The 48,808-nt window shown below is 62.2% G+C and carries 46 protein-coding genes and 1 pseudogene; 22 read left to right on the plus strand and 25 right to left on the minus strand.

Annotated elements, in window-relative coordinates; all coding sequences use genetic code 11:
* The 3 genes from ACOVQ0_RS09650 to ACOVQ0_RS09660 all read left to right on the plus strand — a co-directional run.
* Positions 1-212: DUF2312 domain-containing protein (locus ACOVQ0_RS09650; RefSeq protein ID WP_421883525.1), on the plus strand; the 212-nt coding region annotated here is incomplete at its 5' end.
* A 76-nt stretch (positions 213-288) separates the two neighbouring features.
* Positions 289-1,149, plus strand: coding sequence for an SDR family oxidoreductase (locus ACOVQ0_RS09655; RefSeq protein WP_421883527.1), 861 nt, complete (start codon positions 289-291; stop codon positions 1,147-1,149).
* A 35-nt stretch (positions 1,150-1,184) separates the two neighbouring features.
* Positions 1,185-1,502, plus strand: a complete 318-nt coding sequence (locus tag ACOVQ0_RS09660) for a YbjQ family protein (protein WP_421883529.1) — start codon at positions 1,185-1,187, stop codon at positions 1,500-1,502.
* Here the strand turns inward: ACOVQ0_RS09660 and ACOVQ0_RS09665 are convergent.
* Positions 1,499-2,188, minus strand: a complete 690-nt coding sequence (locus tag ACOVQ0_RS09665; protein ID WP_421883532.1) for a type II CAAX prenyl endopeptidase Rce1 family protein — start codon at positions 2,186-2,188, stop codon at positions 1,499-1,501. The genes ACOVQ0_RS09660 and ACOVQ0_RS09665 overlap by 4 nt on opposite strands.
* A gap of 105 nt (positions 2,189-2,293) precedes the next feature.
* Between ACOVQ0_RS09665 and ACOVQ0_RS09670 the strand changes: the two genes are divergently transcribed.
* Genes ACOVQ0_RS09670 through ruvC form a run of 3 tightly spaced genes read left to right on the plus strand, consistent with a single transcriptional unit; the run spans position 2,294 to position 3,909 of the window.
* Positions 2,294-3,058, plus strand: coding sequence for a YebC/PmpR family DNA-binding transcriptional regulator (locus ACOVQ0_RS09670; protein ID WP_168851253.1), 765 nt, complete (start codon positions 2,294-2,296; stop codon positions 3,056-3,058).
* A gap of 8 nt (positions 3,059-3,066) precedes the next feature.
* On the plus strand, positions 3,067-3,417 hold the full coding sequence (locus tag ACOVQ0_RS09675; protein ID WP_421883535.1) for a DUF3147 family protein: 351 nt from the start codon (positions 3,067-3,069) through the stop codon (positions 3,415-3,417).
* 15 nt (positions 3,418-3,432) lie between these two features.
* Positions 3,433-3,909, plus strand: a complete 477-nt coding sequence (gene ruvC, locus ACOVQ0_RS09680; RefSeq protein ID WP_421883537.1) for a crossover junction endodeoxyribonuclease RuvC — start codon at positions 3,433-3,435, stop codon at positions 3,907-3,909.
* Between the two features lie 85 nt (positions 3,910-3,994).
* On the opposite strand, the gene ACOVQ0_RS09685 is transcribed toward ruvC, so the two are convergent.
* Positions 3,995-4,084 (minus strand): PEP-CTERM sorting domain-containing protein, encoded by a 90-nt coding sequence (locus tag ACOVQ0_RS09685; protein WP_421883540.1) that lies wholly within the window; start codon positions 4,082-4,084, stop codon positions 3,995-3,997.
* A 4-nt stretch (positions 4,085-4,088) separates the two neighbouring features.
* On the opposite strand from ACOVQ0_RS09685, the gene ACOVQ0_RS09690 reads away from it, so the two are divergent.
* Entirely contained in the window at positions 4,089-4,772 is a 684-nt protein-coding gene (locus ACOVQ0_RS09690) for a hypothetical protein (RefSeq protein ID WP_421883543.1), read from the plus strand.
* Positions 4,773-5,287: 515 nt separating this feature from the next.
* On the opposite strand, the gene ruvB is transcribed toward ACOVQ0_RS09690, so the two are convergent.
* Both ruvB and ruvA read right to left on the minus strand, forming a co-directional pair.
* Positions 5,288-6,316 carry a Holliday junction branch migration DNA helicase RuvB gene (gene ruvB / locus ACOVQ0_RS09695; RefSeq protein ID WP_421883546.1) on the minus strand — a complete coding sequence of 343 codons (1,029 nt, stop codon included), beginning with the start codon at positions 6,314-6,316 and terminating at the stop codon, positions 5,288-5,290.
* A gap of 1 nt (position 6,317) precedes the next feature.
* Positions 6,318-6,932, minus strand: a complete 615-nt coding sequence (ruvA, locus tag ACOVQ0_RS09700) for a Holliday junction branch migration protein RuvA (RefSeq protein WP_421883549.1) — start codon at positions 6,930-6,932, stop codon at positions 6,318-6,320.
* A 264-nt stretch (positions 6,933-7,196) separates the two neighbouring features.
* Here ruvA and ACOVQ0_RS09705 point away from each other — a divergent pair, with 264 nt between their 5' ends.
* Positions 7,197-7,979: a hypothetical protein gene (locus ACOVQ0_RS09705; RefSeq protein ID WP_421883551.1), complete on the plus strand. Its 783-nt coding sequence runs from the start codon at positions 7,197-7,199 to the stop codon at positions 7,977-7,979.
* Positions 7,980-7,998: 19 nt separating this feature from the next.
* Here the strand turns inward: ACOVQ0_RS09705 and ACOVQ0_RS09710 are convergent, their stop codons facing one another.
* Genes ACOVQ0_RS09710 through ACOVQ0_RS09720 form a run of 3 tightly spaced genes read right to left on the minus strand, consistent with a single transcriptional unit; the run spans position 7,999 to position 8,997 of the window.
* Positions 7,999-8,259 (minus strand): hypothetical protein, encoded by a 261-nt coding sequence (locus ACOVQ0_RS09710; RefSeq protein ID WP_421883554.1) that lies wholly within the window; start codon positions 8,257-8,259, stop codon positions 7,999-8,001.
* Positions 8,260-8,272: 13 nt separating this feature from the next.
* A complete protein-coding gene (locus tag ACOVQ0_RS09715; protein ID WP_421883557.1) occupies positions 8,273-8,578 on the minus strand; it encodes a nucleotidyltransferase family protein in 306 nt (101 codons plus the stop codon).
* Positions 8,575-8,997 (minus strand): nucleotidyltransferase substrate binding protein, encoded by a 423-nt coding sequence (locus ACOVQ0_RS09720; RefSeq protein WP_421883560.1) that lies wholly within the window; start codon positions 8,995-8,997, stop codon positions 8,575-8,577. The genes ACOVQ0_RS09715 and ACOVQ0_RS09720 overlap by 4 nt, the downstream gene beginning before the upstream one ends.
* A 150-nt stretch (positions 8,998-9,147) precedes the next feature.
* Here ACOVQ0_RS09720 and ACOVQ0_RS09725 point away from each other — a divergent pair, with 150 nt between their 5' ends.
* Positions 9,148-9,513 carry an endonuclease domain-containing protein gene (locus tag ACOVQ0_RS09725; protein WP_421883563.1) on the plus strand — a complete coding sequence of 122 codons (366 nt, stop codon included), beginning with the start codon at positions 9,148-9,150 and terminating at the stop codon, positions 9,511-9,513.
* A gap of 204 nt (positions 9,514-9,717) precedes the next feature.
* Here ACOVQ0_RS09725 and ACOVQ0_RS09730 read toward each other — a convergent pair whose 3' ends face one another.
* Both ACOVQ0_RS09730 and ACOVQ0_RS09735 read right to left on the minus strand, forming a co-directional pair.
* Positions 9,718-11,334 carry a P-loop ATPase, Sll1717 family gene (locus tag ACOVQ0_RS09730; RefSeq protein ID WP_421883566.1) on the minus strand — a complete coding sequence of 539 codons (1,617 nt, stop codon included), beginning with the start codon at positions 11,332-11,334 and terminating at the stop codon, positions 9,718-9,720.
* A 110-nt stretch (positions 11,335-11,444) separates the two neighbouring features.
* On the minus strand, positions 11,445-12,500 hold the full coding sequence (locus tag ACOVQ0_RS09735; protein ID WP_421883568.1) for a ribonucleotide-diphosphate reductase subunit beta: 1,056 nt from the start codon (positions 12,498-12,500) through the stop codon (positions 11,445-11,447).
* 398 nt (positions 12,501-12,898) lie between these two features.
* Here ACOVQ0_RS09735 and ACOVQ0_RS09740 point away from each other — a divergent pair, with 398 nt between their 5' ends.
* The gene (locus tag ACOVQ0_RS09740; RefSeq protein WP_421883642.1) at positions 12,899-13,147 is read left to right on the plus strand and encodes a DUF2171 domain-containing protein; all 249 of its coding nucleotides are present in this window, start codon (positions 12,899-12,901) and stop codon (positions 13,145-13,147) included.
* Between the two features lie 254 nt (positions 13,148-13,401).
* Here ACOVQ0_RS09740 and ACOVQ0_RS09745 read toward each other — a convergent pair whose 3' ends face one another.
* A complete protein-coding gene (locus ACOVQ0_RS09745; RefSeq protein WP_421883571.1) occupies positions 13,402-13,818 on the minus strand; it encodes a PepSY domain-containing protein in 417 nt (138 codons plus the stop codon).
* A gap of 200 nt (positions 13,819-14,018) precedes the next feature.
* Positions 14,019-16,037 carry a ribonucleoside-diphosphate reductase subunit alpha gene (locus ACOVQ0_RS09750; RefSeq protein WP_421883574.1) on the minus strand — a complete coding sequence of 673 codons (2,019 nt, stop codon included), beginning with the start codon at positions 16,035-16,037 and terminating at the stop codon, positions 14,019-14,021.
* A 496-nt stretch (positions 16,038-16,533) separates the two neighbouring features.
* On the opposite strand from ACOVQ0_RS09750, the gene ACOVQ0_RS09755 reads away from it, so the two are divergent.
* On the plus strand, positions 16,534-16,782 hold the full coding sequence (locus ACOVQ0_RS09755) for a GlsB/YeaQ/YmgE family stress response membrane protein (protein WP_421883577.1): 249 nt from the start codon (positions 16,534-16,536) through the stop codon (positions 16,780-16,782).
* Positions 16,783-16,995: 213 nt separating this feature from the next.
* Here ACOVQ0_RS09755 and ACOVQ0_RS09760 read toward each other — a convergent pair whose 3' ends face one another.
* Positions 16,996-18,504, minus strand: coding sequence for a YifB family Mg chelatase-like AAA ATPase (locus ACOVQ0_RS09760; protein ID WP_421883581.1), 1,509 nt, complete (start codon positions 18,502-18,504; stop codon positions 16,996-16,998).
* A 173-nt stretch (positions 18,505-18,677) separates the two neighbouring features.
* Here ACOVQ0_RS09760 and ACOVQ0_RS09765 point away from each other — a divergent pair, with 173 nt between their 5' ends.
* Entirely contained in the window at positions 18,678-19,376 is a 699-nt protein-coding gene (locus ACOVQ0_RS09765) for a hypothetical protein (protein ID WP_421883584.1), read from the plus strand.
* Positions 19,377-19,516: 140 nt separating this feature from the next.
* Here ACOVQ0_RS09765 and polA read toward each other — a convergent pair whose 3' ends face one another.
* Both polA and ACOVQ0_RS09775 read right to left on the minus strand, forming a co-directional pair.
* Positions 19,517-22,354, minus strand: a complete 2,838-nt coding sequence (gene polA, locus ACOVQ0_RS09770) for a DNA polymerase I (RefSeq protein WP_421883587.1) — start codon at positions 22,352-22,354, stop codon at positions 19,517-19,519.
* A gap of 56 nt (positions 22,355-22,410) precedes the next feature.
* The gene (locus tag ACOVQ0_RS09775; RefSeq protein ID WP_421883590.1) at positions 22,411-22,626 is read right to left on the minus strand and encodes a hypothetical protein; all 216 of its coding nucleotides are present in this window, start codon (positions 22,624-22,626) and stop codon (positions 22,411-22,413) included.
* Here ACOVQ0_RS09775 and ACOVQ0_RS09780 point away from each other — a divergent pair.
* On the plus strand, positions 22,625-22,819 hold the full coding sequence (locus ACOVQ0_RS09780; RefSeq protein WP_168851232.1) for a hypothetical protein: 195 nt from the start codon (positions 22,625-22,627) through the stop codon (positions 22,817-22,819). The genes ACOVQ0_RS09775 and ACOVQ0_RS09780 overlap by 2 nt on opposite strands.
* A gap of 222 nt (positions 22,820-23,041) precedes the next feature.
* On the opposite strand, the gene ACOVQ0_RS09785 is transcribed toward ACOVQ0_RS09780, so the two are convergent.
* The gene (locus tag ACOVQ0_RS09785) at positions 23,042-24,010 is read right to left on the minus strand and encodes a serine hydrolase (RefSeq protein WP_421883593.1); all 969 of its coding nucleotides are present in this window, start codon (positions 24,008-24,010) and stop codon (positions 23,042-23,044) included.
* 227 nt (positions 24,011-24,237) lie between these two features.
* On the opposite strand from ACOVQ0_RS09785, the gene ACOVQ0_RS09790 reads away from it, so the two are divergent.
* Both ACOVQ0_RS09790 and ACOVQ0_RS09795 read left to right on the plus strand, forming a co-directional pair.
* A complete protein-coding gene (locus ACOVQ0_RS09790; protein ID WP_421883596.1) occupies positions 24,238-25,569 on the plus strand; it encodes a phosphotransferase in 1,332 nt (443 codons plus the stop codon).
* Positions 25,569-26,870, plus strand: a complete 1,302-nt coding sequence (locus ACOVQ0_RS09795) for an acyl-CoA dehydrogenase family protein (RefSeq protein WP_421883599.1) — start codon at positions 25,569-25,571, stop codon at positions 26,868-26,870. The genes ACOVQ0_RS09790 and ACOVQ0_RS09795 overlap by 1 nt, the downstream gene beginning before the upstream one ends.
* Positions 26,871-26,872: 2 nt before the next feature.
* On the opposite strand, the gene ACOVQ0_RS09800 is transcribed toward ACOVQ0_RS09795, so the two are convergent.
* The 7 genes from ACOVQ0_RS09800 to hisS form a co-directional block, all read right to left on the minus strand.
* Positions 26,873-27,484 carry a lysozyme gene (locus ACOVQ0_RS09800; protein WP_421883602.1) on the minus strand — a complete coding sequence of 204 codons (612 nt, stop codon included), beginning with the start codon at positions 27,482-27,484 and terminating at the stop codon, positions 26,873-26,875.
* A 173-nt stretch (positions 27,485-27,657) separates the two neighbouring features.
* Positions 27,658-28,863 (minus strand): methionine adenosyltransferase, encoded by a 1,206-nt coding sequence (gene metK / locus ACOVQ0_RS09805; protein ID WP_421883605.1) that lies wholly within the window; start codon positions 28,861-28,863, stop codon positions 27,658-27,660.
* Positions 28,864-28,937: 74 nt separating this feature from the next.
* A complete protein-coding gene (gene lnt / locus ACOVQ0_RS09810) occupies positions 28,938-30,518 on the minus strand; it encodes an apolipoprotein N-acyltransferase (RefSeq protein WP_421883608.1) in 1,581 nt (526 codons plus the stop codon).
* A 60-nt stretch (positions 30,519-30,578) separates the two neighbouring features.
* Positions 30,579-31,577, minus strand: a complete 999-nt coding sequence (locus ACOVQ0_RS09815; RefSeq protein ID WP_421883611.1) for a DUF4167 domain-containing protein — start codon at positions 31,575-31,577, stop codon at positions 30,579-30,581.
* A gap of 197 nt (positions 31,578-31,774) precedes the next feature.
* On the minus strand, positions 31,775-32,647 hold the full coding sequence (prmC, locus tag ACOVQ0_RS09820; RefSeq protein ID WP_421883613.1) for a peptide chain release factor N(5)-glutamine methyltransferase: 873 nt from the start codon (positions 32,645-32,647) through the stop codon (positions 31,775-31,777).
* A gap of 105 nt (positions 32,648-32,752) precedes the next feature.
* Positions 32,753-33,817: a peptide chain release factor 1 gene (gene prfA / locus ACOVQ0_RS09825; RefSeq protein WP_421883615.1), complete on the minus strand. Its 1,065-nt coding sequence runs from the start codon at positions 33,815-33,817 to the stop codon at positions 32,753-32,755.
* A gap of 238 nt (positions 33,818-34,055) precedes the next feature.
* Complete coding sequence (hisS, locus tag ACOVQ0_RS09830) at positions 34,056-35,408, minus strand: histidine--tRNA ligase (RefSeq protein WP_421883618.1); 1,353 nt, start codon at positions 35,406-35,408, stop codon at positions 34,056-34,058.
* A 102-nt stretch (positions 35,409-35,510) separates the two neighbouring features.
* Here hisS and ACOVQ0_RS09835 point away from each other — a divergent pair, with 102 nt between their 5' ends.
* The 3 genes from ACOVQ0_RS09835 (at position 35,511) to ppa (ending at position 38,765) form a co-directional block, all read left to right on the plus strand.
* Positions 35,511-37,469 (plus strand): M61 family metallopeptidase, encoded by a 1,959-nt coding sequence (locus ACOVQ0_RS09835; RefSeq protein WP_421883620.1) that lies wholly within the window; start codon positions 35,511-35,513, stop codon positions 37,467-37,469.
* Positions 37,470-37,474: 5 nt separating this feature from the next.
* The gene (locus tag ACOVQ0_RS09840; RefSeq protein WP_421883623.1) at positions 37,475-38,125 is read left to right on the plus strand and encodes a DUF1345 domain-containing protein; all 651 of its coding nucleotides are present in this window, start codon (positions 37,475-37,477) and stop codon (positions 38,123-38,125) included.
* 100 nt (positions 38,126-38,225) lie between these two features.
* Positions 38,226-38,765, plus strand: a complete 540-nt coding sequence (gene ppa, locus ACOVQ0_RS09845) for an inorganic diphosphatase (protein WP_421883626.1) — start codon at positions 38,226-38,228, stop codon at positions 38,763-38,765.
* Between the two features lie 268 nt (positions 38,766-39,033).
* Here the strand turns inward: ppa and ACOVQ0_RS09850 are convergent, their stop codons facing one another.
* Together ACOVQ0_RS09850 and ACOVQ0_RS09855 are read right to left on the minus strand one after the other, a co-directional pair.
* Entirely contained in the window at positions 39,034-41,298 is a 2,265-nt protein-coding gene (locus ACOVQ0_RS09850; RefSeq protein ID WP_421883629.1) for an NADP-dependent malic enzyme, read from the minus strand.
* Positions 41,299-41,417: 119 nt separating this feature from the next.
* Positions 41,418-43,064, minus strand: a complete 1,647-nt coding sequence (locus ACOVQ0_RS09855; protein ID WP_421883631.1) for a hypothetical protein — start codon at positions 43,062-43,064, stop codon at positions 41,418-41,420.
* 134 nt (positions 43,065-43,198) lie between these two features.
* Here ACOVQ0_RS09855 and mutS point away from each other — a divergent pair, with 134 nt between their 5' ends.
* On the plus strand, positions 43,199-45,868 hold the full coding sequence (mutS, locus tag ACOVQ0_RS09860; protein WP_421883645.1) for a DNA mismatch repair protein MutS: 2,670 nt from the start codon (positions 43,199-43,201) through the stop codon (positions 45,866-45,868).
* Between the two features lie 96 nt (positions 45,869-45,964).
* A complete protein-coding gene (locus ACOVQ0_RS09865; protein ID WP_421883634.1) occupies positions 45,965-46,576 on the plus strand; it encodes a 5'-methylthioadenosine/S-adenosylhomocysteine nucleosidase in 612 nt (203 codons plus the stop codon).
* On the opposite strand, the gene ACOVQ0_RS09870 is transcribed toward ACOVQ0_RS09865, so the two are convergent.
* Complete coding sequence (locus ACOVQ0_RS09870) at positions 46,573-47,829, minus strand: NupC/NupG family nucleoside CNT transporter (protein WP_421883636.1); 1,257 nt, start codon at positions 47,827-47,829, stop codon at positions 46,573-46,575. The genes ACOVQ0_RS09865 and ACOVQ0_RS09870 overlap by 4 nt on opposite strands.
* A gap of 87 nt (positions 47,830-47,916) precedes the next feature.
* Between ACOVQ0_RS09870 and ACOVQ0_RS09875 the strand changes: the two genes are divergently transcribed.
* On the plus strand, positions 47,917-48,555 hold the full coding sequence (locus ACOVQ0_RS09875; RefSeq protein ID WP_421883639.1) for a queuosine precursor transporter: 639 nt from the start codon (positions 47,917-47,919) through the stop codon (positions 48,553-48,555).
* A 60-nt stretch (positions 48,556-48,615) separates the two neighbouring features.
* Positions 48,616-48,808: pseudogene (locus tag ACOVQ0_RS09880) on the plus strand (acetylglutamate kinase); the annotation flags it as partial.

The following is a 48,808-nucleotide window of genomic DNA, read 5'->3' on the forward strand; positions in this document are numbered from 1 at the left end:
TGCGCCTCCTGATCGAGCGCATCGAACGCCTCGAAGAGGAAAAGAAGGGCATCGGAGACGATATCAAGGACGTTTACAGCGAAGCCAAGTCGACAGGCTATGACGCCAAGATCATGCGCCAGATCGTTCGTCTGCGGAAGATGAAGCCCGACGATCGTCGCGAGATGGAAGCCGTGCTGGAAACGTACAAGAACGCTCTCGGCATCGATTGATCCCGTTTTCCGGGCAGGTGCGGAACCGCCAACCTGCCCGGCCATTGCGATCCTGTAATTTCAACAGGATCGCGCCATGAACCAGACCGCCACCGTCCGCCCGCCAATCCATGAGGATGGCCTTCCCGGCAGCGAAGCTGAGCTCGACCCCAAGCCCGAATGGCAACCGCGATACCCCGGCTCGGGCAGGCTCAAAGGCAAGGTCGCCATTATTACCGGCGCTGACAGCGGCATCGGTCGCGCCGTTGCAGTGCTGTTCGCGCGTGAAGGCGCAAAGGTTGCCATCGCCTATCTCAGCGAAGAAGAAGACGCCCACAAGACAGGCGATCTTTGCGAAGCCGAAGGTGTCGAGACACTACTTTTCGCCGGAGATCTCGGCGACCCCGAAGTGGCCCACGCGCTGGTCGATCTTGTCATCGGCGAATGGGGTCAGATCGATATCCTCGTGAATAATGCCGGTGAACAGCACCCCGACAAAGACATTCGCGATATTACGACAGCCCAACTCCAGCGCACCTTCCAGACGAACATCTTTTCGATGTTCTACATGGTGCAGGCAGCACGACCGCACATGGAAGCGGGCGCAACCATCATCAATTGCACGTCGATCACGATGTATCAGGGATCAAAGGAATTGCTGGATTATTCCAGCACCAAAGGTGCGATTACCGCATTCACCCGATCACTGTCGGAAAATCTGGTTGGCGATGGCATCCGCGTCAACGCGGTCGCCCCCGGACCGATCTGGACGCCACTCAACCCCTGTGGCGGGGCGAGTCCGGAGAAACTCGAACACTTCGGCGAAAGCACGCCGATGGGCCGTCCCGGCCAGCCCAACGAGGTTGCACCGTGTTTCCTGTTTCTGGCGTGCGAAGATTCCTCTTATATGTCCGGCCAGGTGCTACACCCCAATGGTGGGACGGTGGTGGGAAGCTGACTTTACCGCATCGCCCAACCTGCTAGGCTTCGGTAATGCTCATCACCACCACCAGCCTCGTCGAAGGCCGTCCGGTCCAGCGCCATCTTGGCATCGTCACCGGTGAAGTGATTCTCGGCGCAAACATCGTCCGCGATATCTTTGCATCGATCACCGACATATTCGGCGGTCGCTCAGGGAAATATGAGGAAGTTCTGGCACGCGGACGCGATCAGGCCTTGCGTGAACTGGAAGACAAAGCCCGCGCGCTGGGCGCAAATGCCGTGATCGGCGTGGACATAGACTACGAAACCATCGGCGCGCGCGGATCGATGCTGATGGTCAGTGTTACCGGCACGGCGGTGGTGCTCTAACTGGTTGCAAGCGCCGCCGTAAGCATGATCGCGTTTGACGCGATGTGATTGAGGATTGCCGCAAGCAAGCCCAGGCGGACGCGCATGTGGGCCAGCATCAGCCCGGTCCAGAATTGCGGCAAGACCATCGGTACGACGACCCAGGTCACCTGCGGGTAGTTGAACACGTGCATCAGCGCGAAAGCCATCGTGCCGCCATAGAACAGCCACGGAAATGCGCGAACAAACCACTCTGGTGCCGCGCGTTCATGCCGCGTGCGCCACCAGGCCACCACCGCTGCGATCAGGGTCAGCACTATGATCGCACCCGCGATCAGCACATCGCCCCTGCCGAAGGCAAAGAACAGCGCTAGCCCCGCAATCAGCACTGCCATTAGCCACAATGCCGCCGGTCGCCCGCTCATCCAGCCCCGAAAGAACAGTTCTTCAAGCACCGGAGCCAACAGCACTGCGCCACCCCACAGCGCCAGCGGGCTCATGCCATCAAAGGCATTGGGCGATGGCAGATCGAACGCCTTCTGCCACAGCAGGATGAGGGGCATCACCACCAGGCCCAGCACGGCAATCTGCAATATGGCCAGCACTAACCAGCGCACGATGGCGCCATCGGCGTTCAGGCCTTCAGCCTGTATCAGGCGCGGATTGCGGAGAAAGACGACGAGTTCGATCAGCGTTGAGCGCAGCATCCGCGCTTCATGCCGCCAAAATCGGCATTGTGCCACATAGATTGCCGGGAGGGCTTGTCTCGGCTAGGGGCACTGACAGACTCATACCCCGCAAGAAGACGGATCATGGCAGGCCATTCCAAATTCAAGAACATCATGCACCGCAAGGGCGCGCAGGACAAAAAGCGTTCGGCACAGTTCTCCAAGCTCAGCCGCGAAATCACCGTGGCAGCCAAGATGGGGATGCCCGATCCTGACATGAACCCGCGCCTGCGCGCTGCTGTCAACGCGGCCAAGGCCCAGTCCATGCCGAAGGACAACATCGCCCGCGCGATCGACAAGGCGTCAAAGGGTGATGGTGAGAACTACGAAGAAGTGCGCTACGAAGGCTATGGCCCGGGTGGCGTTGCCGTGATCGTCGAAGCGCTGACCGACAATCGCAACCGCACCGCGACGAACGTGCGCACCGCCTTTTCCAAGAACGGCGGCAACCTTGGTGCATCGGGCGCGGTCAGCCACGGCTTCGAACGCCTTGGCCTGATCGAATATCCGGGCAAGGTGGGTGACGAAGAAAAGGTTCTTGAAGCCGCAATCGAAGCTGGCGCCGATGACGTCGAATCCGACATGGGCGATGGCGATGAAAATCCCGGCAGCCACCAGATCTGGGTTGCGGTGGAAAACCTGCACGAAGTCGCTCGCGAACTCGAAAAGGTTCTGGGCGAAGCTGAAGGCGTAAAGCTGGCATGGCGCCCCAACATGAAGACCGAAGTATCGGCAGACGATGCAGCAACTCTGCTCAAGCTGATCGACGTGCTGGACGATGACGATGATGTCCAGACCGTCTGGGGGAACTACGAAATTCCCGATGAGGTGATGGAAAAGCTGGGTTAATCCGACGGATGTGGCAACTGGCCGCCAAGGCGCTACTCTCAGGCGTCCTGATCGCGGCCATTGCCGAGATTGGCAAACGCCTGCCCACTATGGGCGCGCTGGTCGCCTCGTTGCCTCTTGTTTCGGTGCTGGGCATGATCCTGTTATGGCACGCCCGGCCCGACGCCGAAAACATGGCCGTCCACGCAGAGGCGACGTTCTGGTACGTCTTGCCCAGCTTGCCCATGTTCCTGCTGATCGCCGTGCTTTTGCGCAATGGCGTGCCCTTCTGGGCTGCGCTTATCGCGGGCAGCGTGCTGACGGTTGTGCTTTATATTGCAATGACTCAGGTCGGCACGCGCATCGGGCTGAAGCTTTAACGTGATCGTGCGCGCATGATCATCCTCGGCATCGACCCCGGCCTTACCTGCACGGGCTGGGGCATCGTCTCCAAGTCCGGCAGCAGGCTCAGCCACGTGGCCAATGGCCAGATCCGCACCAATGCCAAGGCCACTATGGCCGAACGCCTCGTCGAACTCGATGCCGCACTCGCTGCAGTGATCGATATCTACAAGCCCGACAGCGGCGCGGTTGAAGAAGTGTTCGTCAACGTGAACCCGCAATCGACGCTCAAGCTTGGCCAAGCGCGCGGTGTGGCGATGGTTGCTGTTGCTCGTGCGGGAATTCCGGTGGCGGAATACCCCACAAAGGTGATCAAGAAGGCGCTGGTCGGCACCGGCGGAGCAGAAAAGCAGCAGATCCAGCACATGCTGAAAATCCTTCTGCCCGGCGTTCAGCTTGCTGGCGAAGACGCCTCCGATGCGCTGGCTGTGGCGATCACGCACGCCAACATGCTTGGCAGCCATCGTTAACGGGTAATCTCAGAACGCGAAAAAGGGCGGCTCCCCCCGGAGGCCGCCCTTCCCGTTCACCCGCCGCAGCGGGCGATAAATCCAATCAGACCTGCTTCACCTTGCCGAACCGGCGACGTGCTACCAGCCCCGCTGCAGCCGCGCCGAACAGGATGATCATCGACGGTTCGGGCACTTCGGTGCCACCATTGGTCGTACCGCCGTTCGTGGTTCCGCCGTTGGTCGTGCCGCCGGACGTCGAAGTCGATGAAGAGGTGGACGATGAAGTCGAACTGCTGGTGCTGCTCGATGTCGAGGAAGAAGTAGACGAAGAGGTTGACGAACTGGACGTGACATTGCCCGACGAGGTCGATGTCGATGAACTGCTGGTCACATTCCCTGAAGATGTGCTGACATTGCCCGACGATGTAGATGTCGAAGAGCTACTGGTCACGTTGCCGGACGACGTGCTGACGTTACCGCTGGAAGTCGAGACATTGCCGCTCGACGAAGACACATTGCCCGAAGACGAGCTGACATTACCCGAAGAGGTCGACGAGGACGTCGAGACACCACCCGTCGAAGTGGAAACACCGCCAGTGGAAGTCGAGGTCGAAACGCCTCCGGTCGATGTGGATACGCCGCCAGTGGTTGACGATGTCGAACCACCCGAACTCGACGTGGAGCCACCCGAAGTGGAGGTGGAACCCGTGCTGGTGGACGAAATTACCACGCTGCCACCGCCACTGCTGCCGCCACCGCCGCCGAAGAAGCCTCCGAAGAAGCCGCCGCCGAAGCCGCCAAGGCCGCCGCCACCGATTACTACCGGCACGCCACCGCCGCCACCGCCAGCCATCTGCTGCGGCGGCATTGGCGGCATGTAAGGCACGGGCACCATCGCCATCTGCTGAGCCGGTTCGCAAGTCCGCGTGGTTGTCGTGGTCACCACGCGGCGGGCGCGATGCACCTCGCGCGGAGCGGCGCGGCGGGCAACCACCCGCTTGGCAGGCTTTGCCTTCTTGACCTTGACCGGCTTCACGTGATGGATTTCACCTTTCGAAGGTGCCTCCGATACGTGGACCGCACCACCGCCGAGCATCGCCCCGCCTGCTGCTGCTGCCGCCAGTTTTGCCAATGCCATCCGAACCGACATGATCGTTGCTTTCGTTTTCCCTGAGAAAGCCGACTAGCAGAAGCGGGTTAACGCCATGCCTTGCTTTCCTGACAGGTCGATCAACGCAGATGGTATCTCCAAGGGCAATGCCGTTAACCCCGTTCCCCCAACTGAATCTGCCCGAAAATGGGACCGCAACGCGCAGCCGGTTAACTCTGTGCCAGTTTGGGACCGAATAGGGCCGGAGTCTTTCACACCCGACGCTCAACCGCGCACAACAGCGGCTCAGTCTCCCGAATCGAACAGTCCCGGCGATTGGCCATTCGGCGGCGTGAGTCCCAGGTGCTGCCAGCCTCGGTCGTTCAGGCAGCGCCCACGCGCGGTTCGGGCGATGAGACCCAATTGGATCAGGTACGGTTCGATCACTTCCTCGATCGTGTCGCGCGGTTCGGAAAGGCCCGCCGCCAGCGTTTCCACGCCTACCGGCCCGCCCTTATAGATATCCGCGATCATCATCAGATAGCGCCGGTCCTGCAGATCCAGCCCGATCTGGTCGATTTCGAGCCGGGTAAGCGAATTGTCGGCGATGCCTTGCGTAATCTTGCCTGAGCCGGCCACCTGCGCAAAATCGCGCACACGGCGCAGCAGCCGCCCGGCCACGCGCGGCGTCCCGCGTGATCGGCGCGCGATTTCTGTCGCCCCGCCCTTGTCGATGCCGATGCCCAGCAACGATGCCCCCCGCGCCACCACACGCTCCAGTTCATCAACCGAATAGAACTGCAACCGAACCGGAATGCCAAAGCGGTCGCGCAATGGTGTTTGCAGCAAGCCCTGCCGCGTCGTCGCCCCGATCAGCGTGAACGGCGGCAGATCGATCCGCACCGAACGGGCAGACGGGCCTTCACCGATCATCAGATCGAGCGCGCGGTCCTCCATCGCCGGATAGAGCACTTCCTCTACAACGGGATTGAGCCGGTGAATCTCATCAATGAACAGCACATCGCCATGTTCGAGATTGGTCAGCAACGCTGCCAGATCCCCTGCCTTGGCGATCACCGGGCCAGACGTGGCACGGAAGTTCACCCCCAGCTCGCGCGCGATGATCTGCGCCAGCGTCGTCTTCCCCAGCCCCGGCGGCCCGAAGAACAGCACATGATCCATCGCCTCGCGCCGCATCTTGGCGCTTTCGATAAACACCTGCAGATTGTCCTTGGCCGCCGCCTGCCCCACGAACTCTGCCAAAGTCTTTGGCCGAAGCGCGGCGTCCTGATCATCGACCATGCGTTCAGACGTCAGGAGAGGATTGTCGGTCATGCTATCCCGCCGCCCGCTTCAACGCCACGCGCACCAGATCGTTCAGCCCCGCATCCTCGCCCAGATCCTTCACCGCCGCCGCCACCGCGCTGCTTGCGACGGCAGGTTTGAAACCAAGGTTCTGCAAGGCCGAAACTGCGTCGGCAGCGGCGTTGCCCGGTGGCGGAGCGAAGACCTCTCCTTCCACACCGGCTGGCGACACATAGCCGGCAAGCCCGCCTGCCTTGTCCTTCAGTTCATTGACGATGCGGCTGGCCAGCTTCGGCCCCACGCCGTTCGCCCGCGCCACCATTGCGCTATCGCCCTGTGCGCAGGCGCGCTGCAGTTCTTCCACCGACAACGCCGAAAGGATCGCCAGCGCAACCTTGCTGCCCACCCCCTGCACCGCCGTCAGCAGCCGAAACCATGCGCGCTCCCCTGCACTGGTGAAGCCGATCAGACGCTGGTCGGTTTCGCTCACCTGCATTTCGGTGTGGATCACCACCCGATCGCCCCGGATGCCAAGATGGCTGAGCGTCTTGACCGAGCAATGCACGAGATACCCAACGCCGCCCACATCGATCACGGCCCAATCGGGGCCAGTGTCATCAAGAATGCCAGTGAGCTTTGCGATCATGGTTTGTTCCTATGCACGGGCAGCCTTGCCAGCGCAATAGCAGCCGCGCCATGCCAGCTCTTCGTGCGTTTACAGTTGCATCGAAAACAGCGGAAAAAGATCAATCGACTTATCAAACGCTTGCGCCGCATTTTGAATGCAACAAGCAGGCCAATCCATCCAACCAGGCCGCACTGCTTCTGGTGATGTATTTCGAAACTGACACCTTCCTTGCGCAGCCCGCATCTGGCGCTGGCTGCCTATCAGACAGGGGAGAGTTTTACGATGAGCGACACCGCACTGGCAGACGCCGCGTTGCAATACGATGGCAGCGCGCCACCGCTGCTTGCAAAAGCGTCATACGATCTGATCACCCGCACATCTGTCGTTCGTGATGCTTCGCAAACGAAGCAGATCGTCATGCCGTTTCAACACTGGGTCGCGCTTGAACATTCTGGCGGGCGCCCCGTCCTCATCCCGGCCACGCCCTGTTCCGCCTTTTTGGGGATCGTGCTGGGCGATGGCCGCCAGATCATGAACGCCGATCACACGCTGCAACCCTATGTCAATCACGATGCCCCTTCGCTTCTGCTGTGGGACGTGACCGAAACCTATTGCTGGCATCAGGTGGAAAAGGCGACCGGGTACACCGATACCATGAAGGCATCCATGCAGGAGACGTTCGTCACCTCGACGAGTTCGATGAGCGAATTTTCCAAGACCGTCGATCGCAGCGTTTCAGCCACGGCATCGGCATCCGGCTTTGGCTTTTCGGCCGAAGTCACCGGATCGCTGTCTGATTCGATCACCCACGGCATCACCACGCAAAGCCAGATCGAAAACGAAACCCAGAAGGCGACCGAGGTCTCTTACGAAGGCGGGTACACCTACACCCGCTGGCACAAGGTGCTTGAAGTCACCATCACGCCAAAGGCAACCCCGGCAGACAATGGATGGTATCCGCTCAGTCAGGAGCAGATGGCCGCGGTGCTGCCGCCCCCGATGACCTGCCGCATCCTCGTCAGCGACTATCCCGACAAGTGCCTTACCGCCAATCTGGTGAAATGACGTTCGGGTCCGGGCGGGCTCAGCCGCCGCTCGCCCGGTCCATGAGGTCCATGAAATCGCGCGCCGCATCGCGATCCGCCGCATCCTTGAACGCCACGTCCAGATCGGGCGCGCGGCCCAGCATGTGCAGCAGGGTCCACAAGGCAAAACGCCGTGCCCGGTCCTTCTCCAGCCCGAAATCCACCAGCATCTTCTCCACCCCCGCATCAAGCGCGGCGGGCGTGACAGCGGCAGGATCGTCGGTGCCGAAATAGCGGCGGAGCTGGTCGTCGAGTTCCATGATGGGGCTATAGTCAGAAAAGCGGTACGCTGTCCCGGTCAATGATCGCGGCAAATTCCGGCGATACGCTGCGATAGTGCACCAGATCGACTTTCCACGGCAACGGCGATTCATCGAATGCTTCGCGCAAAAGCGCCAGCAGGGAGAGCGGCAGAGCCTCACGGCCTTGCAGCGCCAGATCAAGATCCGACCATGCCTTGGGAATGCCGCTTGCACGACTGCCAAATACGCGGACTGACACGCCTTCGGGCAAGCAGTGCGACAGAATCTCCCGCACCTGCATCAGCTCGTCCGGCGCAAGCCTCAGGGCATCAGTCACGCCCGCGCTTCCAGACGGGCAAGCAACCCCTGCGCCTCGGCCAGAAACGCCGGGATCGCCGCCACGACCTGCAAGGCCTTTGCTTCGTCATAGGTGTGCGAGGTGATGTTGCGCATTTCGCGGAACATGCGCCAATCGGCCCATTCGCCTTGCACCAGACCCTGCTCCACCCCGGTGCGGATCAACGTGGGGAAAGTCAGCCGGTCAATCTCCTCAGGATTGGCCGAAGCCTCCTCCAGCGCCCGCCGCAGCATCTTGTGGACCAAGTCATAGGTGAACTCGAACCGCTTGATCAGCCCATCCCGAATCTGCGCATCGCTCTCGTCAGCAAGGAACCGGGCCAGCCCCTCGTCAAGACGGGCGACGGCTTTTGCGAGGGGGGAGAAGTCCAGAGCCATGATGTCGGCATTTGCCATCATTACAGGGCAGTCGGCAAGGGCTCCCCTTCTTCCCCCCCTCCCGCAAACGGGAGGGGCCGGGGGTGGGCCTTCGCCGAAAGGCGAACAACTCCCACCATTCCTGCACGATCCCGAATTGCCCCAATTCCGCAAACCCGCAACCCTGCCCCGATGCGAGAGTTCAAACCCCGCAACACCCAACGCGCCCGCACCTTGCGCCGTGAAGCAACGCCAATGGAGCGCAAGCTCTGGCGCTATCTTTCCGGCAGCGCACTGGGCGCAAAGTTCAGCCGCCAGATGCCCGTCGGCCCCTACTTCGCCGATTTCCTCTGCCGCGAACTGATGATTGTCGTGGAACTGGATGGCCACAGCCATGATCTGCGCCCGGACCACGATGCCTTGCGCGATCGCTGGATGACAGACGCTGGCTATCAGGTGCTGCGCTTTACCAATGCCGATGTGCAGGGGCACGTTGAAGGCGTAGTGACTGCCATCCGCCTGGCCGTGGATGCGCAGCGTTCGGCGCGATCCGGCTGACGCCGGAAGCCCACCCCTAACCCCTCCCGCCTGCGGGAGGGGGACAAAAACACCGCCACCCCACCAGACCCCCTCCTTCTTCACCCCTCCCGCAAGCGGGAGGGGCCGGGGGGTGGGCCGTCCGGCATGTCAAACAATGCTAACGCCAATATAGTGGCACTCCTCAAGTTAAGTATACTGCCCCTGAAATCAGGCAAATCCATATCAATCCGAAAACAAAGGCTTGATATCTGCACGCCTTCCCAAGTTCTGCCACAACATTGGATGTATAACACACCAAGTATTTTCATTTATTTCTTCAGAAGATATTGAAGGCTTTGATATAAAGGAGAATTGTGTTTTCGAATTTTCTTGAGTTCTCACCCCAAGAATGCCCATTCTGTAAAGCAAAGAGGTTACTTTTGACAAAAAGATGTCACGACTTTGATCGGAATTCTCATCAAAATGGCGCTTGGCAAACAACACGACGGATGATGTATCGCCGTCAAAATCAACACAAAGTTGCATTGCGAGGGAATCAACAACTTCCGATGGAACAGAAGCTAACCTAAACGTCGCCGAAAGCTTCCGGTTACCGAGAAACCCTATAAGATGATTCACGCACGGGATGTAGTCTCGCCACTCATCAACAAGGGCCTGCCTCCTATCCTTTGAGTAATCAAGTTCGACTGAACGAATATCTTTCAGAGTTATTTTCGATTTACCGCCACACCTTTCAAATATCATATTAAAATATGCAAGAATATCACGCGGCCTCAGCATAGTTCTTTCACATATATATCCAAAGTATTCTGCAGATCTTCGGCCATCTTCAAATAGATCCCTTAACGAAACTTGGTCGTTTGTGTATCTCCTTTGAAACAAATTTCCAACTCGGCGATTAATGAGATTCTGCAATTCAAAAGGCTTCCAAGTAAGCCTCTGGCTATGATCTTTGAACTTGTCTCTTTGAAATCCAGCTGTGCTCGAGTTTTCAAGAACAATGTCTAAAAGATCATCCCTCATCGCGATAACAATTTTCACATTTTTGATTTTCCTAAATTTCGGAATTGCATTAATCAATGCCTCTATTAGCTTTATTCTAACGCGATCATCGGCCCACTGACGGTCCAAATCATCTATAATCAGAATAACTTTTCTCTTTCTATCAGTAAAAATATCCTCATCCAATATTTCAATTATTCTTGCCAACTCCCTCATTTGGATAGAGCTTGTAATGCTTTGAGCTTTTGACACAAGCTCACGCGTCTCATTTCGCCCGATGGTCTCACCTCGCTTATACTTAGCGCTCACGGATTTATAATTTGCGCCAAATTCTTTTTCTACTTGCTTTTCAAACTCGTCAGTTATTTGCTTTACTCTTTCATCGGTATCCGACCAAAAATCTCCACCGTATTTCTGAAGGTATTCGAAAGCCTTTTTCTTTCCTGTGTTATCGGCAATTAAGCTCGTGAGCTTTTCAAGAAAGCCCCTAAGCTTTTGCGAATTTTCGAGTTTTTCGTGAAACTTTAGCAATTCAACAACCAAAACATGTCGCCATAGTTGCTGATAAAATATGGATAAATCAAAGCTATTTTCTGTAAGAAACTTAAGAAGCCAAGAGTCGGCCAAATATCCTAGGGAGAGGTTTTCAGGATGCAATTCTATTACATCGTCATTGCTCTCCTTAATTTTCCGCATTATCGCAGATTTTCCACCGCCAGTTCTTCCGATTATAACAGACGTTGAACTTGTCTCCGAGAGCAAGCGGTCAATAAATCCTGTATCAACGAAACATTCCGAAAAGTACTCATCATCATCTTCCGCTGAAGCTTTTCCCAAGTCGGCGTAGCGTGGAATTATAACGTTCGACATAAGTATCCTGAAAAAGCGCGAGGGAGCAGAGCCCCTCGCGTCAGCATTTTGCTAATTCCCTAACTCCGCGGCTCACCTCACTCCGCCGCAATCCCAGCGCCGCCGAACATATCCACCTCAACCTCAACCGGCGCTTCCACATTCGCTGCCGACTTGGCGGTGCGGCGCTTGTCGAAGCTGGTCCAAACGGTGTTCCAGTCGCCGCGCGTCGCGGCTTTCGAATATTCCGTCGCGCGGGTTTCGAAGAAGTTGGCGTGTTCCACGCCGTTCAGCAGCGGGGCGAGCCACGGCAGGGGGTGGTCTTCGATCATGTAGATCGGCTGGAAGCCAAGCTGGCCCAGGCGCCAGTCGGCGATGTAGCGGATGTAGCGCTTGATGTCCTTGGCGCTCATGCCCGGCACGGGGCCTTGTTCGAAGGCCAGATCGATGAAGGCATCTTCCAGCCGCACGGTCTTCTGGCAGCAGTCGATGATGTCTTCCTTCACCGCCTTGGTCAGGCAGCCGCGTTCCTTCACGAAGGCGTGGAACAGGCGGGTGATGCCTTCGCAGTGCAGCGATTCATCGCGGACCGACCAGCTGACGATCTGGCCCATGCCCTTCATCTTGTTGAAGCGCGGGAAGTTCATCAGCATGGCGAAGCTGGCGAACAGCTGCAGCCCTTCGGTAAAGCCGCCGAACATGGCGAGCGTGCGGGCGATATCCTCGTCCGTGTCCACGCCGAACTGCTGCAGGTAATCGTGCTTGGCCTTCAGCTCCTCATACTCAAGGAACATGCCATATTCGCTTTCGGGCATCCCGATGGTGTCAAGCAAGTGGCTGTAGGCCGCGATGTGCACCGTTTCCATGTTCGAAAACGCCGTGAGCATCATCTTGATCTCGGTCGGCTTGAACACGCGACCGTACTGTTCGTGGTAGCAGTTCTGCACTTCCACGTCGGCCTGCGTGAAGAAGCGGAATATCTGAGTCAGCAGGTTGCGCTCATGCTCGGAAATCTTCTGCGCCCAGTCGCGGCAGTCCTCGCCCAGCGGCACTTCTTCGGGCAGCCAGTGCACCTGCTGCTGGCGCTTCCAGAATTCATAGGCCCACGGATATTCGAAGGGCTTGTACGTCGGGCGGGCTTCAAGAAGGGGCATGGGCTTGTCCTGTGCTGATTCTTTTAATGTAAGGTCTGGCGGCCTGCGGCGAAAGGCGGGCGGGGGCCTTGGCCGGGGATAGTGAAGGGGTTTTCCACCGCCGGAAATCGTGCGCTTTGGGGCAGGTCGGCTCGGCCCGGCGCGTGTGCTGCGCAGGCTGGCGCTATGCTGCGATGCCGGGCGGAACGGGCAATGGTGGTGGCGGTTAAGGGGGCATGGCGGCGCAGTGTGGCGCACGCCCTATAACCAACTGAAACCACAGGAGAATTGTCATGGGCGAATATGAGCCGAACGACTCGCGCAACGTCACGGGCGCGAATATCCAGCACCCCGGCCAGCAGGAGCAGTTCCAGCAGGGCAGCGGCCAGATGGGCGGCGGTTCCGGCACTGATCAGGACATGCGCAGAGCTATCCGCGAACACATGGAAGTGATCGGCGCTGACGGCACGCACATCGGCACCGTCGACGGTATCGAAGGCGATCGGATCAAGCTGACCAAAAAGGATTCCGGCGCGGGCTTCGAAGGTGGAACCCATGAGGGCCACCATCATTACCTCTCGTGCGGGCTGGTCGCCGGTGTGGAAGGCGATCGCGTCCGCCTTTCGGCCAATGGCGACACGGCTTGGGGCATGTTGGAAGAGAAATAGGTCCGGGCGGCAGGCGCGATTTTCGCGCAGCTCCGCTCCGGGCTGCACGAACGTCCCGCCCCCTTCGGGACCAGGCTGCGCCACGCGGCCGGGAGACGCCTCGCTGAAAAGCGGGGCGTTCTTCTTTTTGTTCAGGGTGCGCCCCTGACATCCGTCAGGGGCTTGCGGCTCCGGCCCGCGCCCCCGGCCCGGCCACCCAGAGGATACCTTGAAGGTAGCCGAGCCGGGGGCGCGAGCCGAAGCCGCACTAGATGTTACTTCCAGAACCAGCCGGGTTTCAGGCTGCGATCCTTGCGGTTCTTCCACATCGAGAAATACATCCACAGGCCCGAAATGCTGAAGAACAGCAGCGCGAGGCCCGTCATCAGCGAGATCGCCGTGCCCACCGGCCCGAATTCCTCGCCCGAATGCAAGTGATGGAACCAGCCGACCAGCGATTTCATGCCGCCCGGAGGCGCCTTGGGCCGACACATCATCGTTTCGGGGCAGACGAAGCCCTGCGGTGCCGGAGGCGGCCCGGCAGCCTCGCCTGCGGGCCAAAGCGCGGTCACATGGCTGGCGACGCCCGTAAAGGCCATCCACAGCATGAACACGCCAAAAAACACCGTGATCCAGCGGTGCCACTTGCGCATCATCAATTCCTTCCGTTCCCGGCGCCCCGCCTGCAGCACAGGCAAAGGTCACCCCCATTTGCGTCCGAGCCGGGATCGCACCAGACGCACGCAAATGGCCGAACGGCATGACACCGCGCAAGCCGCGAAATGTCGCGGGGTGTATCGAAATCAATGGCTCCGGCAGCCGGGAAGGCGTCTCGAGACGCGCGGAGGCTACCGGAACCGTCATGGCAGGGGCAGAAGCTACCGGCGCGCCATCACTGGCAGGCCAGACATTCCTCGTAATCCGTTTCTGCCGTGGCGAGTTCGATCTTCGGTGCGGCAGAGGTGTTGTCCGCCTCCACGCCACCGGCAAAGCCTGCCCGCTGGACCGACTTCGAACGCAAATAATAGAGCGACTTGATGCCCTTCTCCCACGCCTGGAAGTGCAGCATCATCAGATCCCACTTGTCTACGTCTGCCGGGATATAGAGGTTCAGCGACTGGGCCTGATCGATGAAAGGCGTGCGATCTGCGGCAAATTCCAGCAGCCAGCGCTGGTCGATCTCGAAGCTGGTCTTGTAGATCGCCTTTTCATCGGGGCTGAGGAAATCGAGGTGCTGCACCGATCCGCCGTGCTCAAGGATCGAGTTCCACACATTGGTGGAATCCTTGCTCTTTTCGGCCAGCAGCTTCTGCAGGTACGGGTTCTTCACCACGAACGAGCCGGACAGCGTTTTGTGCGTGTAGATGTTCGCCGGGATCGGTTCGATACAGGCAGAGGTGCCGCCGCAGATGATGCTGATCGAAGCGGTCGGCGCGATTGCCATCTTGCACGAAAAGCGCTGCATCACGCCCATGTCCGCCGCATCCGGGCACGGCCCGCGTTCCTGCGCCAGCATCAGCGAAGCCTCGTCGGCCTTGGCTGCCACGTGCTTGAACATCTTGAGGTTCCACGCCTTGGCCATCGCGGATTCAAAGCCGATGCCCTTCATCTGCAGGAACGAATGGAAGCCCATCACGCCCATGCCGACCGAGCGTTCACGCGCGGCGGAATACTTCGCGCGGGCCATTTCGCTGGGCGCGCGGTCGATATAGTCCTGCAGCACGTTGTCGAGGAAGCGCAGCACATCTTCGACAAAGCGCTTGTCGCCGTTCCATTCGTCCCACGTTTCAAGGTTGAGCGAGGACAGGCAGCACACCGCCGTGCGATCGTTGCCCAGATGGTCGCGACCCGTGGGCAGGGTGATTTCCGAACAGAGGTTCGATGTCGAAACCTTCAAGCCCAGATCGCGGTGATGCTTGGGCATCATGCGGTTCACCGTGTCGTTGAACACGATATAGGGTTCGCCCGTGGCAAGGCGGGTTTCAACCAGCTTCTGGAACAGCGAACGCGCATCCACGGTGCTGCGGATCGAACCGTCCTTGGGGCTGCGCAGGTGGAATTCGGCGCCATCGCGCACCGCTTCCATGAATTCATCGGTCAGCAGCACGCCGTGATGCAGGTTCAGCGCCTTGCGGTTGAAGTCACCGCTCGGCTTGCGGATTTCAAGGAACTCCTCGATTTCCGGGTGCGACACATCGAGATAGCACGCTGCCGAACCACGGCGCAGCGAACCCTGGCTGATCGCCAGCGTCAGGCTGTCCATCACGCGCACGAAGGGGATGATGCCGCTGGTCTTGCCGTTCAGGCCCACCGATTCACCGATGCCGCGCACCTTGCCCCAATAGGTGCCGATGCCGCCGCCGCGCGATGCCAGCCACACGTTCTCGTTCCAGGTGGCAACGATGCCTTCAAGGCTGTCATCCACCGAGTTCAGATAGCACGAGATCGGCAGGCCGCGCCCGGTGCCGCCGTTCGAAAGCACCGGCGTTGCGGGCATGAACCACAGCTTCGAGATGTAGTCGTAAAGGCGCTGGGCGTGTTCCTGATCGTCGGCATAGGCATCGGCCACGCGCGCGAACAGATCCTGATACTTTTCGCCCGGCAGCAGATAGCGGTCGTCCAGCGTATCCTTGCCGAAATCGGTCAGGCGCGCATCGCGGCTGTCATCGGTCACGATAGTGAAGCGGCGCGGATTGACCTTCTTGGAATCACTGACCGGTGCCGCCGCTGCAGCCATCGCAGCAGCCATGCCGGCCACCAGCGCATCGCTGCCAGCATCCTTGGTGTTCATGTCCATTGCCTTCGCCTCGCCGGTCGATTCCGGGGTGGCTTCCGAGGCCGATGCCGGAGCGCCTGCCAGCGCCAGTTCGTCTTGCGCAACCACGGAGCCGTCTCCAGTCCTGAAATCCACGTCGCAACCCCTGTTTTCGCATCCCGACACATGGGCCGGGCGATCAATCCATAATCGAATCGGGAGCGCATCCCAACCTTACAGGAAGCGGAACGAAAGTGGAACAATCTTGTCCCGCACCCGCTTCGCTCCGAAATCCAAAATCGCGGCCCCATTTGCCCTTCGCACCGGCAACGCACTGCCATTGCGCGAAAAACACGCCCAAGCGCCCTAAACTAGGTTTAGAGGTCCCCCTGAAGCCTGACCACAACCCATAGTGCCTCAACCGGATTCAGACACAAGAGGGTAATGATCCGCAGGCAGACTCGATTCGTCGCACGCCCGATTCGTTTCGTCGCCACGCAAGTCATGCTGCAGTGCAGCGACGCGCGGGAGAAGCGTCACTGCAAGAGGCAAAATGCCAACCCTCAACTTTTTTTAATCCGCATCACCAAATTGTGGACAAGAACCGGTCAACCGGCACCATATGATGTGTCCACAGGAATGGAGAACATACGTGCTGAATCTGATCTCGATCCTCTTCACCGGGCTGGTGGTCGGCGTGCTGGCGCGGTTCCTCTATCCCGGCGCGGTCGATATTGGCCTTCTCAAGACAATCCTGCTCGGCGTGGGTGGCGCACTGGTGGCGGGGCTGTTTGCCAGCTGGCGTTCGGGCGGCCCCTTTGGCGAAGGCGTAAACCGCGCAGGCTGCCTTGCTTCGGTGATCGGCGCGATGGTGCTGATCTTCCTTGGGCGGAATCTCTGAATCGATACCGCACCGAATTGAATCAGGAATTTTCACGCAAAGACGCGAAGGCGCGAAGGCGCGAAGATGGAGTGCTTCCGGCGAAGCCGCTCTGCACCTGTAGCTGTCACGCTATCATGCGACAATTGAGCCTGCGGCGCACACAACCTCTTCGCGCCTTTGCGTCTTTGCGTCTTTGCGTGCGAAAACTCTTTCCTACACCACCGCCGCCGATCAGGCCCTCGGCGCAATCCTGCGGTAACTCAGAGCCTCGGCCACATGAATGCGCCCCACCGTCTCGGCTCCGCCAAGATCCGCAATCGTCCGCGCTACCCGCAGCATCCGGGTATAGCCCCGCGCGGACAGGCGCATGGCTTCGGCCGCTTGGGCCAGCAGCTTGCGCCCCGGCTCATCCGGGGTGACATGGGTATCGAGCATGTCGCCGTTCAACTCGGCATTGCTGCGCATCCCACTTCCTTCCAGCCGCGCGATCTGAATGCTGCGCGCCTGCGCCACGCGGGCGGCAACCTGATCCGATCCTTCGGCAGGTGGCGGCAGCGCCAGATCGGCGGCTGATACCGGATCGACCTCTACATGAAGGTCGATGCGATCGAGCAGAGGCCCTGACACTTTCGACTGATAATCCCCCGCGCAGCGCGGCGCGCGGCTGCACCCCAGCGCAGGATCGCCCAGATGCCCGCAGCGGCAGGGATTCATCGCCGCGATAAGCTGCACCCGTGCGGGGAAGGTCACATGCGCATTGGCGCGCGCCACGGTAACCTCGCCCGTCTCCAGCGGTTGCCGCAGCGAATCCAGCACGGGCCGCTGGAATTCGGGCAATTCATCCAGAAACAGCACGCCCAGATGCGCCAGGCTCACTTCGCCGGGGCGCACTTTCAATCCTCCACCGGTCAGCGCCGCCATCGATGCGGAATGGTGGGGGCTGCGGAAAGGCCGCGCACGACTGATCCGCCCTTCCTCCAATGTGCCCGCCACCGATGCCACCATCGAAACTTCCAGCGCCTCTGCTGGCGTCAGTTCGGGCAGGATACCCGGCAGGCACGATGCCATCAGCGATTTGCCCGCTCCCGGCGGCCCGATCATCAACAGGTTGTGGCCGCCTGCCGCCGCGATCTCCAGCGCGCGCTTGGCCGTTTCCTGCCCTTTCACCTGTTTCAGGTCCGCCATGCGGCGCGGCGGTTCTGCCACGCCTTGCGCGGGTTGCGGCAGACGATGCGTGCCTTTCAGATGGTTGAGCAGCCCGATCAGGTCGGGCGCGGCGATAACGTCGATCCCGCTCGCCCAGCGTGCCTCAGGCCCTTGTGCGGCGGGGCAGATCAGCCCCTTGTCCTGCCCGCTGGCATGGATGGCCGCCAGCAGCACACCGGGCGATGGCAGAACCCGGCCATCGAGCGCCAGTTCGCCCACCGCCACATAATCGGCAATCTGCTCCAGATCGATCACGCCCATTGCTGCCAGCAGCGCCAGCGCTATGGGCAGATCGTAGTGCGAGCCTTCCTTGGGCAAGTCTGCCGGCGAAAGGTTCACCGTGATCCGCTTTGGCGGAAGCGCCAGCCCCAATGCGGAAAGCGCCGACGAAACCCGCTCCCGGCTTTCGCCCACGGCCTTGTCCGGCAGGCCCACCACGCGGAATGCGGGCATCCCCGGCGCGACCTGACACTGCACTTCCACCCCGCGCGCCTCCAGCCCCAGATAGGCAACCGTGGAGACCAGCGCGACCATTCATCCTCCTGCCCGATAAGAGATTTTGCTGAGGGTAGCGTGCGAGAAGTCGCCGTGGGGGCGGGATGCTGCCATTTCCGAGGCATCTCGGAGTCATCCGCAAATCACAGTGAAGACAATTTAACCGCGTTCCTTGGCACTTCGGCAATCCGCCTGAGCCGAAAGCATAGGTCATGCTTCGCCGCCTCGCCCCGCCCATGCTTTGCGCCCTGCTCGCCTGCCAACCGGCATCGGCGCGCGAGGTCAGCACGCGCACATGGGTGGAGAACGGCGTCACATGGACCGAAACCACCACCGTCGAAGTCTACGAACCCGGTTCGGAACGCATCGTCGGCTTGACCCGCGCCGATGTGCAAGGCGTGGCCAGCTTCGGCCCCTTCGAAGTGCTGGATGGCAGCCGCGCCGCGCTGGTGGCCGAAACCGACAGCTATTCGCCCGCAGACTTCCAGAAGATGCTGCGCGCCTTTCCCGGCATCCGCGTGCTGGAAATGCCCGATTGCCCCGGCACGGTCGATGATTTCGCCAACCTGCGCCTCGGCCGGATGATCCGTGCGCAGGGCATCGCCACGCACGTGCCCGAACACGGTTCTGTGCGATCGGGCGCGGTGGAACTGTTCCTTGCCGGAGCCACGCGCAGCGCAGCGCCCGACGCCGCGTTCGTCGTTCATGCATGGCTGGACGAAGACGGGCGCGAACCCGAAGATTTCAGCGCCAACGATCCCGTCAACCGCGCCTACGTCGATTACTACCGCGAAATGGGCCTGCCCGCAGACAAGGCGGCGGAATTCTACGCGCTCACCAATTCGGTGCCGCATGAAGAAGTGCTGATGCTCGGCACCGGCGATCTGCAGAAGTTTGCCGCGCTGAACTGAAGCGTGGCCATGCGCACTTTTGCGGCATCAGCCCGCTCCCTCGGCCCGATTACCTCCACCGAGTAGGCTCTGGGTGGTCGGGCCGGGGGAGTGGGCTGGTGCCGCAAGCCCTTCGCGGATGCGAAGGGCGCACCAGACAATCAGTGCGCCGCCCCCCACGATAGCCCCGTGCCGATCTCCACGCCCAGCGGCACCGTCAACGTCACCGAAGGCTCTGCCGCCGTCGCCATAACCCGCTCGATCACCGGCTTGGCTGCAGCAACGTCACTCTCAGGCAGTTCGAACACCAGTTCGTCGTGCACCTGCAGCAGCATCTTAACGTCGGGCAGTCCCGCCTCGGCAAGCGCAGGCATCATGCGGGCCATTGCGCGCTTGATGATATCGGCGCTGGTGCCCTGAATCGGCGCGTTGATCGCGGCGCGTTCGCTGCCCTGCCGCTCGGCCTGATTCTTCGACCCGATGCGCGGGAACCACGTCTTGCGGCCGAACAGCGTTTCCGAATACCCCCGCTCGCGCACGCTCTCCAGCGTTTCGTGGATATAGCGCTGGATGCCGGGGAAGCGTTCGAAATAGCGGTCGATCATCGCCTGCGCCTCGTCCGCGCTCACGCCCAGACGCCCGCCAAGGCCCCAGCGGCTGATGCCATACAGGATAGCGAAGTTGATCGTCTTGGCCCGCCCGCGCGTGTCGCGATCGACGTGTCCGAACATCTCCATCGCGGTGCGTGCGTGAATGTCCTCGCCTTGCGCAAAGGCCTCTTTCAACGCTGGCACATCGGCCATATGCGCGGCCAGCCGCAGTTCGATCTGGCTATAGTCCGCCGCCAGCAGCACGTTGCCCGGCTCCGCCACGAAGGCATCGCGGATCTGGCGGCCAATTTCAGTGCGGATCGGGATGTTCTGCAGATTCGGCTCATTGGACGACAAACGCCCGGTCTGCGCGCCGACAAGGCTGTAGCTGGTGTGTACGCGGCCCGTATCGGGATTGATCGCGGCCTGCAGGGCATCGGTATAGGTCGATTTCAGCTTGGAAAGCTGCCGCCATTCCAGAACCAGCGTGGCGACTTCCGCGCCCTGCGCAGCAAGTCCTTCCAGCACCGACTGGTCAGTGGAATACTGCCCGGTCTTGCCTTTCTTCCCGCCCTTGTAACCCAGCTTGTCGAACAGCACTTCGCCCAGTTGCTTCGGACTGCCGATGGTGAAGGCCATGCCCGCCTTCTCATGGATCACGCCTTCCAGCCGCGCGATCTGCGTAGCGAACTCGGCCGAGAGGCCCGCCAGACGCTCCCGATCCACCTTGATGCCATTGCGCTCCATCATGGCGACAACCGGCACCAATGGGCGGTCGACGCGGCTGTAAACGCGCATTCCCGCTTCATCCACCAGCCGGGGCTGGAACAGCCGGTGCAGACGCCATGTCACGTCCGCGTCCTCTGCGGCGTAGCGCGTGGCATCGGCCAGCGGCACTTCGGCAAAGGAAATCGCCTTCTTGCCGGTGCCGCACACATCCTTGAATGCCAGCGTGGCGTGGCCCAGGTGCCGTTCGGACAGCTCGTCCATGCCATGCCCGCCAACACCCGCTTCGCTGCGCCCTGCATCAAGGCAGAAGCTCATCACCATCGTGTCATCGATAGGGCCGAGGTTCACCCCGTGCCGTGCCAGCACGTTGATGTCGTACTTGATGTTCTGCCCCACCTTCAGCACCGCATCGCTTTCCAGCAGCGGCTTCAAAGCGGCAATCGCAGCCTCGCGGTCCACCTGTTCGGGCTTTTCGGCAAACATATCCGATCCGCCGTGCCCCAAGGGGATGTAGCAGGCATCATTCGGGCCAAGCGCAAGGCTCACCCCCACCAGATCGGCCCGCATCGCATCCAGCGCGCTGGTTTCGGTATCCACGGCCACCACGCGCGCGGCAAAGGCGCGCGCGATCCATTGCTCCAGCGCTTCCATCGTCTGCACGCAAGGATAGGCCTCACGGTCCACCGCAGGCCATGAAGGCAAAGGGCGGCGCTCATCCACAGGCGCAGCAGGCGCGCCGGCATTGTCCACCTTTGCCGGATTGAGCTGCGTCTTTGGCCCCGGACTGCCCTTGCCGTCGTCCAGCCGCCGCAGCAGGCTGGTAAAGCCATGCTCTTCTAGGAACGCCGCCAGCGGATCGCGCGGGATCACGTCCAGCTTGAAGTCCTCGATCGGCACCGGCAGCGGGCAGTCTTCCTTCAGCTGCACCAGCACGCGCGATAGCCGCGCCATCTCGGCCTGCTCGATCAGGCTCTCGCGCAGCTTGCTCGCCTTCATCCCCGGCGCTGCGGCCAGCGCCGATTCGAGATCGCCATGCTCCTGAATCAGCTTCGTGGCGGTTTTCGGCCCGATGCCGCGAATACCGGGCACGTTGTCGACCGAATCGCCCATCAGCGCCAGCACATCGCCCACCTTCTCCGGCGGCACGCCAAACTTCTCGACCACTTCGGGAATGTCGATGCGCTGGTTCTTCATCGTGTCGAGCATGTCGACGCAGCCGCCACCCACACCGCACTTGCCCACAAGCTGCATCAGATCCTTGTCGGACGAAACGATCGTCACGTCCCAGCCGCGCAGCGTGGCGGCACGGGCATAGGACGCGATGATATCGTCCGCTTCCAGCCCTTCTTCCTCGATGCAGGCCAGGCTGAACGCCCGCGTGGCATCGCGGATCAGCGGGAACTGTGGCACCAGATCTTCGGGCGGCGGCGGACGGTTCGCCTTGTACTGATCATACAGGTCGTTGCGGAACGATGTGCCCGCCTTGTCGAGAATCACCGCAAGATGCGTCGGCCCATCGGCCTTGTGCAGGTCTTCGGCCAGCTTCCACAGCATCGTGGTATAGCCGTAGACCGCGCCCACAGGCGTTCCCACAGGGTTCGTCAGGGGTGGCAGCCGGTGATAGGCGCGGAAGATATAGGCCGACCCGTCGACCAGATAGAGATGCTGCTTTTCGCTCATCCGGGGGTGTTAGCAGGGCTGAAACGCCGCGTCATCGCCTTGCCGCCGCAACTTTGTCACAGGTCTGTGCAAAGCTGAAAAGCCCGGAAATTGGGCGAAAAAAAGGCAAGCGCACCCGCGCGATAGACGAGATGAGACAGATTGCGTTCGTCTTGTGCTTGCAACGCGATGAATTGCCGATTAATTGGGTCGCGAAGTCTACCGCTTGAGTAGGCTTTGCGGCGGGCTGCTTGCCCGGCGCTGGTCACTTCAATCCAGGGATTGTAACGCATGCGCAAGCTCATTCTCGCCGCTGTCGCCGGCACCGCCTTCGCTCTCGCTGGCTGCTCGGAAAAGCCGGCTGAAGAAGCCACCGAAGCTGCTGTTGAAGCAACTGAAGCTGCTGCCGATGCCTCGGCTGCTGCTGCTGACGCTTCGGGCGCTGCCTCGGAAGCTGCTGCCGAAGCTTCGGAAGCTGCGATGTAATCTTTGCCTTAAGGCAGATTACGCGAGTTAGAGAGAGGCGCGGTCTTCGGACCGCGCCTCTTTCTTTTTGCGCTGTTGGTTTATACTCGAACGCTGCAGCGCATGAATCTGTGCACGACCCTACGCCCTCCCGCAGGCGGGAGGGCCGCGAGACTTACTGAATGCAGTGAAGTTAGTCGCAGCGGGGTGGACCGACTTTGGCCCAAACACCCCCACCCGCCATCAGCGGCGGCGCACCAGATCCTGCGTGCTCTTGCCCAATGGCGCGCTGTACCCGTCATAGATCGTGCGCATCATCCGTGCGATCAGCCCGGCGTGCGCCGCATGACCCTCAGGCCCGGTGACGAAGAACGTCACCGCCAGATGCCGCCCATCGGGCAGGCGCACGATGCCCACATCGTCGGTCACGCCAGCCAGCGTTCCGGTCTTGTGCGCCACCAGTGTGCCAGCGGGCAGGCCTGCACGGATGCGGGTCTTGCCCGTGCTGGTGCGGGTCATCGTATCAAGTAGCACCGCCCGGCTTTCAGGGCTGAGCACGCCGCCCCGGTCAATCGCCGCCAGCAGCGCGATCATCGCGCGCGGCGTGCTGGATGTGCGGGTGTCGATCACCTTGGCGGGATCGACCTTGCCGTCATCGCGCACCAGCGTGGCCATCGTATGGTCCAGCCGCTGCCCGGTGATGCCGTTGCGCGTCAGCCAGCGATTCACGTTTTCGAAACCGCCGACAACCTTGATCAGCCCGTCCGTCGCCTCGTTGTGGCTGCGGGTGATCATCAACTCCATCAGACTTTGCGCAGTCATCACGCTGCCTGCGCGCAGCGGCGCTTCCGGGCTTGGCGTGCCGCGTTCAACCACGCGGACCATCATCGGGAACTGCTGGTCGAGCCGGTAATTGCCCTTTTCAACCTGTTCTAGGAATGTTGCCGCCACCGCGATCTTGGCCGTGCTGGCCATCGGGAACGGCATATCGCCATTCACGAAGATCTGGCCGCCACCATCAAGATCCATCGCCGCCACGCCAATCCGCCCGCGCCCTTCGGCGGCAATCGCGGCAACCTGCTGCTGGATGATCTGATCACGCTGGTCCTGCAACGAAATCGCGTCGCGGCTCTGCACCTGGGGTACGGTGGCGACAAGCGCGGGCACTGCCGTAAGCAGTGCTGCAACGATTCGTGCGGTGCGAAACTTCATGCCCTCACTTACCCCGATCCCGGTTTATGCGAATTTAACGAAACTAACCGTTTGTGATTCCGCCGCAAAGTGCCTTTTCGAACACCTCGGCGCAAGGCTGGCGCGGATGATCCGATCCGGGGGAACCAATTCCGATTCGGTGATCTGACAATGATTCGCGCTGGACTTTAACTGATCGGTTAAGAATAGTCTTCCCAGCGGCATGCAAGCCGCAGGCTGGAGAGACGATGGAAGGACTGCTTGAAGCGGTCATGCACCGCGCAGGCGGGGTGGATACGGCCGCAAATCCGGTCACCGGCCTGCAACGCCTTTCGGGCGGAGCCAACATGGAATCGTGGCTATTTGCCTGCGGGCAGGACCGTTTCGTGCTGCGTCGCGCGCCTTCCGCCGAATGGATCGCCGCGCGTCCGTTGAACATGGCGGGCGAAGCAGAACTGATCCGTCGCGCCCATGCAGCCGGTGTCGCCGCCCCCGAAGTCATAGCCGAACTCGCACCCGCTGACGATCTCGGCATCGGCTTTATCATGCGCTGCCTGCCGGGCACTGCCGATCCTGAAACCGCGCTGTCCTCACCGCCCGAGCTGGCCAGTGATCTGGCAAAGGCGATGGCGCGAATCCACGCGCTAAACACGCGCGGCCTCGATTTTCTGCCGCGCCTTGATCCCGCAGAAGGCGTTGAAGGCCTCGCCCGCCAGTTCGCCGAAGCGGGCGGAGATCGTCCCCTGATTGCACTTGGTCTTGCATGGCTGCGCCGCAATCTGCCGCCGCCCGCCGAACCCGTGGTCGTCCACGGCGATTTCCGCATCGGCAACCTGATGGTCCATGAAGAGCGCCTTTCGGGCGTGCTCGATTGGGAACTGGCCCATCTTGGCGATGGCCACGAAGATCTTGCCTACGGCTGCATGGCGGTGTGGCGCTTCGGGCGACTGGACAGGCAGGGCTTCGGCCTGACCGATATAGAAACCCTCGCCCACGCCTATCAGGCCGCTGGCGGCGAGGCATTCAATCCCGCCCGCTTCCGCTTCTGGCTGGTTTACCGCACCGTCTGGTGGGCGCTGGGATGCCTGTCGATGGGGCAATCCTGGCGCAGCGGCACCGATCGTTCGCTTGAACGCGTCGTCGTGGCACGGCGCTGCGCCGAACAGGAACTCGACCTGCTGCGCCTGCTGGAAAGCGAAGCGCCAGAAACCGAACGTGCCCGCCCCCTGCCACCTGCCATGCCCGAATCACCCGCCAGCACGGGCGAACCAACCGCAGCCGAAATTCTGACCGCTGTCTCCGAATGGCTCGCCGCTACGGTGAAAGACAAGCTCGCAGGCCGCGAACGCTGGGAACTGGCCGTCGCGCAGAACGCGCTCGGCATCGTGCGCCGCGAACTCTCTGCCCGCGCCAGCCCTGCCGACAAGGCACTGGCCGAAGACCTTCTCGCCGGTCGCCAGTCCCTTGCCACGCCCGGCCTCCTCGCCACGCTGCGCGCCCGCGCGCTTTCCACCCTGTCTGCCGACATGCCCAAATATCCGGCGCTCGCCGCCGCCCGCACGCTCTGGGAGAACCGCTGATGGACTTCGACCTTCCCGAAACCCTCGTCGCTTACCTTGCCGAACTCGATGCCTTCATCGAATCAGACATCAAGCCGCTGGAACAGGCGGATGACAACGTGCGCTTCTTCGATCACCGCCGCGAATGGGCGCGCACCGATTTCGACAATGGCGGGTTGCCGCGCCACGAATGGGAAGCGCTGCTGGCCGAAGCCACCCGCCGCGCCGACGCCGCCGGGCACTGGCGCTTTTCCGCGCCCAAAAAATATGGCGGCAAGGATGGCCAGAACCTGTGGATGGCGGTCATCCGCGATCACTTTGCCGCAAAGGGCCTTGGCCTGCACAACGATCTGCAGAACGAACACTCGATCGTCGGCAACTTCCCGTTCGTCAACATGTTCGAACACTTCGGCACACCCGAACAGCAGGACGAATTCATCAACGGCGGCTTCGCCCGCACCCGCCGCACCGCCTTTGGCCTGACCGAACCGAACCACGGATCGGACGCCACCCACATGGAAACCCGTGCCGTGCCCCAGTCACGCGATGGCGTGGCAGGCTGGCGCATCGATGGTGAAAAGATGTGGACCACCGGAATGCACGTTGCCACGCACTGCGCCACATTTGCGCGCACCAGCGGCGATAATGGCGATGCGCGCGGCATCACCTGCTTCCTCGTGCCCAACCCCACCGAAGGCCTCGTGATCGAGGAGTACCTCTGGACCTTCAACATGCCGACCGACCACCCGCGCGTGTCATTCACCAATGTCTGGGTGCCCGAAAGCGCCATCCTCGGCCCGGTCGGCGGCGGCCTGTCGATCGCACAGAGCTTCGTCCACCAGAACCGCATCCGGCAGGCCGCATCCTCGCTCGGCGCGGCCACGTTCTGCATTGAGGAATCGGTACGCTATGCCCGCGAACGCAAGCCCTTTGGCGAGGAACTGGCCCGCAATCAGGCGATCCAGTTCCCCCTCGTCGACCTCGCCACCCAATGCGAAATGCTGCGCCTTCTGATCCGCAAGACCGCGTGGGATATGGACCGCCTCGAAGCCGAAGACGGCGGCCACAAGCGTATCGAGCGCGAACTGTCCGACAAGGTATCGATGTGCAACTACTGGGCGAACCGGCTGGTCTGCGAAGCGGCGGACCGGGCGATGCAGGTCCACGGCGGCATCGGCTATTCGCGCCACAAACCCTTCGAACACATCTACCGCCACCACCGCCGCTACCGCATCACCGAAGGCGCCGAGGAAATCCAGATGCGGAAAGTGGGCGCCTTCCTGTTCGGCTATCTGGGGCCGAGGAAGGGGTTGTTCGGGTAAAGTCATTCGAACAACCGGTCGAACCACGTCTTCTTTTCCTCGACCACCGGAACGGGCGCTGGCTTGTTGGCAAACAGCCCCTCTACCAGCGTTCGCACCTCCACCCGCTTGCCGCCCGAAGGCCGGTAGGAAGGTTTGGCCACGCCATAGACCAGCGCCGTCCCGTCCTCGCTCCACCGCCCGTCGAAGAACAAGGTCTGCTCCTTGCGGCGGCGCGGCAGGAGTGAGGCCGGGCGTGCCCAGTCGAGCATGGATCTGCGCGCGCCTTCGACATCGCCCTTCACGAACCGCCCGATCCAGCTCGCCCGCGCAATCGCACCGGTGTTCCAGTGGAACGACAGCGCCGCGCCCAGCTCCGCCTCGGTGGGATCGTGCGGCCCGAACGCGGCAAGCACCGGCGGCAGGTACTTTTCGCGCAGCAGCCAAAGATACACGCCGATGCAATGTTCCAGCGGCTGCGGCTTGTCGCGATAGCGCGGGAACACCCTGTGCCCGCTCGCATCGGTGATTCCGACGCTCCATGTCCACACGCCAACGCTGTCCTTGTAGGCTTCGGTCACGATGCCTTCGTGGGCGATCAGTTCAAGGGCGATGCGGGGGGTGAGTTCGCGCATGAGGGTCCGACTCCGTCCAAAAACCAGAGTCGTGCGCGCCGGTTGGAATGTAGGAAAACGGAGATGAAACCCAACACGCAAAACGGCCCGCTTCGGCAGTGCGAAGCGGGCCGTTCCGTGATCTTCAGGTACGCCTAGGTGCAGTTAGGTGCATCTAGGTGCACTTCAGGATTTCAGGCAAAAGCAGCCTTCAGGTCGTCGACCAGATCGGTGCGTTCCCACGGAAAGAAGTCACCTTCCGGCTTGCGCCCGAAGTGGCCATAGGCCGCCGTCGGCTGATAGATCGGCTTGTTGAGGCCCAGATGCGTGCGGATGCCGCGCGGGGTCAGGCCACCGAGCTTGGCAATCGCCTTGATCGCGTCTTCGATCTTGTCGTCGCCCACGGTGCCGGTTTCGTGCGTATCGACATAGAGCGACAGCGGCTCCGACACGCCGATGGCATAGGCGATCTGGATCGTGCAGCGCGTGGCAAGGCCAGCGGCAACGACGTTCTTCGCCAGATAGCGCGTGATGTAGGCCGCCGAACGGTCAACCTTCGTCGGGTCCTTGCCCGAGAACGCGCCACCGCCATGCGGGCTTGCGCCGCCATAGGTGTCGACGATGATCTTGCGCCCGGTCAGGCCAGCATCGCCATCGGGGCCACCGATTTCGAACGAACCGGTCGGGTTGATGTAATAGGTTGTTTCGCGCAGCAGCACGGGCGGGATCACGTCGGCGATCACGCGCTTCACATAGGCGTGCAGTTCGGCTTCGTTTTCACCTTCGTCATAACCCGGCGCGTGTTGGGTGGAGACGACGACGGCGGTTGCCGCAACGGGCAGCGAGCCTTCGTAACGCAGCGTGACCTGGCTCTTGGCGTCGGGTTCAAGGAACGGCGCCGCGCCGGAGTGGCGATCAGCGGCCATGCGTTCAAGGATCTTGTGGCTGTAGTACAGCGTCGCAGGCATCAGGTCGGGCGTTTCGTCGGTGGCGTAACCGAACATGATGCCCTGGTCGCCCGCGCCTTCGTCCTTGTTGTCAGCCGCATCGACGCCCTGCGCGATGTGGGCCGACTGGCCGTGCAGACGGTTGATGAATTCCAGCTTTTCCCAGTGGAAGCCGTCCTGCTCGTAACCGATGCGCTTCACGGTATCGCGGACGGTCTTTTCGATTTCTTCCTGCGCGCCGGGTGCCCACGCGCCGTCTTCATACACGCCCTTGCAGCGGATTTCGCCAGCCAGCACGACAAGCTGCGTCGTGGTCAGCGTTTCGCAGGCGATGCGGGCTTCGGGATCCTTCGACAGGAACAGGTCGACGATGGCGTCGCTGATCTGGTCGGAAACCTTGTCCGGGTGGCCTTCGGAGACGCTTTCGGAAGTGAACAGGTAATCGCTGCGCATTGGCGGTCCTATGCTGATGGCCGTGCCCGAAACGGGCCGAGGCGATATAAAGAAACCTTTATGTCACCCCCCGCTTAGCGTTTCCGCGTAGCGCTTGCAACCAGTGCGACGAAAAGAAGCGCTATTGCCCATGCAAGGCCGAGCATGTTGCCAAAGCGCGCGAAGGGTGTCGGCGCGTGGGCTGGCGGCACCTTTCCATCAAGCCGCCCTGCCCGCAGCGGCGGCACGAACTGGCGAACCACACCATCGGCATCGATCACCGCACTGATCCCGGTGGTGGTGGAGCGCAGAACCGGCAGACCTTCCTCAATCGCGCGCATTCGTGCCTGCGCAAGGTGCTGCGGCGGCCCCCATGCGCCGAACCAGCCATCGTTCGACGGGTTGAACAGATAGTCTGGCCGATGCGCGCGATCGACGACCTCGCCCGAGAAGATGATCTCGTAGCAGATCTGGATTCCAGCCTTGCCGTGCCGTCCCAGATCGAGCGTGCGCGGCCCCGGCCCGGCGAGGAAATCGAGGCTTCCCGCAACCAGCCGCGAAAGGCCGATGGGTTCGAGAATCTCGCGCATGGGCAGATATTCGCCATAGGGCACCAGATGCGCCTTGGCATAGGAGCCGCGAATCTCGCCGCCCGAATCGAGCGCGGTGACCACGTTCCATGCGCCCGTTACTTTCGGCCCCTTCATCGCAAGGTCGGTAGTGCCGGTCAGCAACAGGCCGCCCTTGCCCGCCACACGGCCCAGCCGTTCGCGGGCGACCAGCGGATCGCCAGCATAGGTCGTCTCGTCATACCAGAACTGCGCATAGCCGGGGCGCAGGAAATCGGGCACGCCGCTTTCTGGCCAGAGCACCAGCCGCGTCTCACCCGGTTTGCGGGGCAGCGAAAGCGCGGCGCTGGTCTGGAACTGCTTTTCGTAGTTGGCGGGATCGTTGAGCAAGTCCTGGCGCACATCGGGCTGGACCAGCGTATAGGCCAATGTGCCTTCGCGGCGTTCACCGTGAAGCGGCAGGACCAGCAGCAACGCGGGACCAAGCGCATAGGCCGCAGCGGCCCACTTGCGCTCCTGCCGCCATGATCTGAGCGCAAAAAGCCACCAGCCGCCCAGCAGCACGACGAGGCCGGACAGCGCATATGTTCCCATCCACTGCGCGGCAAGGGCAAGGCCGGGGCGATCAAAACCGCCCAGCGTGACCATTGCCAGGGGGTTCCACGCAAAGCCGGTGAACAGCCACGACCGCATCCATTCGGCCAATATCCACGCGGCCGCAAAGGCAGGCAGCAGCATGGCCCGGCGCGTTTCTGCCAGCCACCACCCCAGCAGCGTTGCAATGGCCGGGAACACCGCCAGATAGAGCGCGAGGAGGAAGACCGCGATCCAGCCCAGCCACGCGGGCATTTCCGCCTGATAGGTGAACGCCGTGGCGATCCAGCCATTGCCGACAGTGAAGTGCCCGACGCCAAACAGCCACCCGGCCAACAGCGCCTGCCGCCATGTTTTCACCACATGGAGGCGATGAATCAGCCACGCCAGCGCGGCCAGCGTCAGTGGCCAAAGGCCCAGCGGCTGGAAACCGCAGGCGGCAAGGCCACCGGCGGCAACAGTCAGCAAATGGTTACGGGGTATTGGGCGGAGGGGGAGGCGAAAGCGGCTCATGCCCCTCTGCTATGGGGTGCACCGGGGCCGACCGCAAGCGGCCAGACCCGGCGTCATATGTCAGCCTTCAACCGGCTCACTGGCTTCGGGCGCAGCGGCCTTGCGCGGGCGACCGCGCTTCTTGGGTGCAGGGGCAGCTTCTTCGGCAACCGGTGCAGGCGCTTCAGGGGCAGGAGCGGGTTCTGCCACAGGTTCTGCACGCGCACTGATCGATGGCGGCAGGAACGAGGCATCAAGCGTTGCAGGCGCTTCGTCGGCCACGGGCTTGGCCGCGCGGGGACGGCGTTCGGTGCGGGGGCGCAGGCCACCGCGTGCCGGGCGGGCATCACGCACGAAGGGATTTTCGCCAGCGTCGGCAATCGGCTCACCCTCGCTCGCGGGAACGCCTTCGCCGGGGAGCGGTTCTGCCGCAGGCGCTTCAACCTCTGCATCGCGGTTGCGATTGCGGTCGAAGCGGCGGTTATTGTCGCGCCGACCTTCGTTGCGATCCCCCCGATCATCGCGCTGACGATCCTCCCGGGGACGATCATCGCGGACCCGATCTTCACGCTGCCGATCTTCACGGGGACGGTCCTCACGCGGGCGATCTTCGCGCTCACGACGACCCTCGTTCCGGTCATTCCTGTCGTTACGGTCACTGCGATCACCACGCTCAGGCCGGTCATCGCGGTCCTCACGCTCACGCCGGGTTGAAACCGGGCGGTCGAACGCGGGGAAATCACCCTCGACGCTGAAATCGCCGCCGTCATCCTCACCGTCCTGGTCCTGCCAGCGTTCGCCACCGTTCTGGCGGGCGCGCTGTTCTTCCTGACGGGTGCGGGTATCGGCGATCACGCGGAAATAGTGATCGGCAAACTGGAGGTAGTATTCCGCCTGCACGCGATCGCCATTCATATGGGCGTCCTGCGCAAGCTTGCGATACTTTTCGAGCAGCTGGGGGGCATTGCCCCGTGCGCGGCTGTCGATCCGGTTGAGCTGCTGGCCACCATTCTGCGGACGGTTGTTGTTACCGCGACCGCGACGGCGGTTGTTACCACGATTGTTATTCAACTCAGGCACTTCCTTAAATGGGTGGCCTCTCGAAAAACAGGTGCGAACCTTTAATGCCGCACAACCCTCCGCCGCCGGTTCGCGATTCTAGCGAATCGGCGTTTCCAGCATCTGCGCTCTTCCCGGCCCCTATGACCGTTCATCCCTGCAAATGGTGGAGCTGGCCGGGACGGGAAGCCTCATCCGTCCCCTGCCTGACTTCACAGTTAATCGGCCAAGCGGCCCTTGCCAAGAGGAATATTGGGCATTTCTGCCATTTCCACAGCCCTTTCGCGTCCCGCAAGGTCATGGTGCAGCCTTGCATCCATTCCAGCCTGGTGCGCAAGCGCGCAAACGGCGGCACCCTGCGTCCAGCCGATCTCGATGATCGCAATGCCATTTTCGGCAAGCAGGCCGGGAATTTGCGGCACCAGCAGGCGATAATCATTCAGTCCTTCAGGCCCGGAAAACAACGCCTGCGCCGGTTCGTGCGCGCGGACTGACGGGGCAAGCTCGGCCTCATCCTCGACATAGGGCGGGTTCGACAGGATCAGGTCGAACCGGCCAAGGTCAGCCGCCCAGCCCGGCTGCGTCCAGTCGCCCGACAGAAAGCGTGCTGTGGGGGCGTGGTGCTGCCCATTGGCGCGGGCAACGGCAAGGGCTTCGGGAGAACGCTCTATCGCCACGCCTTCCGCTTCGGGCCAGAGCGATAGCACGGCGAGAAGCAGCGCGCCCGAACCGGTGCCCAGATCGATGATGCGCCGGGGCGGCTGGCGGCTGGCGAAGGCCTCACGCGCTGCCTCGACCAATGTTTCCGTATCTCCGCGCGGGATCAGCACGGCGGGGCTGACGGTTAGCTCCAGCCCGTAGAACTCGGCGTTGCCGGTAATGTAGGCGACAGGTTCGTGAGCCATGCGGCGTTCGACCAGCGCGGCGAAGGCGGCAGGGGTTTCTGCCTGCATATGACGCAGCAGCAGATCGGTGCGGGTGCAGCCGAGCGCGTGAGCCATGAGCAGTTCGGCATCGAGCCGGGCGGTGTCCGAGGTGGCGGACAGGCGTTCGGCGGCGGCGCGGAGGGTGTCTGCAACCTTCACACGCATTGCGCCCCCGCGCAGGCGGAGGCCTCGGTATTGTTATGGAAGGTTGGCGTAAACCGACTGAGGCCCCCGCCTTCGCGGGGGAGCAGCAAGGCTTGGCGACCAATGTCACCCATCCATCGCCGCCAGCCGCTTGGACTGGTCCTCGGCAATCAGCGCGTCGACCAGTTCGGCCAGGCCAGGCCCTTCGAGCACTTCGGGCAGGCGGTGGAGCGTGAGGTTGATGCGGTGGTCGGTCACGCGGCCTTGCGGGAAGTTGTAGGTGCGGATGCGTTCGGAGCGGTCGCCGCTGCCCACCATCGCCTTGCGCGCCTCGGCCTCTTCGCCCTGCGCGGCATCGCGCTGTGCTTCGAACAGGCGGGCGCGCAGGACCTGCATCGCCTTGTCCTTGTTCTTGTGCTGGCTGCGCCCGTCCTGACAGGTGACGACGGTGCCGGTGGGCAAGTGCGTGATGCGAACCGCCGAATCGGTGGTGTTCACATGCTGCCCGCCCGCACCGCTGGCGCGATAGACGTCAATCTTCAGATCCTTGTCCTCGATCCGCACGTCCACTTCATCGGGTTCGGGCAGGACGGCGACGGTGGCGGCAGAGGTGTGGATGCGCCCGCCAGATTCGGTCACCGGCACGCGCTGCACGCGGTGGACGCCGGATTCGAACTTCAGCTTGGCGAAGACGCCGCTGCCGGTGACGTTGGCGACGACTTCCTTGTATCCGCCAAGGTCGTTGGCGTTGACCGAGACGACTTCCACCCGCCAGCCCTGTTCGGCGGCATAGCGTTCGTACATGCGGAACAGGTCTGCGGCGAAAAGCGCGGCCTCATCGCCCCCGGTTCCTGCGCGGATTTCGAGCATGGCGGGGCGGCTGTCCGCCGAATCGCGCGGCAGCATGGCCACAGCAAGGCGGTGTTCGGCTTCGGGCAGTTCGGCGTGGATGCGCCGCAGTTCCTCGTCGGCCAGCTCGCGCATGTCCGGGTCGTCAAGCGCTGCAAGGCTCACCAGTTCCTCGCGCATCGCGGCAATTTCCTGCGCGATGCGGGCGACGGGTTCGAGTTCCGCATAGTCGCGGCTGGCGGCGATGAAGTCTGCGCCTTCGAGCGTGCCCGAAGCAAGCCGCGCTTCGAGTTCAGCGAAGCGGTGCGTGAGATGGCCGAGGCGGGCGTCGGATACGCTCATGCCACAGCCCCAAACTTCGTCATCCCGGGCTTGACCCGGGATCCCGCTTGTTGGTGCGCCGTTGCGGGAAGAATAGCGGGACCCCGGGTCAAGCCCGGGGTGACGGGGTGTTTGTTCGTAGGGAAGCACTCGTCATGCTGAACTTGTTTCAGCATCCATCCCTCCGCAGGCGATGTCCGTGCCGGGGGAGAGATGGACCCTGAAACAAGTTCAGGGTGACGAAGAGAACAGTCTATTTTCATGCCTTTCCAGGCACCATCGAAACCGTGCCGCCGCCATGAACTACCGATTCCCATAGGATTTCAGGGACCGAAAACTGATTCTTCATCAGCATTTTTGGAGAAGCTAACAAAGAGTTCGTAAGTTCAGCGCTTGCGGTACCCTGAGGCTTCACTGACAAACGCCCAAACTCGCCATCTGCTTCGCTTGAGGAGATCGTGAGAATCAAACCGGGCTGCGTCTTTTTCGCTTTGTCGTAGCGTTTCCGAACCCCTCCTGAATTGTATATCAGGACTGGCGCACCGCTATTTCTCGCAGCCTTAGCGAACATCGTGCCTATATTAAGCAGTCGAGTTTCATCGCTTTCAATCACCAAAGCAATGACCGGTTGTTGTTCAGGAGGCTGAACCAACATCGCCAGCCGCTCGATCCCCGCAGCCCAACCCACCGCAGGCGTCACAGGCCCACCCAGCGCTTCCATCAACCCGTCGTAGCGCCCGCCGCCCAGCACGGTGCCTTGCGCGCCCAGACGGTCCGTCACGAATTCAAACGCGGTGTGGCGGTAGTAGTCCAGCCCGCGCACCAGCGCCGGGGCGCGGGTCCATGATACGCCTGCGGCGTCCAGTCCGCCGGTGACCTTGGCGAAGAAGTCCTGTGCTTCATCGCTCAGGAAATCGTCGATCTTGGGTGCCTCAGCAGTGAACACCTTGTCGCGCGGGTCTTTGCTGTCGAGGATGCGCAAGGGGTTACGCTCCAGCCGGTCCTGCGAATCTTCGGACAGATCGCCCTTCACGGCGCGGAAGTACGCGATCAGCGCCTCACGCCATGCCTCGCGGCTGGCGCCATCGCCCAGCGTGTTCAGTTGCAGCGTCACGCCGTCCTGAATGCCCAGTTCCTTGAGCAACTGGTCGGCCATGACCAGCAGTTCCACGTCGGCCTGCGGTTCAGCCGCACCGATCACTTCGGCGTCGATCTGGTGGAACTGGCGGTAGCGGCCCTTTTGCGGGCGTTCATAGCGGAACAGCGGGCCGTGGGTGGCGACCTTGAGTGGCGCATATTGCTGCCAGCCATCGGTGATGAAGGCGCGGGCGATGCCTGCGGTGAACTCAGGCCGAAGCGTCAGCGATTCCCCGCCGCGATCCTCGAAGCTGTACATTTCCTTGGAAACGACATCGGTCGTCTCGCCCAGCGAACGGCTGAACACGGCGGTCTTTTCGAACACCGGCATTTCCACGCGGCGGAAACGATAGAGCTTGCGCACGCGCTCGAACGTTTCGACGACGAATGCGAAAGCCTCGGCATCGGGGCCGAAGATGTCCTGCGTGCCGCGGATGGCCTGAGGAGTCTTGGGGCTTGGGGTCTGTGTGCTCATGGTGCGCGCGATTAGCCGCATTCGCGCAAAACGGGAAGTGTCGTGAAAAAGGAAGCGCCCGATGGTTGCGAATGTGACCGCATCGCGTCATGAACTGATCCCATGCTGAAAAACCTCGCGGTTGCCCCGCTCCTCCTCGCCCTTTCCGTTTCACCACAGGCGCTTGCTGCCAATTCGGCACCCAAGGCCGTGCCCATCACGCAGACCGTGCCCGATGCGCAGGACGTGGCCTATCCCGGCACGATGACGCTGGATATCGATGCGTCAGACACGATGCGCCGCGCCTATCGCGTGACGCAGGTGATCCCGGTGGCATCTGGCGCAAAGGAACTGATCCTGTTGTTCCCGCAATGGTTGCCCGGCAATCACGGCCCGCGCGGGCCACTGGCCGAACTGGTCGGCGTGCAGTTCTTTGTCGATGGCAAGCCGGTGGAATGGAAGCGTGATCGGGTGGAGGTCTATGCCTTCCACGTCATGCTGCCCGCTGGCGCAAAGGCGGTGACGGCCAAGTTCATCCATACTTCACCGCTCGCTTCGAACGAGGGGCGCGTCACCATGACGCCCGAAATGCTGAACCTGCAGTGGGAGAAGATGAGCCTGTACCCGGCAGGCCATTACGTGCGGCGGATCAAGGTGAAGCCCAGCGTCACGCTGCCGCAGGGTTGGACCGCCGCCACCGCACTGGATGGCATGGCCATGAGCGGCAATCGCGCGACATGGGCCGAGACGGACTACGAAACGCTGGTCGATTCGCCGATCTTTGCGGGGCGCTATTTCAAGAAGTGGGATCTGGGACAGAAGGTCACGCTCAACGTCGTGGCCGACAAGCCCGAACAGCTTGAAGCCAAGCCCGAACAGATCGCCGCGCACGCTGCGCTGGTGGACGAGGCCAAGCTGGCGTTCGGCGCGAACCATTTCGACCATTACGAGTTCCTGCTTGCCCTGTCCGACAAGATCGGGGGCATCGGCCTTGAACATCACCGGTCGAGCGAGAACCAGCTTGAGCCGGAAGCCTTTACCGATTGGGACAAGCAGGAGTGGGACCGCAACCTGCTGCCGCACGAATATGCGCATTCGTGGTCGGGCAAGTTCCGCCGCCCCGCGCGGCTATGGACGCCCGATTATCGCCAGCCGATGCAGGGCGACCTGTTGTGGACCTATGAAGGGCAGGACCAGTTCTGGGGCCTTGTGCTGGCAGGCCGTTCGGGCCTTCAGGGCAAGGACATGGTGCTGGGGATGCTGGCGCAGTGGGCAGGCGGTTACACCCAGCAGCCGGGGCGTGAATGGCGTTCGGTCGAGGATACCGGGTTCGATCCGGTCTTCGCCTCGCGCAAGGCCAAGCCCTATTCCTCGCTTGCCCGCAACGAGGATTACTACACCGAAGGTGCGCTGGTGTGGCTGGAGATCGACCAGATACTTCGCGAAGGCACCGGCGGCAAGAAGTCCATCGACGATTTTGCCAAGGCCTTCTTCGGCATGAATCCGGGCGATTATGGCCAGATCCCGTTCGAGGTGGACGAGATCGTGACCAAGCTGAACGCGCTCTACCCCTATGACTGGGCCAAGCTGATCGACACCCGCATCAACCAGCCGGGCCAGCCCGCACCGCTGAACGGGATCGAAAAGGGCGGCTACAAGCTGGTCTGGAAGGAAGAGCCAAACCCTTATGCCAAGGCGGCGGGCGATTTCAGCAAGACGCTGAGCCTGACCAATTCGATCGGCCTCTCGATCGACAAGGAAGGCAAGGTTACCGGCGCACGCTGGGACAGCCCCGCTTTCAACGCCGGAATCGTGACGGGCGCACAGATCATGGCCGTGAACGGCGTGGCCTATGATGCCGATGCGATGAAGAAGGCGATCACCGCAGCCAAGGGTGAAAAGGGAACGCCGCTGGACCTGCTGGTCAAGCGGGGCAGCCGGTTCGACACCCTGCGCATCGAATACAAGGATGGCCTGCGCTATCCGTGGCTTGAACGTGTGGCCCCCGGCAAGGCACCCACCGCGCTCGACCTGCTGTTCGAACCCAAGCGGCCCGGTGCTGCAGCCAAGAAGGCGAAATAAACACCATGATGCGCGGCGGGAGCGGGCTGGGCAACCGGCTGGCGCCGCCGCGCTTCATCCTGTTCCTGACGCTGCTGGTGGCCGGATTCATCGGCTATTGGCAATTGCCGGGGGCCGAAAGCCTGGCCGATGCTGCGGCGATGAGCTTCGACCTGGCCGCAGCCGTGTTCCTTGCATCGATGCTGCCGCTGCTGCGCGATGCCGATACAGGTAGCATCCGCCTCCACGCCGCCAGCAATGACGCAAATCGCCTGCTGGTGCTGGTCATTACAACGGTCGTGACGATGGTGGTTCTGGCTGCCATCTCGGGCGAATTGCCGCCAGCTTCGGCCGGAAATCGCATGGCGATGATCAAGCTGGTCGGCACCCTGCTGCTGACGTGGCTTTTCACCAACACCGTCTATGCGCTGCACTATGCACACCTCTATTATTCGTCGCGTGATGGCAACGACGCGGGCGGCATCGATTTTCCCGGCACCAAAACGCCGGATTATCTCGATTTCGTCTATTTCAGCTTCACGCTGGGCATGACCTTCCAGACATCCGACACCGCGATAACCAGCAGGGCAATACGCCGGATCGCAACGGCGCATTCCTTTGCTGCCTTCGTGTTCAATATCGGCGTGATCGCTTTCACCATCAACGCAATCGGATGAAAGCCGCGCGAACAGAGGTTTCGCCATAAGTCTTGTTGCGACGCACAAGCGGCTTCGCTAGGGGCAGCGCGTTCTCTCCACCCAATGAACAGGGGCCAAGATGCGCATCGACATGATTCCCACCGGTGACAATCCGCCGGAAAGCCTGAACGTGATCATCGAGGTTCCCGTTGGCGGTGAACCCGTGAAGTATGAATTCGACAAGGCATCGGGCGCGCTCTTCGTCGACCGTATCCTGCACACGCCGATGCGCTACCCGGCGAACTACGGCTTCGTGCCGCACACGCTTTCGCCCGATGGCGATCCGCTGGACGCGCTGGTCATCGCTCGTTCGCCGTTTCTGGCAGGTTCGGTTGTCCGCGCCCGTCCGATTGCCGTGCTGAACCTTGAAGACGAACATGGCGGCGACGAAAAGCTGGTCTGCGTGCCGGTCGATTCGACCTTCCCGTACTATTCGGACGTGAAGGAACGTGAAGATCTGCCCGAAATCGTGATGCAGCAGATCGAACACTTCTTTACCCACTACAAGGATCTGGAAAAGGACAAGTGGGTGCGCGTGGGCACCTGGGGCGGCGCAGAAGACGCCCGCCAGATCACGCTCGAAGCGATCGAGCGCGCAAAGGCTGCCAAGGCTGGCTGAGGCGTTTCGCCTGATCTGAAAAAAGGCGCTGGTTCTGCCGAACCAGCGCCTTTTTTGTGCCCCCGCGCAGGCGGGGGCACAAAGTGTTGGCGATTATGTAGCTTGCAAACACGCACTTTTTGCAATCGTCATTGCGAGCCTCGCATAGCGAGGAGAAGCAATCCAGAGCGGTTTAAGCCAACTCTGGATTGCTTCGTCGGCTTCGCCTTCTCGCAATGACGATATGTGTTTGTATACGATACAATCGTCAAAGTGTTTGTACGGGCGTTCAGCCCACCACGCCCGCAGCCGCCAGCACGGCCAGCGTCAGGATATCGGGCGCAAGCGATGTCATCGGTGCAATCTGCACCGGCTTTTCCATGCCGAGCAGCATCGGGCCGATCACGGCATTGCCCGCCAGTTCGCGCAGCAGCTTGGCCGAGATATTGGCCGATTGCAGGCCGGGCATGATCAGCACGTTGGCCGGACCGGACAGGCGGCTGAACGGATAGTTGGCCATGACCTTGGGGTTCAGCGCCGCGTCAGGCGCCATTTCGCCTTCGTATTCGAAGCCGGGATCTTCGGCATCGAGGATCGCCACCGCGCCACGGATCGAATCAAGCCAGCGGCCATAGGGATTGCCGAACGTGGCATAGGACAGGAACGCAACGCGCGGTTCGTGGCCCATGCGGCGGGCAACGGCGGCGGTTTCCTTGGCGATGTGAGCAAGGTCTTCAGCCGAAGGCCGCTCGTTCACGGTCGTATCGGCCAGGAACACGGTATAGTTCTTGGCGACCATCAGGTGGATGCCGAACGGCAGATGGCCCGGCTTGGGGTGCAGCACCCGGCGCACTTCCTTCATCGACTGCGCGAAAGTGCGCGTCATGCCGGTGATCAGCGCATCGCCGTGACCCAGCGCGACGAGCAGCGAGGCGAAGACGTTGCGGTCCTGATTGACCATGCGCTTCACGTCGCGTTCCAGATAACCCCGACGCTGGAGCTGCTGGTAGAGATACTCGACCATCTCGGGCACCAGCGGCGAGACGGCGGAATTGTGAATCTCGTAAGACGAAGGATCGCTGACGCCCAGTTCGGTCAGCAGATCGAGCACCGGCTGGGTGCGGCCAACCAGCACCGGGGTGCCGTAACCAAAATCCTTGAACTGGATCGCAGCGCGCAGCACCACTTCGTTCTCCGCCTCGGCAAAGACGACGCGCTTGGGGTCTTCCTTGGCCTTGGCGAAAACGTTGGTCAGGACCGAGGTGGTCGGATTCAGGCGCGCCTTCAGGCTGGTGCGATAGGCATCCATGTCCTCGATCGGCTTCTGCGCCACGCCCGAATCCATCGCGGCCTGCGCCACGGCGGACGAAACGACTTCCATCAGGCGCGGATCGAACGGCGCGGGGATGATGTAATCAAGGCCGAAGGTGTGGTTGATGCCGTATGCCGCGGCCACTTCTTCGGGCACCGGCTCGCGCGCCAGCTTGGCGATGGCTTCGGCGGCGGCGATCTTCATCTCTTCGTTGATAGCAGTCGCCTGCACATCGAGCGCGCCACGGAAAATGAAGGGGAAGCCCAGCACGTTGTTGACCTGGTTCGGATAGTCCGAACGCCCGGTGGCGACGATGCAATCGGGGCGCACGGCCTTTGCCGCAGGTGGGGTGATTTCCGGGTCCGGGTTGGCCATCGCGAAGATGATCGGCTGCGGGGCCATCTTCGTCACCCAATCGGGCTTGAGCGCACCGGCAGCGGACAGGCCAAGGAAAATGTCCGCACCATTCAGCGCATCTTCCAGACTGCGCGCCGTCGTGTCGACCGCGTGCGCGCTCTTCCACTGGTCCATGCTCTGTTCGCGACCGCGATAGATCACGCCCGAACGGTCGCACATGATCACGTTGTCGTGGCGCACGCCCATCGCCTTGATCAGCGCAGTGCAGGCGATAGCCGCCGCGCCCGCGCCGTTGACCACAACCTTCACGTCTTCCAGCTTGCGCCCGGTCAGGTGGCAGGCATTGAGGAGCCCTGCGGCAGAAATGATCGCGGTGCCGTGCTGGTCATCGTGCATGATCGGGATCTTGAGCCGATCCTTCAGCGTCTGTTCGATGATGAAGCATTCGGGCGCCTTGATGTCTTCAAGGTTGATGCCGCCGAAGCTCGGCTCCATCAGCGCGACGGCTTCGATAAAGGCGTCCGGATCTTCGGTGGCGAGTTCGATATCGATCGAATCGACGTCGGCAAAGCGCTTGAACAGCACGGCCTTGCCTTCCATCACCGGCTTGGATGCCAGCGCGCCCAGATTGCCCAGGCCAAGGATGGCGGTGCCATTGGAAATCACCGCAACGAGATTGCCCTTGGCGGTATAGTCATAAGCGGTCGAAGGATCGTCTGCGATGGCCCGCACCGGCACCGCAACGCCGGGCGAATAGGCAAGGCTGAGATCGCGCTGCGTCGCCATCGGTTTGCTGGCGATGATCTCGATCTTACCGGGCCGTATGGTGTTATGGTAGAAAAGCGCCTCGCGTTCGGTGAAACGGACGTTGCTTTCCTCGGACATAATACCCCCGTGAGTGGTCGGATTTCGATTACAGGCCCTGTATGCTCTTTGCCGCTACGTCAAGGCGCGGATAGGCCGCATTTGCGGCACAAACATATCGGCGCGATCAATAGACCTGATCAAAGATCCTGCGGTTTCCACGTGGGAATGCCCAGGCGGCGGACCTTGAACAGCAGACTGCGGCCTTCCTGCCAGACCAGTTGCAGGCGCGGATCGCCACGCTGCGGCAGTCCGGTATCAATCAGCCACACATAGTCCACCCGCTCGATGGGCGCGGCGCGCAATGCGGTATCGACCGTGCGCCGCCAGCCACCGGCACACCGGCGCGACCATACGAATTCCGATGGATCAGCCGTGAAATTGCGACCGGGGCGGAAGCGCGGCACGATCATGTGCAGGCCGGGGACCGCCCAGTTGTCGTTCACCCACGCCTGCCGATAGAGGCTGGCAAGGCTGGCAAGGTGATCGCGGCGGGTGTTGCGCCACGATTCATCAAGGCAGGAATGTTCGACAAAGGCCAGCACGCGGCTGCCGGGTTCAACATGGGTCAGCGCTGAAAGCTGCTTGTTGTAATCGTCGGCATAGTCGTTGAAACTCCACGCCGTCACGGTGAGGCGCACCGCCAGCAGCGCCATGCCCAGATAGGCCACCGCCTTTGCCCAATCCGGGCGGCGCGCGCCGCTCCAGTCCTGAAGGCCAAGGCCGAGCATCGCCGCCACCGGCAACAGGCGAATGTCGACGAAAGACGATCCGTTGATATCGCTGGGAATCGCAAGGAACAGCAGGAACACCGTCAACGCGGGCAGGCCCTGCCGCCAGCGCCATTTTGCACCCAGCAGCGGCCCGACCAGCACCAGCAATCCGGCGATGATCGACGTGCCGAAATCCAGCAGCTTCGACTGATCGCGCAAGGTAAGCACGAAGGACCAGGCCTTCTGGTCCCAGCGCCAGATGTTCATGCTCTTTACCGGCGGCGAGAACGCCTTCCACAGCACGATGGTGATGACTGTGGCCAGCAGCGGCCAGCAGGCCTGCCACAGGCGCAGGCCGATGGCCTTCCAGTCCAGAGACTTCACCCATTCGCGGTTGGTGAAATCGCGGAAGCGCCAGCCTGCGGGCAGTTCGTCCATCGCGCGGCCAAAGGCGTGCGCGCCCACCAGCAGCGCCAGCAGCAGCCCGCCGATGGCATGGCACAGCATCGCCACCGGTTGCGCCACGATCAGCATGGCAGCGCGGGCGCGCGGGTTCTTCTGTTCAAGCCAGAGCGCAGCACCGAATGCGGTGAGCGAAAGGCCGGTGGCGAGGATATAGTTGAGGAAGCCGGTCAGCAGCGGGAAGCTGAACACGAACATGAGCGACCATGCCGCCGCGTGCCCGCCCTTGGGGTTCAACATGCGGATGGTCCACAGACAACCGCCTGCGAACAGACCCGTGGCCAGCACCGTGCTCCACCATCCGGCCGCAAGGATGCCGAACTGTGCGCCCAGCACTTTCATCAGCACGCCACCGCCGATGTTCAGCGTGAACACCCATTTCCACGTGAAATACTGTTCAAGCGGATTGCCGGGACCAGCTGCCTCGATCGCGGCGGCGCCCATGTGGCCCGGCACGTCGATCAGGGGCGGCACTTCGACCAGCGCGAAAGGCGCGCAGACCAACAGAATGCCGATCAGGATGCCCGGACCCGAAAGCCAGGGCAGCGCCCCGGCCTGTGCCCACAGCGCCTTCACGGCGGCAATCCAGCTCTTTTCGCGGACTTGCGTCAAACTCTGCTTACCCCAACATGACCCGCTTGCCGTGCCATCAGGGCGCGCAGTTGCGGATATCCAGCTTCGATGGTTTGAGAAACACGCGCGGCTGGTCTAGCCACCTCCGCGTGACGCCTAATGCCCCAACTCCGATGATGGCGCAATATCTTGCGCTTAAAGAGCAAGCCGCCGACTGCCTGCTGTTCTACCGCATGGGCGATTTCTTCGAGCTGTTTTTTGACGACGCGAAGATCGCCGCCCAAGTGCTGGACATTGCCCTCACCAGCCGGGGCGAACATGGCGGCGCGCCGATTCCGATGTGCGGCGTGCCGGTCCATTCGGCCGAAGGATACCTTGCCCGCCTGATCAAGGCCGGGTGCCGCGTGGCCATTGCCGAACAGGTCGAAACACCCGAAGAAGCGAAGAAACGCGGCGGTTCCAAGGCATTGGTCGCGCGCGATATCGTGCGTTTCGTCACCGCAGGAACGCTGACCGAAGAAGCCCTGCTCGAACCGCGCCGGGCCAACGTGCTGGCTGCGGTCTGCGAAGTGCGCGGGGTAATCGGAGTTGCCGCCTGTGACATTTCGACAGGCCGGATGGAACTGGAGGAATGCAGCGCCGACCAGATGGGCGCGGCTCTGGCAAGATTGGGCGCCAGCGAGGTCGTGGCTTCCGATTCGTGGGACCAGGCCCCGGTCGATTGCGTGCCCCGCCCGAATCGGTCCTTCTCAAGCGACGAGGGCGAGACGCGGCTCAAAGCGCTGCACGGCGTCTCCACGCTTGACGGATTCGGCCAGTTCACCCGCGCCATGCTGGCGGCGGCGGGCGGGCTGATCACCTATCTCGACCATGTGGGCCGGGGCGCACTGCCCCTGCTGCTGCCCCCCGTAGCGCGCGAGGCCGGCACGCACATGGCGATGGACGAGGCGACACGCGCCAGCCTTGAAATCCTTGTCAGTTCCACCGGCACACGGCGCGGTTCGCTTGTCGAAGCGATCGACCGCTGTGTCACTGGCGCAGGCGCACGCCTGCTGGCCGAAGACCTGTCCGCCCCGCTGACCGATGCACGCGCCATCAACCGGCGGTTGGAGCTGGTAAGCTGGCTGCACGACGATCCACTGCTGCGCGGCGACATTCGCGGCATATTGCGCGCGCTGCCCGATGTCGGCCGCGCATTGGGCCGCGTGGTGGCGGGGCGCGGAAGCCCCCGCGATCTGGGTCAGTTGCGCGATGGCCTGTCCGAAGCGCGCCGCCTGCACGATCTACTGCGCGCACGAAGCGATCTGCCCGAACCGATGGTATCGCTGCTGCCCGCGCTTTCCGGCCACGGTGCGCTGACCGATCTCTATGCCCGCGCACTGGTGCCCGCCCCGCCCACTGAACGGTCGCAGGGCGGGTTCATTGCCGAAGGCTATGACGCAGGGCTGGACGAGCTGCGCCGCGTTTCGGGCAATGCCCGTCGCGCCATTGCCGCGCTCGAAGCGAAGTACCGTGACGAAACGGGCATCGCCGCGCTGAAAATCCGCCACAACGGCGTGCTCGGCTATTTCATCGAGGTTCCGGCAAAGCACGGGGATCGGCTGATGGCCCCGGATTCGGGCTTCACCCATCGGCAGACGATGGCAGGCGCCGTGCGCTTCAACGCGCTCGCCCTGCATGAGGAAGCGAGCCGGATTGCGGAAAGCGGCGGGCATTCGCTGGCGGCAGAAGAGGCGCATTTCGAAGATCTGGTCGGCCATGCCGTTCGCGCCAGGGAAGCCATCGCCGCCACCGCCGCCGCACTCGCCCGGATCGACGTTGCGGCAGGACAGGCCGAACGCGCGGCGGAAGGCGGATGGGCCTTGCCGCGCGTGGTGGACGAACCTTGCCTTGAAATCACCGGTGGACGACACCCCGTGGTGGAAGCCGCGCTGGCGGCAAAAGGCGACCGCTTCGTCGCCAACGATTGTTACCTGAACACCCCCAGACCCGCTCGTGCTGAGCCTGTCGAAGCACCCCCGCGCAACGCTCATCCTTCGACAAGCTCAGGATGGGCGGGAGGGGCGGGAGCGGGAACCTCTCGCCTCTGGCTGGTCGGCGGACCAAACATGGGCGGTAAATCGACCTTTCTGCGCCAGAACGCGCTGATCGTGCTGCTCGCGCAAGCGGGCGGTTTCGTGCCCGCGCAGGCTGCAAAGGTGGGCATGGTCGACCGCCTGTTCAGCCGTGTGGGCGCAGCAGACAATCTGGCGCGCGGGCGTTCGACTTTCATGGTCGAGATGGTCGAGACTGCTGCGATCCTGTCTCAAGCTACAGAGCGTAGCTTCGTGATTCTGGACGAGGTTGGGCGCGGGACGTCCACATACGATGGACTCGCGCTCGCATGGGCCGTGGCCGAAGCCGTCCATTCGATCAACCGCTGTCGCTGCCTATTCGCCACGCACTATCACGAACTCGCCCGGCTGGCCGAAACGTGCGACGCGCTCTCGCTTCACCACGTCCGCGCGCGGGAGTGGAAAGGCGATCTGGTGCTGTTGCACGAACTGGCGGAAGGCCCGGCTGACAAGTCCTATGGCCTTGCCGTGGCGCGGCTTGCGGGCGTTCCGGCTCCGGTGATCAAGCGCGCCAGGTCCGTGCTGGACAAGCTGGAAAAGGGCCGCGCCGCCACCGGTGGCCTTGCCGCTGGCCTTGGCGATCTACCACTGTTCGCCGCTGCTATCGAAGCTGCCGAAGAAAAGGTCGATGCCCTGCGCGAACGGCTCAACGGGCTGGATATCGACGCGCTTTCCCCCCGTGAGGCGCTCGATCTGCTTTATGAACTGAAGGCGCAGGCGAATGGTTGAACCTTATGTTTCGTCATTCCCGCGCAGGCGGGAATCCAGTTCCAACGGCAGCGCGCTGGATTCCCGCCTGCGCGGGAATGACGAGGTTTTGGTTTGATGGAACTGACCCAACTCGGGCGCAAACGCGCGCTGTTCATCATGGCCGCCGAACCGGAATACGGCCCCCACCTGCGTGCGCGCTTCGCGCCGCTGATCACCGGCATCGGCCCGGTTGAAGCCGCGTTGCATACCGGCATTGCGCTCGCCCGGCTGGAAGCGGCGGGCACCCTGCCGGACCTGATCGTCTGCCTCGGCTCTGCCGGATCGCGGCGCTGCACGCTGGGTTCGATCCACCAGATCGCCGCCGTTTCATGGCGCGATATGGACGCATCGCCATTGGGCATCGAACCGGGCGTCGTGCCCTATCTCGATGAACCGAAAGACCTCCCGCTGGAATGCCCGCTCGATCTGTCAAAGGCCACGCTATCGAGCGGCGGCGATGTGGTCAGCGGCGATCACTGGGAGCGCGTGAGCGCCGACATGGTAGACATGGAAACATATGCCGTGGCCCGCGCCGCCCGCACGTTCGGCGTGCCCCTGATCGGCCTGCGCGGCGTTTCCGATGGTCCGGGCGAACTGGCGGGCGCGCATGATTGGCACAAACTGCTGGGCTACCTCGACGGCGAACTGGCCAAGGCGGTGGACTTGCTGGCGGCGCATTACGCCTAAAGCGACAGAAACAACCCCGCCAGCGCCGCGCTCATCAGATTGCTGAGCGCGCCTGCGACCAGCGCCCGCAGGCCCAGCTTGGCGATCACCGGGCGCTGGTTGGGGGCAAGGCCGCCGGTCACCGCCATCTGGATCGCGATCGAGCTGAAGTTGGCGAAACCGCACAGCGCGAATGTCACGATGCCCACGGTGTGCGGCGAAAGCGCGGTGTCCTTGCCCAGTTCGATGAAGGCGACGAATTCATTGAGCACGATCTTGCTGCCGAACAGACCGCCCGCCTGCATCGCCTCTGCCCAGCCATCAGCGCCGAGCAGGTAGAACACCGGCGCGAACACATAACCCAGCACCATCTGGAACGAAAGGTCGGGCACGCCCACCCAGCCGCCGATCCAGCCAAGCACGCCGTTCGCCAGCGCCACCAGCGCCACGAAAGCCAGCACCATTGCGCCCACCGCCACGGCCAGCTTGACGCCGGTCTGCGCGCCCTGGCTGGCCGCCATGATGATATTGGCGGGGCGCTCTTCCTCGTCAGAGGCAAGCGATGGCTTCACGTGCGGATTGGGCAATTCCTCGTCCGCCACTTGCGCCGGAACCGGCGGTTCGTCCGGCATGATCAGCTTGGCCATCAGGATGCCACCGGGGGCCGACATGAAGGCGGCGGCCACCAAATAATCGATGCGGATCCCCATGCTGGCATAAGCGGCAAGGATCGTGCCCGCCACGCCCGCCATGCCCACGGTCATCACGCAGAACAACTGGCTGGGGTTGAGCGCGGCAAGATAGGGCCGGATCACCAGCGGCGATTCGCTTTGCCCCACAAAGATGTTGCTGGCGGCGCAAAGCGATTCGACCTTGCTGATGCCGGTCACCTTCTCCAGCGCGCCCCCGATCCAGCGGATCACCAGTTGCATCACGCCCACGTAATACAGGATCGAGATCAGCGCGGCAAAGAACACGATCACCGGCAGCGCCGATATGGCAAAGCTGGTGCCGCCGATGGCGGGATCGGCCAGCGGCCCGAACAGAAACTGCACCCCCGCCCGCGCAAAGCCCAGCAGCCCTTCAACCCCCGAAGCCGCGCCCTGCAACATGCGGTTGCCCAGCGGCACATAGAGCACCAGCGCGGCAAAGCCTGCCTGCAACGCAAAGGCGGCAGCGACCACGCGCAACCGGATCGCGCGGCGGTTGGACGAAAGGAGAAAGGCGAGCGCAAGGATGAGCACCATCCCCAACAGGCTGGACAATACGCGCATCGGGAAAGGCAGTGCTCCGCGGCAAATGGTTACCAACGAACCTAATAGCGAATTGGCGGGGCGTGAAAAGCGCGCTATCGGCCCGTTATGCACGATAAAGCCAATGCGGTCCCCCGTTCGCTGTTCCTGTTTGCGCTGTTCTATGGCGGCATGGTCACGCTGGGGGGCGTGCTGGGGGCAAAGCAGGTGGCGCTTGGGCCGCTGGCGGTTGAGGCGGGAATCTTCCCGTTCCTCACGCTTGTCGGCATTTCCAGCGGCATTGCCGAACTGCACGGAAAAGCCGTGGCCGACAGGTTGGTGCGCTATGGCTTTCTGCCGCTTGCCTTTGCCATCCTGCTGACATTGTTCGTCATTCAGCTACCGACCGATCCCGGCATGTATGAACCGGCGAAGGAAGCCTTCCCGATCATCCTTGGCCAGTCCTGGCGGATGATGCTGGCAGGAATCATGGCCTATGGCGTCTCGGTCACGCTCAACGTGTGGATATTCAACCGGCTGCGCGGCGCGGCGGGCAAGTTCCTTGCGGTGCGCGGATTCATCGCGGCGGCGCTTTCGCAGATCGTCGATACGCTGATCTTCATCACCGTGTCGTTCGTGGGTGTGCGCCCCATCGCCGCGCTGATGGCGGGGCAGATGCTGGCCAAGGTCGTGCTCTCCGCCGTGCTGGTGCCGCTGATCATCGCGCTGGTGCTCAAGATCGGTCGCAAGCTCGATTCGGCAGATTGATCCGCGCCACTCCACACGAAAACGCTTCAATTTCGGGCGCAGAGGCGTAAAGGCGCGCGCATGACGCAGAATCACGATCCCGCAATGCTCGCCAAGGCGGAAACGCTCACCGAAGCGCTGCCCTATCTGCGGCGCTATGCCGGCAAGACCTTCGTGGTGAAATACGGCGGCCACGCGATGGGCGATCCCGAACTGGCACAGGATTTTGCCGAGGATATCGTGCTGCTGAAGGCCGTGGGCATCAACCCGGTGG

Source organism: Novosphingobium sp., from assembly GCF_049240505.1.
Classification (GTDB): Bacteria; Pseudomonadota; Alphaproteobacteria; order Sphingomonadales; family Sphingomonadaceae; genus Novosphingobium.

What these genes read in the sequence shown, in the direction of transcription:
- ACOVQ0_RS09655 (WP_421883527.1), top strand. Translation starts at nt 289, where the DNA reads ATGAACCAGACCGCCACCGTCCGCCCGCCAATCCATGAGGATGGCCTT.
- ACOVQ0_RS09660 (WP_421883529.1), top strand. Translation starts at nt 1,185, where the DNA reads ATGCTCATCACCACCACCAGCCTCGTCGAAGGCCGTCCGGTCCAGCGC.
- ACOVQ0_RS09665 (WP_421883532.1), bottom strand. Translation starts at nt 2,188, where the DNA reads ATGCTGCGCTCAACGCTGATCGAACTCGTCGTCTTTCTCCGCAATCCG.
- ACOVQ0_RS09670 (WP_168851253.1), top strand. Translation starts at nt 2,294, where the DNA reads ATGGCAGGCCATTCCAAATTCAAGAACATCATGCACCGCAAGGGCGCG.
- ACOVQ0_RS09675 (WP_421883535.1), top strand. Translation starts at nt 3,067, where the DNA reads ATGTGGCAACTGGCCGCCAAGGCGCTACTCTCAGGCGTCCTGATCGCG.
- ruvC (WP_421883537.1), top strand. Translation starts at nt 3,433, where the DNA reads ATGATCATCCTCGGCATCGACCCCGGCCTTACCTGCACGGGCTGGGGC.
- ruvB (WP_421883546.1), bottom strand. Translation starts at nt 6,316, where the DNA reads ATGACCGACAATCCTCTCCTGACGTCTGAACGCATGGTCGATGATCAG.
- ruvA (WP_421883549.1), bottom strand. Translation starts at nt 6,932, where the DNA reads ATGATCGCAAAGCTCACTGGCATTCTTGATGACACTGGCCCCGATTGG.
- ACOVQ0_RS09705 (WP_421883551.1), top strand. Translation starts at nt 7,197, where the DNA reads ATGAGCGACACCGCACTGGCAGACGCCGCGTTGCAATACGATGGCAGC.
- ACOVQ0_RS09710 (WP_421883554.1), bottom strand. Translation starts at nt 8,259, where the DNA reads ATGGAACTCGACGACCAGCTCCGCCGCTATTTCGGCACCGACGATCCT.
- ACOVQ0_RS09720 (WP_421883560.1), bottom strand. Translation starts at nt 8,997, where the DNA reads ATGATGGCAAATGCCGACATCATGGCTCTGGACTTCTCCCCCCTCGCA.
- ACOVQ0_RS09725 (WP_421883563.1), top strand. Translation starts at nt 9,148, where the DNA reads ATGCGAGAGTTCAAACCCCGCAACACCCAACGCGCCCGCACCTTGCGC.
- ACOVQ0_RS09735 (WP_421883568.1), bottom strand. Translation starts at nt 12,500, where the DNA reads ATGCCCCTTCTTGAAGCCCGCCCGACGTACAAGCCCTTCGAATATCCG.
- ACOVQ0_RS09740 (WP_421883642.1), top strand. Translation starts at nt 12,899, where the DNA reads ATGCGCAGAGCTATCCGCGAACACATGGAAGTGATCGGCGCTGACGGC.
- ACOVQ0_RS09760 (WP_421883581.1), bottom strand. Translation starts at nt 18,504, where the DNA reads ATGGTCGCGCTGGTCTCCACGGTTGCCTATCTGGGGCTGGAGGCGCGC.
- ACOVQ0_RS09765 (WP_421883584.1), top strand. Translation starts at nt 18,678, where the DNA reads ATGCTTCGCCGCCTCGCCCCGCCCATGCTTTGCGCCCTGCTCGCCTGC.
- polA (WP_421883587.1), bottom strand. Translation starts at nt 22,354, where the DNA reads ATGAGCGAAAAGCAGCATCTCTATCTGGTCGACGGGTCGGCCTATATC.
- ACOVQ0_RS09780 (WP_168851232.1), top strand. Translation starts at nt 22,625, where the DNA reads ATGCGCAAGCTCATTCTCGCCGCTGTCGCCGGCACCGCCTTCGCTCTC.
- ACOVQ0_RS09775 (WP_421883590.1), bottom strand. Translation starts at nt 22,626, where the DNA reads ATGCGTTACAATCCCTGGATTGAAGTGACCAGCGCCGGGCAAGCAGCC.
- ACOVQ0_RS09785 (WP_421883593.1), bottom strand. Translation starts at nt 24,010, where the DNA reads ATGAAGTTTCGCACCGCACGAATCGTTGCAGCACTGCTTACGGCAGTG.
- ACOVQ0_RS09790 (WP_421883596.1), top strand. Translation starts at nt 24,238, where the DNA reads ATGGAAGGACTGCTTGAAGCGGTCATGCACCGCGCAGGCGGGGTGGAT.
- ACOVQ0_RS09795 (WP_421883599.1), top strand. Translation starts at nt 25,569, where the DNA reads ATGGACTTCGACCTTCCCGAAACCCTCGTCGCTTACCTTGCCGAACTC.
- ACOVQ0_RS09800 (WP_421883602.1), bottom strand. Translation starts at nt 27,484, where the DNA reads ATGCGCGAACTCACCCCCCGCATCGCCCTTGAACTGATCGCCCACGAA.
- metK (WP_421883605.1), bottom strand. Translation starts at nt 28,863, where the DNA reads ATGCGCAGCGATTACCTGTTCACTTCCGAAAGCGTCTCCGAAGGCCAC.
- lnt (WP_421883608.1), bottom strand. Translation starts at nt 30,518, where the DNA reads ATGAGCCGCTTTCGCCTCCCCCTCCGCCCAATACCCCGTAACCATTTG.
- prmC (WP_421883613.1), bottom strand. Translation starts at nt 32,647, where the DNA reads ATGCGTGTGAAGGTTGCAGACACCCTCCGCGCCGCCGCCGAACGCCTG.
- prfA (WP_421883615.1), bottom strand. Translation starts at nt 33,817, where the DNA reads ATGAGCGTATCCGACGCCCGCCTCGGCCATCTCACGCACCGCTTCGCT.
- hisS (WP_421883618.1), bottom strand. Translation starts at nt 35,408, where the DNA reads ATGAGCACACAGACCCCAAGCCCCAAGACTCCTCAGGCCATCCGCGGC.
- ACOVQ0_RS09835 (WP_421883620.1), top strand. Translation starts at nt 35,511, where the DNA reads ATGCTGAAAAACCTCGCGGTTGCCCCGCTCCTCCTCGCCCTTTCCGTT.
- ACOVQ0_RS09840 (WP_421883623.1), top strand. Translation starts at nt 37,475, where the DNA reads ATGATGCGCGGCGGGAGCGGGCTGGGCAACCGGCTGGCGCCGCCGCGC.
- ppa (WP_421883626.1), top strand. Translation starts at nt 38,226, where the DNA reads ATGCGCATCGACATGATTCCCACCGGTGACAATCCGCCGGAAAGCCTG.
- ACOVQ0_RS09850 (WP_421883629.1), bottom strand. Translation starts at nt 41,298, where the DNA reads ATGTCCGAGGAAAGCAACGTCCGTTTCACCGAACGCGAGGCGCTTTTC.
- mutS (WP_421883645.1), top strand. Translation starts at nt 43,199, where the DNA reads ATGATGGCGCAATATCTTGCGCTTAAAGAGCAAGCCGCCGACTGCCTG.
- ACOVQ0_RS09865 (WP_421883634.1), top strand. Translation starts at nt 45,965, where the DNA reads ATGGAACTGACCCAACTCGGGCGCAAACGCGCGCTGTTCATCATGGCC.
- ACOVQ0_RS09870 (WP_421883636.1), bottom strand. Translation starts at nt 47,829, where the DNA reads ATGCGCGTATTGTCCAGCCTGTTGGGGATGGTGCTCATCCTTGCGCTC.
- ACOVQ0_RS09875 (WP_421883639.1), top strand. Translation starts at nt 47,917, where the DNA reads ATGCACGATAAAGCCAATGCGGTCCCCCGTTCGCTGTTCCTGTTTGCG.